The following is a 42,853-nucleotide window of genomic DNA, read 5'->3' as shown; positions in this document are numbered from 1 at the left end:
GCCCGCGGCAGGGCGCGCGGCGGCCCGCTGGCCGCGCTGCGCACCGCGTTCGCGGTACGGCGGCCGCGCATGATGGCCGCGGCGGTGGTCTCCGCGCTGGCGCTCGGCGGGGTCGCGGTGGGGATGGCCGCGGTCACCCGGTCGTTCGCCCCGGGGGAGGGCGCGGGGAACGCGCCGCAGGACACCAGGCCGCCCGCGGCGGTGGCGACGGACGGCACGACGGCCGGGCCGTGGACCGCCGCCCCCGGCATGGGCGGCGCCAACCCCCTGACGCCGCCGGTGCGCAGCGGCGCCGACGAGCACAGCACGGGCAGCGGCACCGGCAGCGGCACCGGCAGGACCGGGGGATTCGGCCGCACCGGGGGTCACGGATTCGGCCAGGGCCAGGACCACGGCTGCGGGCACTTCGGCGGCAAGGGCCGCAAGGACGGGCACGGCGGCGGCGCGGTCACCGGCCCCGACAACGCGGGCAAGGACAACATGGCGGACAAGGCGGCGCAGGACCGGGCCGGAAAGCCGGGCAAGGCCCGCGCCGGCGCCGGCGCCGGCCCGCGCCACTCCCGCCCCGGGCGGCGCCCCGCGTCACGGGCGCCGGGCAGGTGACACTTCTGACGGTCCGTGCGCTGTAGGGAGTAAGGCCGACTGGTCATCGGCCCTCCTGACCCCGGTTCTCCCCGTATCGGGTTCGGGCACTACGGAGCGCGGCCGGGCGCATTTCCCCCTGCCCGGCCGCGCTCCTCCCCTTGCGGCCTCACCCGTACGTCCGGGCTCACCAGTAGACGACGACCTTGTCGCCGACCCGCACCTGGTCGAAGAGCCTCGCGATCGCGGCCTTGTCCCGGACGTTGACGCAGCCGTGCGACGCCCCGGCGTAACCGCGGGCGGCGAAGTCCGACGAGTAGTGCACCGCCTGGCCGCCGCTGAAGAACATCGCGTACGGCATCGACGAGTGGTAGATCGTCGAGACGTGGTCGCGGCTCTTGGAGTTCACATGGAACAGGCCCTCGCGGGTCGGGGTGTACTGCGATCCGAAGCGGACGTCCATGGTGGCCTGCACCTTGCCGTCCACCACCCACGACAGGGTGCGGCTGGTCTTGCTGATGCACAGCGTGCGCCCGGTCAGGCAGCGCGCGTCCAGCTTGCCGGCCGGCTTGGCCGGGATCGGCGGGTACAGCTCCTTGTGGGTCGGCTGGTGGGTCAGTGACCGCAGCCTGGACCAGGTGGCCTGGCTGACGCTGCCGGTCACGGACAGCCCGTGCCGCTCCTGGAAGTCGCGCACCGCGTGCTCGGTGACGCTGCCGTAGTAGCCGGTCGGGTTCCGCGAGAACAGGTGCAGCTGGCCGAGCCTGGCCTGCAGCTCACGGACCTGCGAGCTGTTCGCGCCGACCTTCATCACGGCCTGCTCCACCGGCGGCTTCGTCGTCGTCGGCGTGGCCGACGGGGTGGCCGCGGTGGTCGGCGGCTCGGTGGCGGGTGCGGTCGTGGGCGGCGCGGTGGTCGGTGCCGCGTCGCTGGTGGCCGGTGCGGTGGTGCCGGCCGCGGTCGTGCCCGCCGTGGTGGCGGCCGGCGGCTTCTGGCCGGCCCCGGTGTCCTGCGGGCCGCACGCGGCGAGCACCGCCATGGCGAGCGCCGCGCCGGCCGCCGCCACCGCCACCGAGACCCGCCGTCTGCGTCTGTTCCTGTCTGCCGTCATACCTCTCATCCCCCTGTGTCAGCCCTTGTGCACCCCTAGACACGTTTCCGGGGCGCACGGTTGCGGCACCCTTGGTAGAGACTCGGGGACGAACGGCGGACTGTGAGGAAGGTCCCAGCCCGCAGCGGTGCACGGCGTGCACGCCCGCCGCTACAGTCCGTGGCGGGAGCCCCCCCAACCCCACCCCACCAGCACTGCGGAGGCGTGAAGCATGACGCGCGAGTCGGAAAGCGGCCTGCCGATCGAGCCGGTCTACGGCCCGGAGGCGCTGGGGGACTGGGACCCGGCGGAGAAGCTCGGCGAGCCCGGCGGGTACCCGTTCACCCGGGGGGTCTACCCGTCGATGTACACCGGACGGCCCTGGACGATGCGCCAGTACGCCGGCTTCGGCACCGCCTCGGAGTCCAACGCGCGCTACAAGCAGCTGATCGCCAACGGCACCATGGGCCTGTCGGTCGCCTTCGACCTGCCCACCCAGATGGGCCACGACTCGGACGCGCCCATCGCGCACGGCGAGGTCGGCAAGGTCGGCGTCGCCATCGACTCGATCGACGACATGCTGGTGCTCTTCGACGGCATCCCGCTGGACAAGGTGTCCACGTCGATGACGATCAACGCGCCCGCCGCGCTGCTGCTGCTGCTCTACCAGCTCGTCGGCGAGGAGCAGGGAGTGTCCGCCGACCGGCTGACCGGCACGATCCAGAACGACGTGCTGAAGGAGTACATCGCGCGGGGCACGTACATCTTCCCGCCGAAGCCGTCGCTGCGGCTGATCGCGGACATCTTCGCGTACTGCAGGGCCGAGATCCCGAAGTGGAACACCATTTCGATCTCCGGCTACCACATGGCGGAAGCCGGCGCCTCACCGGCGCAGGAGATCGCCTTCACGCTCGCCGACGGAATCGAATACGTGCGCACCGCGGTCGCCGCCGGTATGGATGTGGACGATTTCGCTCCGCGGCTGTCGTTCTTCTTCGTGTCGCGCACCACGATCCTGGAGGAGGTCGCGAAATTCCGGGCGGCCCGGCGGATCTGGGCGCGGGTGATGCGCGAGGAGTTCGGCGCGAAGAATCCCAAGTCGCTGATGCTGCGTTTCCACACCCAGACCGCGGGTGTGCAGCTCACCGCGCAGCAGCCCGAGGTCAACCTGGTGCGGGTCGCCGTCCAGGGCCTGGCGGCGGTGCTCGGCGGCACCCAGTCGCTGCACACCAACTCCTTCGACGAGGCCATCGCGCTGCCCACCGACAAGTCGGCCAGGCTCGCGCTGCGCACCCAGCAGGTGCTGGCCTACGAGACCGACGTGACCGCCACCGTGGACCCGTTCGCGGGCAGCTACGTGGTGGAGAAGCTGACCGACGAGGTCGAGGCGGCCACCGTCGAGCTGATGGCCAAGGTCGAGGAGCTGGGCGGCGCCGTGTCGGCGATCGAGCACGGCTTCCAGAAGGGCGAGATCGAGCGGAACGCGTACCGCATCGCCCTGGAGACCGACGCGGGCGAGCGGGTGGTGGTCGGCGTCAACCGCTTCAAGCTCGACGAAGAGGAGCCGTACGAGCCGCTGCGGGTGGACCCGGCGATCGAGGCGCAGCAGGCGGCCAGGCTCGGCGGGCTACGGGCGGCCCGCGACCAGGACGCGGTGGACGCCGCCCTGGCCGCGCTGCAGAAGGCGGCCGCGGGCAGCGACAACGTCCTCTACCCGATGAAGGACGCGCTGCGCGCCCGCGCCACGGTCGGCGAGGTGTGCAACGCGCTGCGCGAGGTGTGGGGCACCTACGTGCCGACCGACGCCTTCTGACGCTCCGTGCTCCGCGCGGCCGCGGCCGGCGGGCGGTTCACCGTCCGCCCCGGCCGCCGCGCGGGAGCGCGCTCCACCGACAGGTGCACCAGCCGGGCCGCGCCCGGCGACGACCCGCCTGGCCGGGGACGTGCGGACTCATCCGAGTGCGGCCTTCTTGAGGGCGCGGGCGCGGCGGGCGACCCGGCGGACGGTGCGGTTGCGGGGCACGAACGCCAGCCGCGCGGGGACCGCACCGGGCAGCCCCAGCGACGTCAGCCGCCGCCGCTTGAAGTAGGGCCAGGTCTCCGCGGACAGGTTCGCGCCGAGCCAGGCCACGGCCTCGTCCCGCAGCCGCGGGTGGGCCTGGGACTGCATGCAGTAGCCCACGGTGTGCAGCAGCGGGGTCAGTTCCGCGGCCACCCGCTCCGGCGACGGCGGCGACCAGGCGCGGACCGCGGCGGCGTCGGCCAGGTCGGGCAGCGTGGCGTGCACGATCGTGACCGGCATCCGGTTGCTGTTCTGGTACGGCGCCAGGCGGTCGAGCAGCAGCCGGGTGCCGGTACGCGCCACCGGGATGCCGTACAGCACCGACGCGGTGAGCAGCGCGGTGGAGAAGCAGCCGGCCACCAGGGCGGGACGGCACTTCTGGTAGACCACCTCGGCCAGCACCGGGGTGTCCAGCACCGTCAACTCCGCGCCCAGCCTGGCCGCTTCCGCGGTGAGCGGCTCGGTCCAGTGGGCCGGCGCGGTCGGGTGCGGCTTGAAGACGATCTGCCGGTGGCCGAGCGCGACGGCGCCGCGCACCATCGACAGGTGCAGCTCTTCCTCTTCTTCCGCGGTGAGTATGCCCAGCGCCGACAGGTACTGCCCGAGCAGCAGCGCGGCGTCGCGCGGCAGGGCGTCCAGGTCGTCGCCGCCGGCGTCAGCCGCCGCCTCGGCGACCTCGCCCAGGACCTTGGTGAAGTCCTCGCTCGGGACCACCTGCGAGGGCACCCCGAACTCGGTGAGCAGCAGCGGCTCCAGTCCCGGCACGAGGTCCAGGTGCAGCAGCCGGTCGATCCTGGTGTCGACCAGCAGCCCCAGCTTGTTGCGCGTCGGCCCGTACGACATCAGGCCGTCGGCGTAGACGGTGATCGGCGAGCCGAGGAAGACCTGCGCGAACGACAGGGCGGGCGCGACCTGGAGGGACTCCACGACCAGGTCGAGGCTGTCGTCGCCGAGCGCCCACAGCAGCCGGAAGTAGCGCTGCCACAGCGGGATGTCGTCCGAGCCGGGCGACCAGTCGCTGGGGTGCATCGGTGAGATGGCCTCGTTCCAGGACACCACCTGGTCGAAGCGCCCGCGCAGCGCACCGAATCCCGGTGCCTGGTCCAGGCGTTCTGACGTCTCGGGTACCGAGGAGTTGTTGCTGACCACCAGGATGCGGCGGTCGGCGGCCGGCAGCGCGCCGGCGTCGATCGCGGCGGCGAGCGTCGCGGCGCCGTAGAGCGTGGAGGCGAGCAGGAGTTGGGTGTGCCCACGGGTGCCGGCCATCACGCGACCACCGCACCGGGAGTGCCGGCGTTGTCCTGCACGTCGTCGACCTCCGCATCGGGGGCCTCCGATCTGCCGCCGAAGCGCCAGCGCAGCCGGCGGATCTTCGCGCTGCGCTCCAGGTCCATCGAGTCGAGCACCCCGTTGAGCACGTCGGACGGCACCCGGCCCAGCGCGGCGGCGCAGGTCGCCTTGAGGCGGCGGGCCATGGCCGGCTCGAAGCGGTCGATCTGGTCGAGGTGGAAGACGATCAGCGCGCAGAACTGGCGGACCGCCTTGGGCAGGAAGCGGTCGCCGTCCTTGTCGTTGGCGAGCATCGAGAAGATCCGCTCCGAGGCGCGGACGAAGTCCAGTTGGCGCTCGTCGCTGATCTGGGTGAGCGAGGTGGTGACCCCGCGCCGGTAGTGCACCCCGATCAGGTCGAGCACCGCGCAGCTCCGCGCGCCCAGGTGCAGCTGCCAGGTCCACGGCCGGTCCTCGGCGGTGCGCAGGTCGGTCGGGAAGTGGACGATGCCCTCGTCGACGATGCGGCGGTGGAAGGCGCCGGCCCAGCAGTAGGCGTAGTCGACCAGCGCGGGCCGGTCGGCGGGCAGCACGGCGTCGCGCGGATCGAGCCTGGCGTTGCGGCGGCCGTGCGGCGCGCGCATGATGTTGCGCTTGCTGCCGGTGCACTTGAGGTGGTCGGTACGGACGAAGTCCACGTCCAGGTCGTCCATGGCGGCGACCAGTTGCGGCAGGTAGCCGGGCGCGAGCCAGTCGTCGCCGTCCATGAACGTCACGTAGCGGCCGCGTGACTCGTCGATGCCGGCGTTGCGGAGCGCCGACACCCCGGTGTGCTCGCGGCGGATGATGCGCGCTCCGGGGAGCGTACGTACCCCTTCTTCCAGCAGCTGGGGCGTCCGGTCGGTCGACCCGTCGTCCATCAGCAGAAACTCGTAGTCCGGGCGGGCGTTGGCCCGGAGGCTGTGCAGTGCGTCAGGCACGAAAGGCTGCACATTGAAAAAGGGCACGATGACGGAGAGCTTGACCACCCGCCGAATCCTAAGGTGTCGCATGGCGGCATGAAGGGCGGGCGGGGAACGTTTGGGTAAACGGAAAATGGCCAGCAGGTGATTGACGGAATACGCCGGCGTACTCGCGAAGTAGCGGCATTCTGTTTACCTCCTGTTGTCCTGCGATTAGTGCATTCCACCCGCCTGCTTCCTACTGTCGGCGTGTGCCAGAACGTAAGTCAGGACCCCTGCGGGTCACCGTGATCGCCGACTCGGACACCCGGTGGAAATGGGGTGCGCTGACCGCGCGCCGCATCGACCCCGATGCCCGCCTCGACGCGCGGCTGCTCCGCGGCCGGGCCACTCCCACACCGCGGCAGCTCGCCGAACTCGGCATCCCCGCCGACTCGATGACCGAGTCGACGATGGCCGAGATCCTGGCGGAGACGCACGCCGGCACCTGCGACGTCCTGGTCGTCTCGTGCGTCGGCGGCACCGTCCAGGCGCTGCTGCACGGCCTGTCCCGCGCCTGGCAGGGCAGCGACCGCCGGCCGGTCGTCGTCACCGGATACGTCGGCGTGGTCTACGAGAAGCTCGCCGACGGCCTGCTGCTGCGCGCCGGCGCCGACGTCGTCCTGGCCAACAGCGCCGACGACGCACGGCGGTTCAGGGACGTCTACGACGGCGTCGGCTACCGCACCGGCAGCATCGTGGAGACCGCGCTGCCCTTCCTCGGCGGCGAGCCCTACCGGGCCGACGAGAGCCGGCCGTTCACCGTCACCTTCGCGGTGCAGCCCTCCGTGCCCGACGGCCGCGCCGACCGGCAGCACCTGCTGCGGCGGGCGGTCGGCCACGCCCGGCTGCACCCGTCGCGCGAGGTGCTGGTCAAGCTCCGCAGCAAGCCGGGCGAGCACACCACCCACATCGAGGAGCAGCCCTACCAGAAGCTGGTCGCCGCCCTCGATCCGCCGGAGAACCTGCGCCTGGTCTACGGCAACATGGCCGAGGTCCTGGACCGCACCGACCTGCTGGTGACGGTGAGTTCCACCGCGGCGCTCGAATCGCTGCACCGCGGCATCCCGACCGCGGTACTGACCGACCTCGGCATCCGCGAGTCCCTGGGCAACCACCACTTCCTGGGCTCCGGCTGCTACGCCTCGTGGGACGAGCTGGACGACGGGCGGCTGCCGCGGGCCTCCGAGGACTGGACCTCCACCCACGGCGTCGCCGGCAGCGCCCCCTATGCCGCGCTGCGCGGCCGGGTGACGGCGCTGCTCGACCTGGCCGAACTCCCGGCGCTGTCCCCTTACTACACGCTGCGCACCGCCCCCGGTTACCTCCCCGGCATCCTCGCCCGCCACGGCCTGACCCCCAAGGGCGAGCCGATCGCCGGCTTCGCCCCCCGCGAGGCAGGACCGGTCCGCCAGGCGGTCCGCGAGTTCGTCCGCAACTCCGCGCGCACGGCGTACCGCCAGGGAGTCCAGCGCGTCGCCCCCACCATCCGCCGCTGGGGCCAGCTGTGAGGCGGCCGGCGCCCCTGCCGGGCAGGCCCGGCCACCGGCGGAACCGCACAAGAGCCGTACGTACGACAGGAGTCACCCCATGAGTGAGACACGTCGCCCGCCGGCGGAAACGGCGGGAACAGAGCAGGCCGGCGCCCGCGTGCTGGCGGTCATCCCCGCCCGGGGCGGGTCCAAGGGGGTGCCGGGCAAGAACCTCGCGCCGGTCGGCGGGGTGCCGCTGGTGGCGCGGGCGGTGCGCGCGTGCGTACGGGCCAGGCGGGTCGGCGCCGTCGTCGTGTCGACCGACGACCCCTCGATCGCCGAGGCCGCCCGCACCGCGGGCGCCGAGGTCGTCCTGCGGCCGGTCGCCATCGCGGGCGACACCGCGACCAGCGAGGCCGCGGTGCTGCACGCGATGGACGCGCACGAGGCCATGGCCGGCGGCAGCACCGACGTGGTGCTGCTGGTCCAGTGCACCAGCCCGTTCATCACCTCCGACGAGATCGACGGCGTCGTGGCCGCGGTCCTCGACGACGGCGCCGACACCGCCCACACCGTCGCCCCCTTCCACGGCTTCATCTGGCGTGAGGGCGCGGAGAGCACGGAGGGCGCCGAGGGTGCCGCGGGCGGCTCAGCGCACGGCGTCAACCACGACAAGGCCACCCGCCCGCGCCGCCAGGACCGCCCGCAGGACCTGCTGGAGACCGGCACCGCCTACGCCATGCGCGCCCCCGGCTTCCGCGCCGCGGGCCACCGCTTCTTCGGGCGGACCGCCCTGGTGCGCACCGACCCCGCGAAGGTGCTGGAGATCGACGAGCCCGCCGACCTCCAACGCGCCCGCGCCCTGGCCCCGTTGCTCGACCCGACGGCGGCCACTCCGACCCGCGACGACGTCGACGCGGTCGTACTGGACTTCGACGGCACCCAGACCGACGACCGGGTGCTGATCGATTCGGACGGACATGAGGCCGTCACCGTGCACCGCGGTGACGGGCTCGGGATCGCGGCCCTGCGCCGTGCGGGACTTCCCGTCCTCATCCTGTCCACCGAGACCAACCCGGTCGTCGCCGCACGGGCGCGGAAGCTCGACGTCCCCGTCCTGCACGGCATCGACCGCAAGGACCTCGCGCTCAAGCAGTGGTGCGAGGAGAACGGCATCGCGCCCGAGCGGGTGCTCTACGCCGGCAACGACGTCAACGACCTGCCGTGCTTCGGGCTGGTCGGCTGGCCCGTCGCCGTCGCGCAGGCCCACGACGTCGTACGGGCCGCGGCCCGCGCGATCACCACGGCCGAGGGCGGCCACGGAGCGATCCGCGAGATCGCCGCGTGGCTGCTCGGCCCCACTCTGGCCCGCTGACCCGGCCACCTCACCCCCGTCAGTCCCGAAAACCGTAAGGAACTCCCCCGTGACCTCTCCTCTCGCTTCCCTCCCCTCCAATCTCCGCCCGGTCGGCTCCCGCCACATCGGCAACGGCCAGCCCGTGTACGTCACCGGCGAGATCGGCATCAACCACAACGGCGACCTGGAGAACGCGTTCGCCCTGATCGACGCGGCCGTCGCCGCGGGCTGCGACGCGGTCAAGTTCCAGAAGCGCACCCCGGAGATCTGCACCCCGCGCGACCAGTGGGAGATCGAGCGGGACACCCCGTGGGGCCGCATGACGTACATCGACTACCGGCACCGCGTCGAGTTCGACGAGGACGGCTACCGCTCGATCGACGAGTACTGCCGCAAGCGCGGCATCGACTGGTTCGCGTCGCCGTGGGACGTGGAGTCCGTCGCCTTCCTGGAGAAGTACGACGTGCCCGCGCACAAGGTGGCCTCCGCCTGCCTGACCGACGACGACCTGCTGCGCGCGCTGCGCGCCACCGGCCGCACGGTGATCCTGTCGACCGGCATGTCGACGCCCCGCCAGATCCGGCACGCCGTCGAGGTTCTGGGCAGCGACAACATCGTGCTCTGCCACGCCACGTCGACGTACCCGGCCAAGCACGAAGAGCTGAACCTGCGGATGATCAACACCCTGCAGAACGAGTACCCGAACGTGCCCGTCGGCTACTCCGGCCACGAGGTCGGCCTGCAGACCACGCTGGCGGCCGTCGCGCTCGGCGCGGTCTTCGTCGAGCGGCACATCACCCTCGACCGCGCCATGTGGGGCTCCGACCAGGCTGCTTCCGTCGAGTCGCAGGGACTGGAGCGGCTGGTCCGCGACATCCGCATCATCGAGACCTCGCTCGGCGACGGCGTCAAGAAGGTCTACGACGGCGAGCTGGGCCCGATGAAGAAGCTGCGCCGGGTCGCCGGCGTGATCGCCGAGGCCGAGGCCGAGTCCGAGACCGCCGCGGTCTGACCGCCCGGCAGCGTACGGGCGGCGGAGAACACCAGGACCACAACGAGTGAGGACAAGGAACGCGTCGATGACCGACACCCCCGCCTCCGGCACCCTTCCGATGCCCCGACCGGGCACCGGGGCCGTAGCGCTGGTCGAGTCGCCCGTTCAGCTGCTCAACGTCCTGGAGTGGGCGCACATACATCCGCCCGCGATCCCCGCCGCCCGCGACGGCCATGCGCACGACGGCGCTCCGGTACGCGAGCAGGCCGCGCTGCCGCTGACCGTCGTGGTGCTCTCGCCCGCCGACCCGACCAGCCGCGGCCAGTTGCGGCGGATGGCCGAACTCGCCCGCGACGAGGGCGCGGTGGTCCGCTGGTACGAGGCCCGCGGCGGCCGCGGCGGCCTGCTGCGCACCGCGGTCGCGCTGGCGCCGCTGCTGATGCGGGTCAAGCTGCTGGTGATCGGCGACCCCTTCTCCCGGCTGGTGCAGGTGCTGCTGCCGCTGTGCCGCGCCAGGCGGCTGACGGTGGTGGACGACGGCACCGCCACGATGGAGTTCACCGAGATCCTGTCCCGCGGCGGGCGGTTGGTGCGGTGGCACCGCAGCGGGCGGCGGCGCTCACCGGTGGACGCGGCCTTCGGGGTCTTCGCGTCCGCCGCCAGACGCCGGCTGACCCCCGGCGGGCGGCGGCACGTCGAACTCTTCAGCGCCATGCCCGCGACGCCGCCCGCCGGAATGGCGCTGCGCACCAACCGCTTCGCGTGGACCCGCAGCCGCTTCGGGCCGCCGCGCGTGCTCGACGGCACCGACCTGATCGGGACGTCGCTGGTCGAGACCGGGGTCGTGGACCCCGGGCACTACGCGGCGGTGGTCGCCGAGCTGGCCGTCAGCTACGGGGCGAAGCGGTACTTCGCGCACCGGAAGGAGGCGCCGGACAAGCTCCACCGGCTGGCCGCCGAGACGGGGTTGGAGATCGTCCGCCCCGACCTGCCGCTCGAACTGGTCGCCCGCCGCGGTCCCACCGGCCGCCAGGTGCTCTCGTTCCCCTCGACGGTCGTCCATACGCTGCCGCTCGTGCTCGACGGTACGGGCATCGGGGTGACCGTCGTCGACATCGACCCCGCCTGGCTCACCGCCTCCGCGGCCCCCCGCGCCCACACCTTCCTCGCGGACATCACCCACTCAGCCCGCGACCTCCACAACCTGCCTCCGGCGGTTCCCCGCGCAACGACGTGACAGCCCCTTGCGGTGGGCGATCGCCTTTCCCCCGCGGCCGGTTGCGCGCGCGGTTCCGCCCCCCAACTTCGCCTGGGGGCACCCCCACGCGCCCCTGAAAAACGGTCACCCTCTGCGCGGAGGGCACCCCTGCCAGGTGCGCAGGAGGACGCAGGCCGCGGGGAACTGCGCGCCCAGCCATGACGGCGCGGCAGACGAGCACCGCACCGCAAGGGGCAGGACCTGAAGGGGCGCTGAGGGTACCCCCAGGCGAAGCTCTGGGGGCGGAACGGCGCGCCCGGCCACGACGGCGCCGCACGTAAGCAGCCCACCGCAAGGTGCACGCACCCCCGAAGCCGAAGCCGTGGCGTACGCTCGGCCGACGGCCAGTTCGCCCAGCGTCCAACCGGACGTAACCCGTTGATCAACTCCGTAGGACAAGGTGCGGGAATGGCGGGATCTTTACGCGGCACCATGCCAGTGCACACTCCTGGCGGAAGCCAGAGCCCAGACCGGGACGCGGACCCGGAGAACTCCGCGCCTGCGGCGCACGCCGCACGCGATGTCGCGGTCGTCACCAGCGGCGGCGTCGACGGCGACTCCCGAGCGCTGAGAGTGGCGGCGGCCGCACAGGCCGCGGGTTACCGCGTCACGATCGTGGGCCAGGCGCCCGCGACCGTCGCGCCGCGCGGCACCGCCGTGCGGGAGGTCGTCGTCCAGGGCGTGCTGGGCAACCACCGGGTGCGGCGCCCGCGCCCGGGCCTGCGCTGGCCGCTGGCGTACCGCAGCGCCGGCGCCCACGACCACCGCACCGTGCGGGTCACCGCGGCCCGCGCGCTGCTGGTGACCCGGGGGGCCGAACTGAACCTGGTGCACCGCCCGTTGCCACTGCTCGCGCTCGCCCGGTGCGGCCACGCGCTGGCCTGGCTGCGCTACGGCGTGCGGGCCGGCTGGACCCGGATGCGGGCGGCGCAGTACCTCGCCGCGGTACGCCGCCGCCGCAGCCCCGACGCACGGCTGGACAACCTGATGACCGACGTCACGAGGCTGCTGCTCGGCCGCAGGGCGTGGCGCCGGCTCGACCCGGGCCTGCTCGACGAGGAGGTCGCGTACGGGCCGGTGCTCGACGAGGTGCGCCCGCACCTCATCCACGCGCTGGGCCACCGGGCGCTGGGCGTCGCGATCAGGGCCGCGCTGCGCGCGGAGGGCGGCGGGCACCGCATCGAGGTGGTGTGGGACGCCCCGCCCCGCACCCCGGCCGCGAACCGCAGGGCGGCCGTGGCGAGCGACGCGCACGAGCGGTCGTTCGCCCGCGAGGCGGACGGCGTCGTCACCGTCGGCGAGGGCCTGGCCCGCGAGCTGCGGGACCGGCACCGGCTGGCGGCGACCCCCGCGGTGGTGCGCAACGCCCCGCCGATGGCCGCGGCCACGAACCGGCACCCGCACGGCGTACGCGACCGCTGCCGGCTGGCGCCCGACGTGCCGCTGCTGGTCCACACCGGTCCGCTCACCCCCGACCGGGGTCCCGCCACCGTCATCGAGGCGCTGCCCAAGCTGTACGACCTGCACGCGGCCTTCGTCGTCCCCGACCCGGCCCACCCCGACCTGGCGGCGCTGCGCCGGCGTGCCACCGAGCTCGGCGTGGACGCCCGGCTGCACGTCCTGCCGTACGTCCCGGTCGCGGAGATCCCGGCCTTCCTGGCGTCGGCCGACATCGGGGTGCTGCCGGTGCACAAGCTCCCGCACCACCAGTCGGTGCTGGCCACCCGCTACTTCGAGTACGCCCACGCCCGGCTGCCGGTGGTGGTCAGCGATGTGCGCGCGATGGCCGCGGCGACGCTGGAGCTGGGCAACGGCGAGGTCTTCCGGGCCGGCGACACCGCCGACTTCGTCCGCGCGGTCGGCGCGGTGCTGACCAACCCGCGCCGCTACCGGAAGGCGTACGACCGCGTCGACGTGCTGCGCGAATGGTCCTGGCAGACCGAGTCCGCCCCGCTCCTGGACCTCTACGCCCGCCTGCTCGGCCCGTCGTAGGGCGCGCGCCGCCCGCGGAAGCCGGGCCGCGCGCGCCATGTCGCCGTAACACCCGTGCCGTAGGTTTGGCCCCAGCCGCCGCACCGGCGGCATGCGTCACAGCGGTGCCTGCGGCGAGGCGCGCGTTGCCTCGCGGGCGGCCGCTCGTTGAGCGAGTATGGGTGTGTTCATGTCCGAACCCCAAAAGGGTGGACATACCCCTGAGGATGACCGGGTATGCGCCGATCGGGCGACTTCTTCTCCTCCAGCCGCACTTATTCTTGTCCGATCAGCCCAGAGGAGCCGGTCATGGGGCCTACCCTGACTGGGGTGAACGACTCACCCACAGCGCCGTCCGGTGCGCTGTCCGAAGAACTGCGCGACGAACTGGTCGCGTTCCGCCGCGACCTGCACCGGCACCCGGAACTGAGCCGGCAGGAGTTCAGGACCACCGAGAAGATCAGGGCCAGGCTGGCGCAGGCCGGGCTGAACCCGGTGGTGCTGCCCGGCGGGACCGGGCTGATGTGCGACATCGGCGCCGACGACCCCGATCGCGGGCGGCTGGCGCTGCGCGCGGACATCGACGCCCTTCCGGTGCCGGACACCAAGAACGTCGAGTACCGCTCGACCGTCGAGGGCCAGGCGCACGCCTGCGGGCACGACGTGCACACCTCCGTGGTGCTGGGTGCCGGCCTGGTGCTGGCCGGGCTGGCGGCGCAGGGGCGGCTGCCGCGGCCGGTACGGCTGGTCTTCCAGGCCGCCGAGGAGGTCATGCCGGGCGGTGCGCTGGACGCGGTGAAGGCCGGCGTGCTGGACGGGGTGGAACGTATCTTCGCCGTCCACTGCGACCCCAAGGTCGAGGTCGGCAGGATCGGCCTGCGGCAGGGGCCGATCACCTCGGCCGCCGACAAGCTGCTGCTCACCCTGGACGGACCCGGCGGGCACAGCGCCCGCCCGCACCTGACCACCGACCTGGTGATGGCCACCGCCAAGCTGGCCACCGAGCTGCCGGTGGTGCTGACCCGCCGCGCCGACCCGCGCTCGGGCCTGAGCGTGGTGTGGGGCCGTATCGCGGCCGGCCACGCGGCGAACGTCATCCCGCAGCACGCCGAGCTGGAGGGCACCGTCCGCTGCCTGGACCTGGTGGCCTGGCACGAGGCGCCCGACCTGGTGCACGAGGTGATCGACCAGGTCGCCGCCATGTACCGCGCCAAGTGCGAGATCACCTACCAGCGCGGGGTGCCGCCGGTGGTGAACGAGGCGGTGTCGACCGAGATGCTGCGCGACGCGATGACCGCGCGGCGCGGGCTGCACGCGGTGGAGGACACCGAGCAGAGCCTCGGCGGCGAGGACTTCTCCTGGTACCTGGAGCAGGTGCCCGGCGCGCTCGCCCGGCTCGGGGTGCGGCCGGTGGGCGACACCGCGAAGCGGGACCTGCACCAGGGCGACTTCGACGCGGACGAGGGCGCGATCACCGTCGGCGTGGAGCTCTTCACCGGGGTTGCGCTGCTGGTCTGACACCGGGTGAGGCCTCGGCTACCGGGGCTTCACCCAGCGGAAATGCGTCGATCCGATAACGGGCCTTCATTCGGTCTTTACCTGACATCTACGCGCGTTAAGCTCCCGCTTAGCCAGCGCCGGACGGGGCGCTCCAACCGAAGGGGACCCTCTTGCGCCGGGTATCCAAGATCGCTGCCGCGGGTGTGGTCTCCGCGGCACTCGCGCTGACCGCGACCGCGTGCGGAAGCAGCACCACGTCGGACAGCGGAAAGCCGTCGAGCGGCGGGAGCAGCACCGCGTCCAGCGGCGGGGGCAGCAAGGCCAAGGGCGTCGGCATGGCCTACGACGTCGGCGGCCGCGGCGACCACTCCTTCAACGACTCCGCTGCCCGCGGCCTGGACAAGGCCGACGGTGAGCTGAACCTGGAGTCCAAGGAGCTTACCGCCAGCAACGGCGAGACCGAGTCGGACCGCGAGCAGCGGCTGGACTCGATGGCGGCGGCCGGCTACAACCCGGTCGTGGCGGTGGGCTACACCTACGGCCCCGCCGTCGAGAAGATGGCCAAGAAGTACCCGAACGTCACCTTCGGCCTGGTCGACTCGGTCGTCGACGCGCCGAACGTCGACAGCATGGTCTTCGCGACCGAGCAGAGCTCGTACCTGGCCGGTGTCGCGGCCGCGCTCAAGAGCAAGTCCGGCAAGGTCGGCTTCATCGGCGGTGTGCAGAACACCCTGATCGGCACCTTCGACGCCGGCTTCGCGCAGGGCGTCAAGGACACCAAGCCCAGCGTCCAGCTGACCCGCGAGTACCTGTACAAGACCGACCCGCGCGGCTTCAACGACGCCACCTCGGCGGCGGCCAAGGCCCAGGGCATGCTCGACAAGGGCGTCGACGTCATCTACACCGCCGCCGGCCTGTCCGGTGACGGCTCGATCCAGAAGGTCGCCGGCAAGTCCGGTGCCTGGGCGATCGGTGTGGACTCCGACCAGTACAACGACCCGGCCCTGGCGAAGTACAAGAACAGCATCCTCACCTCGGCGATCAAGAACGTCGACGTCGCGGTGTACGACCTGATCAACTCGGTGAAGAAGGACAACAAGCCGAAGGTCGGCACGAACACCTACGACCTGGCCAACGGCGGTGTCTCGGTGTCCGCCACCGGTGGCTTCATCGCCGACATCCAGGCCCAGATCGACGCGGCGAAGCAGAAGATCGTCTCGGGCGCGATCAAGGTGAGCTCCACCCCGTGACCCACGGCGGATGAGCCTGTACGGCCTTCGAGGCCCGGCGGGGATGCTGCGGCAGCCCCTCCGGGCCTCGGTCACGGTCCGGGCCGGTTTGCCCCAGGACCGGCCCGACCGTGACGTTCCCGTGCTGTGAAAAACCGACGCTACGCGCGTAGCGTCATCTTGCCGCGATACTTTCACCACCACCGCCCGAGCCTTTCCCCCGAGGAGAGTGCGCCATCAACGCGTCCACGAGTCCCCCCGCCGTCGAGCTGCGCGGCATCACCAAGCGGTTCCCCGGTGTCGTCGCCAACCACGACATCGCCATCACCGTGCGCAGCGGCACCGTGCACGCCCTCGTGGGCGAGAACGGCGCCGGCAAGTCCACCCTGATGAAGATCCTCTACGGCATGCAGAAGCCGGACGAGGGCACCATCGCGATCCACGGCGAGCAGGTCGCCTTCGGCGACCCGGGCGAGGCCATCGCCCGCGGCATCGGCATGGTGCACCAGCACTTCATGCTCGCCGACAACCTCACCGTGCTGGAGAACGTCGTCCTCGGCTGCGAGAAGGCGTACGGCATCGGCGGGCGCGCCCGCGCGCGCATCAAGGAGATATCCGACGCCTACGGGCTCGGCGTGCGCCCCGACGCGCTCGTGGAGGACCTGGGCGTCGCCGACCGGCAGCGGGTGGAGATCCTCAAGGTCCTCTACCGCGGCGCGCGCATCCTCATCCTCGACGAGCCGACCGCGGTGCTGGTCCCGCAGGAGGTCGACGCGCTCTTCGAGAACCTGCGCGGGCTGAAGTCCGAGGGCCTGACCGTCATCTTCATCTCGCACAAGCTCGGCGAGGTGCTCTCGGTCGCCGACGCGATCACCGTCATCAGGCGCGGCACCACGGTCGGCGACGCCGACCCGAAGAGCACCACCGCCAAGCAGCTCGCCGAGCTGATGGTCGGCAGCGAGCTGCCGTCGCCCGAGACCCGCGAGTCCACCGTCACCACCGAGCCGATGCTCACCGTCGAGGGCCTGCGGCTGTCGGAGACCGACTCCGACGGCGTCGAGCGGACGGTCCTGGACGAGATCGGCTTCACCATCCACAAGGGCGAGGTCCTCGGCATCGCCGGCGTCGAGGGCAACGGCCAGGCCGAGCTCGTCGAGGCCGTGATGGGCATGCGCACGCTGAACGCGGGCGTCCTCACCCTGGACGGCAGGGACATCTCCCGGGTGCCCACCCGCGCCCGGCGCGAGGACGGCATCGGCTACATCCCCGAGGACCGGCACCGGCACGGCCTGCTGCTGGAAGCGCCGCTGTGGGAGAACCGCATCCTCGGGCACGTCACCGAGCGCCCCAACAGCCGCGGGTTCCTGATCGACCCGGCCGCCGCCCGCCGCGACACCGAGCGGATCGTCGCGGACTACGACGTCCGCACCCCCGGCATCGAGGTGACCGCCGCGTCGCTTTCCGGCGGCAACCAGCAGAAGCTGATCGTCGGCCGCGAGATGAGCCACCTGCCCAAGCTGCTGATCGCCGCGCACCCCACCCGGGGCGTGGACGTCGGCGCGCAGGCGCAGATCTGGGACCAGATCAGGGCGGCACGCCACGAGGGCCTGGCGGTGCTGCTGATATCCGCCGACCTCGACGAGCTGATCGGCCTGTCCGACACGCTGCGGGTGATGTACCGCGGCCGGCTGGTCGCGGACGCCGACCCCGCCACCATCACCCCGGAGGAGCTGGGTTCCGCCATGACCGGAGCGGCCGCCGGCCACCTGGAACACGAGCCGGCCGCGGCGGGCACCGCCGTACCGAAGCAGGCGCAGCCCGAAGAGGCGGCGGCGGAGACGGCCGGGGGAGAGGACCGATGAAGAAGTTCGACAAGGACCGGGCGCTGCTCGGCCTGGCCGCCCCGGTGCTCGCCGTCCTCGGCGCGCTGATCGTCACCGGCCTCGTGCTGCTGGCCAGCGGCAAGGAGCCCTTCCACGCCTTCCACGTGATGATGACCTACGGCAGCAAGTCCGACAGCCAGGTCTACATCCTCAACAAGGCGACCCCGTACTACCTGTCGGGTCTCGCGGTGGCCATCGGCTTCCGGATGAACCTGTTCAACATCGGCGTCGACGGGCAGTACCGGCTCGCCGCGTTCTTCGCGGCCGCGGTCGGCGGCTCGATGTCGATCCCCGGCTTCATCCAGATCCCGATCATCATCCTCACCGCGATGGTGGTGGGCGCCGCGTGGGCGGCGATCGCCGGCGTGCTGAAGGTGACCCGCGGGGTCAGCGAGGTCATCTCGACGATCATGCTGAACTCGATCGCGGGCATCGTCATCGGCTACTTCCTGCAGGACGGCAGACTCGGCGTGACCGACAAGCTGGCCAGCACCGTCACCACCAAGCCGATCCCGTCCGGCAGCCACCTGTTCAACTTCACCACCCAGACCGACCCGGTCGTCGGCTTCATCGTCTTCGCCGGCCTCGCGGGCGTCCTGTACTGGTTCGTGCTCTCCCGCACCCGCTTCGGCTTCGACCTGCGCTCGGTGGGCCGCTCGGAGTCCGCGGCGCAGGCCAGCGGCGTGAGCGTGAAGAAGATGGTCATCGTCAGCATGCTGATCTCCGGCGCCATGGCCGGCCTGGTCGGCATGTCCACCCTGCTCAACCAGTCCTACCAGTTCAGCACCGACTTCCCGGCCGGCATCGGCTTCACCGGCATCGCGGTCGCCCTGCTCGGCCGCAACAACCCGATCGGCATCGCGATCGGCGCGCTGCTGTGGGCCTTCCTGGAGCGCGCCTCCAACGGGCTGGAGTTCGAGGGCTACGACAAGGAGATCGTGGGCGTGATCCAGGGCGCCATCGTGCTGGCCGTCGTCATCGCCTACGAACTCGTACGCCGCTACGGCCTCACGCGGCAGCAGCGCCAGGTCGGCGCGGAACTCGCCGCGGCCGGCTCCGTCGACAAGCAGGAGGTGACGGCGTGACTGCCACCGCAACCCAGACCCCGCCGCCCGCCGCAGCCAAGACCGCCGGTGGCAAGGGCGGCAGGGCCAGGCTCTCCGTCCCGGTGATCCTGCTGATCGTGGCCGCGGTCCTGGTCGTGGTCTCCGCCGTCCGCGCCATCGCCGGCGCCGACGACGTCACCTCGTCGGGGCAGATGGCCGGCGCGCTGACCGGCGCCGTACCGATCGCGCTGGCCGGCCTCGGCGGCCTGTGGGCCGAGCGGGCCGGCGTGGTCAACATCGGCCTCGAAGGCATGATGATCCTCGGCACCTTCTTCGGCGCCTGGGCCGGCTGGAGCCTCAGCCCGTGGATGGGCGTCCTCGCCGGCATCCTCGGCGGCATGGCGGGCGGCCTGCTGCACGCGATCGTCACCGTCACCTTCGGCGTGGACCACATCATCGCCGGTGTGGCGATGAACATCCTGGCCGCGGGCGTCACCGCGTATCTCGCCAAGCGGATCTTCAACGTCGGCCAGGCGGCCACCGAGGGCGGCACGCCCAAGCAGTCGCCGCCCATCGACGACATCAAGTCCTTCACGGTGCCCTGGCTCTCGCACCAGCTGTCCAGCCTGGAGAAGCACCACTGGTTCCTGGTCTCCGACCTGGCCGGCATCGTCGGCGGCCTGGTCACCAACATCTCCTCGCTGACGCTGCTGGCCGTGCTGCTCTTCGTCGGCACGTTCTTCGTCCTGTGGCGTACGTCCTTCGGCCTGCGGCTGCGCTCCTGCGGTGAGAACCCGGTGGCCGCGGAGTCCCTCGGCGTCAACGTCTACCTGTACAAGTACGTGGCCGTGACCGTCTCCGGCGGCCTCGCCGGGCTCGGCGGCGTCTTCCTGGCCATCGGCACGCACTTCTACCTCGAAGGCCAGACCAGCGGCCGCGGCTACATCGGCCTCGCCGCGATGATCTTCGGCAACTGGCGGCCCGGCGGCCTCGCCATGGGCGCGGGCCTGTTCGGCTACGCCGACAGCCTCCAGCTGCGCAGCGGCAGCGACTCGGTGCACGCGCTGCTCCTGCTGCTCGCGGTGCTGCTGCTGGCCATGGCGATCTGGAAGTACGTCCGCAAGGCGTACATCTCGGCGGGCTTCGCGCTCGGCTTCGCGGTGCTGCTGGCAGTCTGGTACATGACCACCGACACCGTGCCGTCCGAGGTCGTCCAGGCCTCGCCGTACGTCGCCACGCTGCTGGTGATGGGCCTGTTCTCGCAGCGGCTGCGGATGCCGAAGGCGGACGGGCTGCCGTACCGGAAGGGACAGGGCGGATGACGCCTGACGACGTCGACTGGAAGGCGCTGCGGGAAGCCGCCACGGAGGTCATGGAGCGCGCCTACGCGCCCTACTCCGGCTTCCCGGTCGGCGCCGCGGCGCTGGTCGACGACGGGCGCACGGTCGTCGGCTGCAACGTCGAGAACGCGGCCTACGGGGTCGCGCTGTGCGCCGAGTGCGGCCTGGTCTCCGCCCTGCACGCCTCGGGCGGCGGCCGGCTCACCGCGTTCAGCTGCGTGGACCGGCACGGCGACCTGCTGATGCCGTGCGGGCGCTGCCGCCAGCTGCTGTGGGAGAACGGCGGCCCCGCGCTGCTGGTCGACACCGCGGCCGGGGTGCGCCCGATGCGCGAGATCCTGCCCGACGCCTTCGGGGCGGACGACCTCCAGCGGTAGCACGGGCCGCCCGCGCTGTACCGGCGGGCGCGGCCCCGACCACCGCCGCCCCGACCACCGCCGCCCCGACCACCACCGGCCGCCGGCCGGCCCCAGCGCCCGCCCGCCGGGCCGGGCCGCCCGACGCCCCGAACCGCACGCAAGGACCCTCATGGACGTCATTTCCGTCATCCGCACCAAGCGCGACCGCGGCCGGCTCAGCGACGAGCAGATCGACTGGGTGGTCGACGCGTACACCCGGGGTGCGGTCGCCGACGAGCAGATGTCGTCGCTCGCGATGGCGATCCTGCTCAACGGCATGGACCGGGCCGAGATCGCCCGCTGGACCGCCGCGATGATCGACTCCGGCGAGCGGATGGACTTCTCCTCGCTGAGCCGCCCGACCGCCGACAAGCACTCCACCGGCGGCGTCGGCGACAAGATCACCCTCCCGCTGGCGCCGCTGGTCGCCGCGTGCGGTGCCGCGGTGCCGCAGCTGTCCGGGCGGGGCCTGGGCCACACCGGCGGCACGCTGGACAAGCTGGAGTCCGTCCCCGGCTGGCGGGCGTCGCTGTCCAACGAGGAGATGCTGGCGGTCCTCGACGACGCCGGCGCGGTCATCTGCGCGGCCGGTGACGGCCTCGCACCCGCCGACAAGAAGCTCTACGCGCTGCGTGACGTGACGGGAACGGTCGAGTCGATCCCGCTGATCGCCTCGTCCATCATGTCCAAGAAGATCGCCGAGGGCACCGGGTCGCTCGTGCTCGACGTCAAGGTCGGCTCCGGGGCCTTCATGAAGTCCCTGGAGGACGCGCGGGAGCTGGCCGCCACGATGGTCGGCCTCGGCACCGACCACGGGGTGCGGACGGTCGCGCTGCTCACCGACATGTCCGTACCGCTCGGCCTGACCGCGGGCAACGCGCTCGAAGTCCGCGAGTCCGTCGAGGTGCTGGCCGGCGGCGGCCCCGCCGACGTCGTCGACCTCACGCTCGCGCTGGCCCGCGAGATGCTCGCCGCGGCGGGCCTGCCGGACGCCGACCCGGCCAAGGCCCTCGCGGACGGCTCCGCCATGGACGTCTGGCGCCGCATGATCCGGGCGCAGGGCGGTGACCCGGACGCGGTGCTGCCCACCGCCCGCGAGCGGCAGGTCATCGTGGCCCCCGCGACGGGCGTGCTCACCGCGCTGGACGCCTACAAGGTCGGCGTCGCCGCGTGGCGGCTCGGAGCGGGCCGCGCCCGCAAGGAGGACTCCGTCCAGGCCGGCGCGGGCGTCGAGTGGCACGCCAGGCCCGGCCAGCGGGTCCAGGAGGGGGCGCCGCTGCTCACCCTCCACACGGACACCCCGGAGAAGTTCCCGTACGCCACGGAGGCCCTGGAGGGCGCCTTCACCGTCGACCCGGCGGCGGCCGCCTTCGACCCCGCCCCGATCGTCCTCGACCGCATCGCCTGACCCCGCCGGGACCGGTCACGGCAACGGCGAAGGGCCGGGCGGCTTCCCCCTGCCGCCCGGCCCTTCGCCGTTGCCGTGGCCCCCCTGGTCCGTGGTCTGTGCGGTCTACGCGACGAGCTCGCCGAACGCGGACTCCTCGTCGCGGCCGAAGCTGAGCGCGTCGTCGTCGCGCATCCGGCGCAGCGAGCGCCAGATGCTGCTCTTCACCGTGCCGACGCTGATGCCGAGTATGTCGGCGATCTCCGGGTCGGTGCGGCCCTCGTAGTAGCGGAGCACCAGCATGGTGCGCTGCTGCTCGGGCAGCCGGGCGAGGGCCTGCCACAGGACGGCGCGCAGCTCGGTGCCGCCCATCTCGTCGGTGTCGCCGACCGTCTCGGGCAGCTCCTCCGTCGGGTACTCGTTGAGCTTGCGCCGCCGCCAGGCGCTGATGTGCAGGTTGGTCATGGTGCGCCGCAGGTAGCCGCCGACGGCGGCCTTGTCGCTGATCCGGTCCCACGCGCGGTACGTGGAGAACAGCGCGCTCTGCAGCAGGTCCTCCGCGGCGAAGCGGTCACCCGTGAGGTGGTACGCGGTCGCGTAGAGGGAGGCGCGGCGCTCCTGGACGTAGGCGGTGAACTCCGCCTCCGTGTCCGTGGCGGGGGCCTGCGGCGCCGAGGGCGCCGCCGGCTCCAGCGGTGTGATGTACGCGGGCCGTTGCTTGACCACCGTGTTCCCCGACGTGCGTCCGGCGCCGCGGGCGTACCCCCGTCCGCTCGCGGCGCCGGACATCTCGGTGGTCCTGGCAACGGAGTGCGCACGCGTCGAGTGGACCGCGGCGGTGGTGGTGCCGAGCAGTGCGTTCATGTCGCGCCCCCGTCGATGGAACCTGCAGCGTGGTTTCCGGCGTCGCAGCCTGTGCGGCGTGCGCTCTTCCGATGTGGCTCCAGACTGCCGGGCCAGTTTCATGGGGCTGTCCGCCGAGTGTCACAGGCCCGCAACAGAGGTCCGCGGCCCGAGGGATGCGCAAGGCGTCCTGCGGGGTGCCCGTGGCACGAGTTGTCCCCGCACTTCATCAGGCCACCCGAGGTAGGCAACAATGTCCGGCGTGCCCTTCCTGTTGCTGATCGAGGATGACGACGCCATCCGCACCGGTCTCGAACTCGGCCTGTCCCGCCAGGGCCACCGTGTGGTGGCCGCGGCGACGGGCGAGGACGGCCTGAAGCTCCTCAAGGAGCAGCGTCCCGACCTGATCGTGCTCGACGTGATGCTGCCGGGTATCGACGGCTTCGAGGTGTGCCGGCGTATCCGGCGCACCGACCAGCTGCCGATCATCCTGCTCACCGCGCGCAGTGACGACATCGACGTGGTGGTCGGACTGGAGTCCGGCGCCGACGACTATGTGATCAAGCCGGTCCAGCCCCGGGTGCTGGACGCCCGCATCCGGGCGGTGCTGCGCCGCGGCGAGCGGGACAGCACCGACTCCGCGGCCTTCGGCTCGATCGTCATCGACCGCAGTGCGATGACGGTGACCAAGGACGGCGAGGACCTGCAGCTCACTCCGACCGAACTGCGGCTGCTGCTGGAGCTGAGCCGCAGGCCCGGCCAGGCGCTGTCCCGCCAGCAGCTGCTGCGGCTGGTGTGGGAGCACGACTACCTGGGCGACTCGCGCCTGGTGGACGCGTGCGTGCAGCGGCTGCGCGCCAAGATCGAGGACGTCCCCTCCTCGCCGGCCCTGATCCGTACCGTCCGCGGTGTCGGCTACCGCCTGGACACCCCGCAGTGACCTCTGGTCCAGGCGGTGGCAGGTGGGGGTCGGGCATCCTGCGCTGGACGAGCCTGCGGCTGCGGCTGGTCGCGGTCTTCGCGGCGGTCGCGCTGACCGCCGCGGTGTCGGTGTCCGGCATCGCGTACTGGCTGAACCGCGACGCCGTGCTGACGCGTGCGCAGAACAGCGCGCTCAACGACTTCCGCGACTCGCTGCAGCGCAACGCCGCGTCGCTGCCGGTCGGCCCGACCTGCCAGTCGCTGCAGACCGCCGCGGGGCGGATAGGCGGGCCCGACACCTACCAGGTGGTGCTGATCAGCACCGGTCCCGACAGCCAGGAGTGCGCGCAGCCGTCCAACCGCGACGTCTTCACGCTCGACGACGTACCGGCGACGCTGCAGAAGGCCGTCAACACCGTGCACACCAAGGACGACGGCAAGTACCACCTGCACTGGGAGCGGATCTCGCTGCAGGGCCGGCCGTACCTGGTGGCGGGCGCCAAGATCAACGGCGACGGGCCGACCGGCTACATGCTCAAGTCGCTGGACGCGGAGCGCAAGGACCTCAACTCGCTGGCCTGGTCGCTGGGCATCGCGACGCTGCTGGCGCTGATCGGCTCCGCGCTGCTCGCGCAGGCCGCGGGCGCGGCGGTGCTGCGGCCGGTACGGCGGCTCGGCGAGGCCGCACAGCGGCTGGGCGAGGGGCACCTGGACACCCGCCTGAAGGTGTCGGGCACCGACGAGCTGGCCGAGATGTCGCGGACGTTCAACAACGCGGCGGAGGCGCTGGAGACCCGGGTCGAGGAGCTGAGCGCCCGGGAGGCGGCCAGCCGCCGCTTCGTCGCGGACATGTCGCACGAGCTGCGCACCCCGCTGACCGCGATCACCGCGGTCAGCGACGTGCTGGAGGACGAGGCGGAGGCGCTCGACCCGATGATCGCTCCCGCCGTACGCCTGGTGGTCAGCGAGACCCGGCGGCTGAACGAACTGGTGGAGACGCTGATGGAGGTCACCCGGTTCGACGCGGGTACCGCGAAGCTCCGGGTGGACGAGGTGGACGTCGGTGAGCAGGTGATGGCCTGCATGGACGCCAGGGCCTGGCTGGACTCGGTGGAGCTGGACGCGCCCCGCGGGGTGCTCGCCACCCTCGACCCGCGCCGGCTGGACGTGATCATGGCGAACCTGATCGGCAACGCCCTCAAGCACGGCGGCTCGCCGGTACGGGTCACCGTCCGCGGCACGGACGGCGGCGCGGACGGCAGCGCGGAGGACGGCGCGGAGGACGGCGACTTCATCGAGGTCGCGGTCTCCGACCGCGGGCCCGGCATCCCCGAGGACGTGCTGCCGCACGTCTTCGACCGCTTCTACAAGGCCGACGCCTCCCGGGCGCGCTCCGAGGGCAGCGGTCTCGGCCTGTCCATCGCGATGGAGAACGCCCACATCCACGGCGGCGACATCACCGCCGCGAACGGCCCGTCGGGCGGCGCCGTCTTCACCCTGCGGCTGCCCCGGCACCCGCGCGGCGACGAGGCGGCCGACGCCGTCAACGGCGGCACCTCCGAGGGCGGCCCCGCCGGTGGTGCGCGATGAGGCGCTCCCGTGGCTCCGGCGGCCTCGCCGCCGCCGGTGCCGTGCTGCTCGCGGTGCTGCCGCTGGCCACCGGCTGCGGCATCCGTACGACCTCCGTGCCGGTCGACGCGGGACCCGCGCCCTCGCGGGTGTCCTGCGCGGTGCCGAAGCCGGAGAACTCGCCCGGCGTGACGGACGCGCAGGTCGAGCACGTCTACCTGGTGTGCGGGATGCAGACCACGCCGGTGCCGCGGACGGTGCAGGTGCGGCAGCGCGCGACCGGGCGGGTCGAGCAGGTCAGGGAGCTGATCGCGCAGCTCCAGCGCAGCGTGCTGGGCGCCGAGGCAAAGGCCGGCTTCGCCACGACCGTGCCGGGCACCCTGGAGGTCGCGGGACCCGCCCCCGGCGACCGGTTCGACGCGCTGCGGCTCGGCCAGCCGATCGAGGACCTGCCGTCCTTCGCGCTGGCGCAGATCGTCTGCACGATCGCGGTGAGCGACCTGGCCTCGCCCGGCCACAGCGTCGTCCTCGGCGGCCCGGAGCCCGGCGGCAAGGTCCGCCGCTACACCTGCACACCGGATCTGCGCACCCGCCCCCAGGCCGCCGACACCGCGGGCTCCGAGGTCGGCTGACCCGGGGCGGTCCTACGGGGGGCCGTACGGGGCGGGGGGGGCGGCGCGGGGGAGTGCGGGGCGTCACACCCCCGCGGTGGGAACCGGAGTGCGAAGGTCCCGCGTCTTGGGCGGTGTGCAGCACGATGGCTTCAAGTACCGGGTGCGCGCGGCCGGCCTCCTGCTGACCGCCGCTTACCTCGCTTTCGCCGCCTGGCTGCTGCTGCGCCCGCACTATGTGGCCTGGGTGCCGTCGCCCAACCTGCGGCCGTTCGGCACGATCAGGGCGGACCTGCGGATGGGTACCGGACAGGCGGCCCGTCATCTCCTGGCGGGCCTGGGCCTGCTGGCCCCGCTCGGCATACTGCTGCCGATGGCCGGCGGCCGGATCGAGACGTCAGGCGTGGCGTCCTTCGTACGTACCGTCTTCGCCGGCCTGATGGTGTCGATCTCGTTCGAGTTCACCCAGACCATGGTCCCGGGCCAGCTCTTCGACGTCGACGCGCTCATCCTCAACACGGCGGGCGTGGCGCTGGCCCACCTGCTGGTCGTTCCCGCGACCCGCCGCCACCTGCGCCGCCGGGAGCTCCTCCCGCAGCAAGAGGGTGCCCCACAAGGACGCGGGGAGCTGCGCGAGCAACGACCCGCACCCCTGTAGGGCGCCTCCTTCACCTGTGGCGGGTTCAGCCGCCGATGGGCAGGCCCCCGAGGAGCCCGGTGACGGGTGCGACCTGGGTGCCGTCGAGGTGGTTGCCCGCGGGCAGCAGGCCGGTCGGGTTGCCTGGCAGCGCCGCCGTCCCGTTGGACAGGGCGCTCTGGGCGGCGCTGGCTCCGGGAACGAGGTTGGTGGCCGAGCCCATCGGGAGCGAGCCGAGAGCGACGGTCGGGGAGGCGGCGGACGCGGTGCCGGCCGCCGCAGCGGCGAAGGCAAGTCCGAGTGCACCTGTTGCGAGAGTCTTCTTCGTTCGGGTCTGCATAACTCCGGAACGTAGTCACGCATTGACTCGCGGTGCAACCGGCGTGGCGCGTCGGTGCCGCCCGAACGTCCCTGCGTGCGTCCGGCCCGCCGTCAGCCCTCGCTGCCGGCGGATCCGCTGGCCAGCGGCCGTTCCGCGGTCGCCTGGTCGAAGAGCCACTCGGCCTTCAACTCGGCATAACCCGGCTTGATGACCTCGTTGATCATGGCGAGACGTTCGTCGAAAGGGATGAACGCCGACTTCATCGCGTTGACGGTGAACCACTGCATGTCGTCGAGCGTGTATCCGAACGCCTCGACCAGGTGCTCGAACTCCCGGCTCAGACTGGTGCCGGACATCAGGCGGTTGTCGGTGTTGACCGTCACCCGGAAGTACAGCCGCCGCAGCAGGCCGATCGGATGCTCGGCGTACGAACTGGCCGCACCCGTCTGGAGGTTGGACGTCGGGCACATCTCCAGCGGCACGCGCTTGTCGCGGACGTACGACGCGAGGCGGCCGAGCGAGACCTGGCCGCCGGGGCCGGCCTCGATGTCGTCGATGATCCGCACCCCGTGGCCGAGGCGGTCGGCGCCGCACCACTGGAGCGCCTGCCAGATCGAGGGCAGGCCGAACGCCTCGCCGGCGTGGATCGTGAAGTGGTTGTTCTCCCGCTTCAGGTAATCGAACGCGTCGAGGTGACGGGTGGGCGGGTAACCCGCCTCCGCGCCCGCGATGTCGAAGCCGACGACGCCCGAGTCGCGGTAGGAGTTGGCCAGTTCGGCGATCTCCTGGGAGCGGGCCGCGTGCCGCATCGCGGTGAGCAGCGCGCCGACCCTGATCCGGTCACCGTTCTCCCGCGCCCGCCGCTCGCCGTCGCGGAAGCCGGTGTTGACCGCCTCGACGACCTCTTCGAGGGTGAGCCCGCCCTCCAGGTGCTGCTCGGGGGCATACCGCACCTCGGCGTAGACGACGCCGTCCGCGGCCAGGTCCTCGGCGCACTCGGCGGCGACCCGGATCAGCGCGTCACGGGTCTGCATCACCGCGCAGGTGTGGGCGAAGGTTTCCAGGTACCGTTCGAGTGAGCCGGAGTCGGCGGCGGCCCTGAACCACGTCCCGAGCTTGTCGGGGTCGGTCTCGGGCAGCCCGTCGTAGCCGGTCTCCCGCGCGATGTCGACGACGGTGCCGGGGCGCAGGCCACCGTCCAGGTGGTCGTGCAGCAGCACCTTGGGGGCACGGCGGATCTGTTCCCGGGTCGGAACGCCCGGTTTCGGGTTCTGCATGCGCGAGACTCTACGCCCTACGCGCGTAGAACTCGTCGACGGGGCAATTATTTTCCGCCCGGCCATACTGTGCACACCCCTGCGTCTGCGATCGTTGCGCCATGGCTTCACAAGCATTACCGGCGCGTGGCGCCCGGCTCGGGCGCCCCGTCGCGCCCGGCCTGGTGCCGGGGCCGCGGCAGCGTTCCGACGACGGGGCCATGGGCGCCACCGTCCGCGCCGTCGTGCTCGCGCTGCCCGGTGGCGACGCGTTGAGCACCCGGCGCCGATCCCCGGTGGCCGCCGCCGTCATGTGGCCGCTGGCCCGGCACCTGGTGCGCCAGGGACTGGCCGACGGCGTCGCCGCCCATGTCGTCCACTACCGCTTCCGCGGCTGGAACGGCGGCCACGCGCACCCGGCGGAGGACGCCGAGTGGGCCGTCGGCGAGGCGGTCAGGCGGTACGGCGACGTGCCGGTGTGCCTGGTCGGCATGGACATGGGCGGGCGGGCCGCGCTGCACGCCGCGGGGCACCCTGCGGTGGGCTCCGTGGTGGCCCTCTCGCCGTGGCTCCCGGGCGGCCCTGAACCGGAGCCGGTCAAGCAGCTGATCGGCCGCCACGTGATGATCGTCCACGGCACCCAGGACGACTCCACCGACCCGGACCTCTCCTACCGCTTCGCGGAACGGGCCAAGAAGGTCAACCACCAGGTCTGCCGCTTCGAGGTCCACTCCGACGGCCACAGCCTGCACCAGCACCGGTCCGAAGTCTTCGCCCTCACCACGGACTTCGTCCTCGGCTCCCTCCTCGACCGCCCCTACGCCCGCCCGGTCGCCGACGCTCTGGCGGCCCCCCCGCCCCTGGGCCTGCGCATGCCCCTGGCCACGGGCTTCGGACGGGCGCTGCGCGACTAGCCCGCGCTTCTGCCCGTTGACCGCGGGAGCACCTCCGACCCGTGCCGAGCTGTGCCCGGAACCGCCTCGCCCGGCCGCAGGCCGCTGCTCAGCCGATGGACAGCAGGACGATCAGGACGATCGCGCCGGCCGCGGCAGGGGCCAGGACCTCCCAGCACCAGCGCACCACCGGTGCCGTGGCCTCCTCCGTGCCGGCGGCGCCCTCGTGGCGCTCCGCCAGGTCGCGGAGTTCGGACAGGGCCTGGTCCGACCATGCCCGCACCGTCGGGTCGGTGCCGGGGGCGGGGCGCTGGGAGCGGACCTGGGAGGTGGGGCGGCGGCCGGAGCCGGGGGTGAACGCGTCGTCGCCGGCCGCCTTCGCCCGCGCGGTCTGCCGGGCGGCCCGCTTCCGCGCCCGCAGCGAGACCGGGATGGCCCAGAGCTGGTACTTCTTGCCGCCGGCCAGCAGCTCGGTGGAGTACGAGGAGCGCACGCCGTCCACCCCGGCCCACGGCACGGTGATCGTGCGGAAGGGGTTGCGCACCCGGATGCGGTCGGAGTTCGCGAAGACCGCGGGCCGCAGCGTGAGCGCCACGATCAGCGGCAGCGCCAGCAGCATCGCCGCGATGGCCAGCCACGGCGCGTGGCCCTTGCCGTTGGCGATCGCGTCGCCGCCGAGCCAGCACGCGACCGCGATCAGCCCCACCCCGCCGACCATGCCGGCCATCGAGCGGTAGGCGCGGTCGGCGTACTGCGGCTGTCCGGGGGCGCCTCCGGACGGCGGGGTCGGGCGGTCGGACCTCGGGCTCGTCATAACGACCGATTGTGCACGACGCGGATGCGCTGCCGGGCCACGACCCGGTTGCGGTCCCGTCTCGGCGCCCCGCGCTCCGTGCTCCCGCCCCGGGGCCGTCCCCGAGCAGCGGGTTCCCCGCCGCGCCCGGAAAGGCCCTGGTCGCCCCCGCCGGGAAGGAGCCGGGCGCCGCGCCCATACCCTGTCTCCAGGGGGACCCCGGGTAGTGACACGCTGCTACGCGCGTAGATATGCTGAGCTGGTGACCATGTCCTCTGTTGTTCCCGCATACGGCCCAGACGCCCCCGGCCGGCTGGCCGGCCTCGCCGACGTCACGGCGTCGGACGCCGCCCTGCGGCGGTTCCTGCACGGGCTGCCCGGCGTCGACGCCGTCGGCCTCGAAGCCAGAGCCGCCGGCCTCGGCACCCGGTCGATCAAGACGACGGCGAAGGCGTACGCCATCGACCTGGCGATCTCGATGATCGACCTGACGACCCTGGAAGGCTCCGACACCCACGGCAAGGTCAGGGCGCTGTGCGCCAAGGGCCGCAGGCCGGACCCGACGGACCCCGGCACCCCGCACGTCGCCGCGATCTGCGTGTACCCCGACATGGTCGCGGTGGCCCGGGAGGCGCTGGGCGACGGCTCCGGCATCAGCGTCGCCTCGGTCGCGACGGCCTTCCCGGCCGGCCGGGTCGCGCTGCCGGTCAAGCTCGCCGACACCGCGGACGCGGTCGCCGCGGGGGCCGACGAGATCGACATGGTCATCGACCGCGGCGCCTTCCTGTCCGGCCGCTACATGGAGGTCTTCGAGGAGATCAGGGCGGTCAAGCAGGCCTGCGCCCGTCCCGGGGGAGGGAGCGCCGCCCACCTCAAGGTGATCTTCGAGAACGGCGAGCTGTCGACGTACGACAACATCCGCCGCTGCTCGTGGCTGGCGATGCTGGCCGGCGCGGACTTCATCAAGACCTCGACCGGCAAGGTCGCGGTCAACGCCACCCCCGCGAACACCCTGCTGATGCTGGAGGCGGTCCGCGACTTCCGCGACGCGGTCGGCGTCCAGGTCGGGGTCAAGCCGGCCGGCGGCATCAGGACGTCCAAGGACGCGATCAAGTACCTGGTGATGGTCAACGAGACGCTCGGCGACGACTGGCTCTCGCCCGACTGGTTCCGCTTCGGCGCCTCCAGCCTGCTCAACGATCTGCTGATGCAGCGGCAGAAGCTCAGCACCGGCCGGTATTCCGGTCCCGACTACGTCACGGTGGACTGACCCATGGCCAACGAGAAATTCGCCTACGCGCCCGCGCCGGAGTCCCGCGCCGTCGTCGATCTGGCCCCGTCCTACGGGCTGTTCATCGACGGCGAGTTCGCCGAAGCCGCCGACGGCACCGTCTTCAAGACCGTCTCGCCGTCCAGCGAGGAGGTGCTCGCCGAGGTCGCACGGGCCGGCGAGGCCGACGTGGACCGGGCGGTGAAGGCGGCCCGCAAGGCGTTCCAGAGCTGGGGCGCGCTGCCGGGCGCCGAGCGCGGCAAGTACCTGTTCCGTATCGCCCGCATCCTCCAGGAGCGCTCGCGCGAGCTGGCGGTGCTGGAGTCGCTGGACAACGGCAAGCCGATCCGCGAGACCCGCGACGTCGACCTCCCGCTGGTCGCCGCGCACTTCTTCTACTACGCCGGGTGGGCCGACAAGCTCTCCTACGCCGGCTACGGTCCCGACCCGCGCCCGCTGGGAGTGGCCGGGCAGGTCATCCCGTGGAACTTCCCGCTGCTGATGCTGGCCTGGAAGATCGCGCCGGCGCTGGCCGCGGGCAACACGGTCGTCCTCAAGCCGGCCGAGACCACCCCGCTGTCCGCGCTGTTCTTCGCCGACGTGTGCCGGCAGGCGGGGCTGCCGCGCGGCGTCGTCAACATCCTCACCGGCTACGGTGACGCGGGCGCCGCGCTGGTCGCGCACCCGGACGTGGACAAGGTCGCCTTCACCGGCTCCACCGGGGTCGGCCGGGCCATCGCCCGCAGCGTCGCGGGGACGCGCAAGAAGGTCACGCTCGAACTCGGCGGCAAGGCCGCGAACATCGTCTTCGACGACGCGCCGATCGACCAGGCCGTCGAGGGCATCGTCAACGGCATCTTCTTCAACCAGGGCCACGTGTGCTGCGCCGGGTCGCGGCTGCTGGTGCAGGAGTCGGTGCAGGAGGAGGTGCTCGACGCGCTCAAGCGGCGGATGAGCACGCTGCGGGTCGGCGACCCGCTGGACAAGAACACCGACATCGGGGCGATCAACTCCGCCGAGCAGCTGGCGCGGATCACCTCGCTGGCCGAGGCGGGCGAGGCCGAGGGCGCGGAGCGCTGGGCGCCGGCCTGCGAACTGCCCTCGTCGGGCTACTGGTTCGCGCCGACCCTCTTCACCGGGGTCACCCAGGCGCACCGGATCGCCCGCGAGGAGATCTTCGGCCCCGTGCTGTCGGTGCTGACCTTCCGCACCCCGGCGGAGGCGGTCGAGAAGGCCAACAACACGCCGTACGGCCTGTCGGCCGGCATCTGGACCGAGAAGGGCTCGCGCATCCTGTCGATGGCGAACAAGCTGCGGGCCGGCGTGGTGTGGGCCAACACCTTCAACAAGTTCGACCCGACCTCGCCGTTCGGCGGTTACAAGGAGTCCGGCTACGGCCGGGAAGGCGGCCGGCACGGCCTGGAAGGGTACCTGGCCGGAGCGGCCGACCCGACGAGCGAGCATGCGAGTGAGAAGGAGAGCGCGACCAATGAAGGTGTCTGAGCAGTCGCGTCTCGCCGTGTTCAAGACCTACAAGCTGTACGTGGGGGGCAAGTTCCCCCGTTCCGAGAGCGGCCGGGTGTACGAGGTGACGGACTCCAAGGGCGGTCACTGGCTCGCCAACGCACCGCTGTCGTCCCGCAAGGACGCCCGCGACGCGGTCGTCGCGGCCCGCAAGGCGGTGCCCGGCTGGTCCGGCGCGACCGCGTACAACCGCGGGCAGGTGCTCTACCGCGTCGCGGAGATGCTGGAGGGCCGCCGCGAGCAGTTCACCCGCGAGGTCGCCGACGCGGAGGGGCTGTCGAAGTCCAAGGCCGCCGCGGTGGTGGACGCGGCGGTGGACCGCTGGGTCTGGTACGCCGGCTGGACCGACAAGATCGCCCAGGTGGTGGGCGGTGCCAACCCGGTGGCGGGACCCTTCTTCAACCTGTCCACGCCCGAGCCGACCGGCGTGGTCGCGGTCCTGGCCCCGCAGGACTCGTCGCTGCTCGGCCTGGTCTCGGTGCTGGCCCCGGTGATCGCCACCGGCAACGCCGCCGTGGTGGTCGCCGCGGAGCGCGCCCCCCTCCCGGCCCTGTCCTTCGGCGAGGTCCTGGCCACCTCCGACGTCCCCGCGGGCGTGGTGAACATCCTCTCCGGCCGCACCGCGGAACTGTCCGCCCCGCTCGCGTCCCACCAGGACGTCAACGCCCTCGACCTGACCGGCGCCCCCGCCGAGCTGGCCGCGGAGCTCGAAGCGTCGGCAGCCGACACCCTCAAGCGCGTCCGCCGCCCTTCCCCGGCGGCCGAGGACTGGACCCGCGACCCGGGCACCTCCCGCCTGACAGCCTGGCTGGAAACCAAGACGGTCTGGCACCCGATCGGCGTCTAGGGCCGTTGCGAACTCCCCCCGTCAGCCGGTGAGCAGGCCGGTGGCCGGGCCGGCGAGGGGGAGGGTGGACAGGGAGCCGCCGCGGGTGACCTGGTCGGTGACGGTGGTGGTCGACAGCGGCTTGAAGTCGGCGACCTGGGAGCCGAGGCCGTTGTCGAGGGGGTCCACGCCGGTGTTGGACAGCGGGTCGAGGGGCAGGTGCCTGACCGGCTCGACGCCGGCGCCCAGAGCGGTGGTCAGGGTCTGGGTCGGTGCGGCGTCCAGGAGCGCGCTGTCAGGAACGGCCGCCCCGGCGGGTGCGGGGGCGGCCGCCATCGCGGCGGTGGCCGGTGCGAGGGTCGCCGCCGCGGCGGTCAGGGCGAGCGTGAGAGCGGTACGCAGAGATGACATGGGCTCAGCGTAGTGCTTCGATCGCGCTGAGTAGTTTCCCTCCCGGCCGGGATCACCCGTGCGGGGATACGGGAGAATGGTTTTCCGTGAGTTCACTTCCCGCCCGCGTGATCCTGCTGGCCGGGCCTTCCGGCTCGGGCAAGTCCTCGCTCGCCGCCCGTACCGGCTTGCCGGTGCTCGCGCTCGACGACTTCTACAAGGACGGCGACGACCCGTCGCTGCCGCCGCTCCCCGGCGGCGGGTACGACTGGGACGCTCCCCAGTCCTGGAACGCCGACGCCGCGCTCGCGGCGATCGCCGCGCTGTGCGCGGAGGGCGCCGCGGACACGCCTGTCTACGACATCGGCGCCAGCGCCGCCACCGGGTCCACCCGGCTGGACCTCGGCGGTGCGCCGCTGTTCGTCGCCGAAGGGATCTTCGCCGCGGAGATCGTCGTCCGCTGCCGCGAACTCGGCCTGCTCGCGGACGCGTTGTGCCTCCGCGGGCGCCCCTCCACGACGGCTCGCCGCCGTTTCCTGCGCGACCTGCGCGAGGGCCGCAAGGCGGTGCCCTTCCTGCTGCGCAGGGGCTGGCACCTGATGCGCGCCGAGCGCACGATCGTCGCCCGCCAGGTCGCCCTCGGCTGCGCCCCCGTCGACGGGGCGACCGCCCTCACCCGCATCCTCACGACCCCCCTGGCCGAGACCGTCGCCCCCTAGCAGCCGCCCCCGCGGCCGTCTCCACCGCGTCCACCTTCATCGCCGGGATCGTGGTGGCCATGATGGTCACCCCGATCATCTGCTCGATCATCCGCGAGGTCTTCTCGCAGGCTCCGGTCGGCGAACGCGAGGGCGCCCACGCGCTCGGCGCGACCCGCTGGGGCACGATCCGCTCGGTCGTGCTGCCGTTCTGCAAGGGCGGCATGATCGGCGGCACGATGCTGGGTCTGGGCCGCGCCCTGGGCGAGACCATCGGCGTCTACATGATCATCTCCCCGGTCTTCGCCATCCAGCCGCACATCCTGCAGAGCGGCACCAGCTCGGTGTCCTCGCTGATCGCCCCGCAGTACGGCGAGGCCGGCAACCCGCAGGACTCGCGTACGTCCGACTATGTCAACGGCCGCTTCGGCTGACCGGGCGCGGGGAGCGGCGCTGCACCCCCGGCGGAAGCCCGCGCCGGAGGGGGCGCCGTCAGGTCTGGAGGGCGTACAGCTTGTGATCCGCGCTGCCGGCGTAGAGCACCCCGCCCGCGAGGGTCAGCGGCGACCCGATCGCGCCGCCGGTGGAGAAGGCCCAGCGCCTCTTTCCGGTGGCGGTGTCCACCGCGTACACGCTCTTGTCGTCGCTGCCCACGTAGACCACGCCGTCCGCCACCACCGGGGTGGAGAAGACGCTGTTGCCGGTGTGGAAGGCCCAGCGCTGCGCGCCCGTCGCCGCGTTCAGGGCGTACAGGTACTCGATCTCGTCGCCGGCGTAGACCACGCCGCCGGCCACCGCCGGCGGCGAGAAGGCCCGGTAACCGGCGCCCGGGATCGTGAACTTGCGGCCTCTGCGCGCCCAGCGCTGCTTGCCCGTCGCGGCGTCCACCGCGAACAGCCGGTCGCTGGACACGTAGACCAGGCCGCCGGCCACGGCGGGGGACGAGTCCACGTAGTCGCCGGTGGCGAACTCCCAGCGCTTCCTGCCCGTCGCGGCGTCCAGCGCGTACAGGTAGTCGTCCCAACTGGCGACGTAGACCGTGCCGCCGACCACGGTCGGCCGCGCTTCCACCATGCCGTCCTTGCGGCAGCGGAAACTCCAGCGCTTCTTGCCCGTGACGGCGTCCACGGCGTACAGGTTCTCGTCGTTGCTCCCGACGTACACGACGTCGCCGGCCACGACCGGCGGCGAGTCGATGGTGCTTCCGGTGGGGAAGGCCCAGCGCTTCTCGCCGGTCGCGGCGTCCAGGGCGTAGAGGTTGTTGTCGTGGGTGCCGACGTAGACGACGCCGTTCGCGACGGCGGGCGACGAGTAGAGCGCGTTGTCGGTGGGGAAAGACCAGCGCTTCCTGCCCGTCGCGGCGTCCACGGCGTAGAGGTTCTTGTCGTTGCTGCCGAAGTAGACGACGCCGTTCGCGACGGCCGGCGCGGTGTGCACCTCGTCGTCGGTGGCGAAGGCCCATATCTGCTGGCCTGACGCGTGCGTGGGCTGCGGAGTGCTGCTCACGGGGCGGCTCTTGGGCGTGGTCGTGTGCCCGGCGGAGGGCGGGCCGGCGGCCCCGGAGCCCCCGTCGGAGAGCTTCCAGGCCGCGACGGCCGTTCCTGCGGCGAGCGCGGTACCGGTCAGGGCGAGCAGGGCGCCGCGCCGCGAGAGGGGGGCCGGAGCCCCGTCCGGCGCGGTCCCGGCCGGCGCGTCCGGCGAGGCGGAGACGGCGTGGTCCGCGGTCCTGGTGGGCGCCTCGTGCGGGCTCGGGCGGCCCGGGTCGGGGCGCGTCACCGGCGGCGCGGCGGGGAGGTCCGGTGCGGTGGGCGTCGGCGCGGGTGAGGCGTCCGGCACGGTGGCGAGCGGGGTGCGCGGCAGCTCGCCGGTGGCCTGCTCCCGCACCAGCCGGTTGACCGCGTCGGGCAGCCAGCCGGGCTCCGCGGGCAGCAGCGCCGCATCGGACGGCTCCCCGTCGCCCCGTACGGTCATCCGCCGGAGCAGGTCGGCCACCGTCGGCCGCCGGTCGGGCTCCTTGGCCAGGCAGGCCGCGACGATCCCGCGCAGCTCCTGCGGCAGGGCGTCGAGGTCGGGCTGCTCGTACACGGCGCGGAAGTGCAGGGCGTGCGGGGTGCCGGTGCCGAACGGGCCGACTCCTGCCGCGGTGTACGCCATCACCGCGCCGAGCGAGAAGACGTCGCTGGCCGGGCCGACGGGCCGGCCGGTGAGCTGTTCAGGGGACATGAAGCCGGGGGTGCCGATCGTCATGCCGGTGCGGGTCAGGGCGCTGGCCTCGCTCGCCGAGGAGATCCCGAAGTCGATCACCCTGGGGCCGTCGGGGGCCAGCAGGACGTTCGAGGGCTTCAGGTCGCGGTGGACGACGCCCGCCGCGTGGATCGCCTCCAGAGCCTCGGCCAGTCCCGCCCCGAGCGCGAACACCGACCCGGCGGGCCAGGGGCCGTGCCGGGCGACGGCCTCGCCCAGCGGCACACCGGACACGTAGACCGTCGCCAGCCAGGCGGGGGAGCCGTCGGGGTCCGCGTCGACCACGCCGGCGGTGAAGGCCCCGTTCACCCTGCGGGCGGCCGTCACCTCGCGGGCGAAGCGGCGCCGGAAGTCGCCGTCGCCCGCCAGCTCCGGCCGCACGACCTTCACCGCGACGGGACGCCCGCCGGGCGAGCGCCCCAGGTACACCTGGCCCATGCCGCCCGCGCCGATCCGCGCCACGATGCGATACCGGCCGACGTGCCGCGGATCCTCGGGCTCCAGGACGTCGAACACGGACCCTCCCTGTGAACACCGCTGTCCCCTCCGGTCACTGACAGCGCATCATGCCAGAAGGGGGGCGGACCCTAGAGGCCCGCCGCCGAGGCGAGGTCGGACTTCAGGGCGGACAGCACGGTGCTCGCGGTGGCGCGGGCCGCGCCGGGGTCGCCGCCGACGGGGACCACGACCTCCAGGTAGCACTTGATCTTCGGCTCGGTCCCGCTGGGCCGGACCACCACCCGGGCCGACGTCACGCCCGCGCCGGCCAGCCGGTAGCGCAGGCCGTCCGTGGGCGGCAGGCCGCCCGCACCCTCCAGGAGGTCCTCGGCCGACACGACGCCCAGGCCTGCCAGTTCGGCCGGCGGGCGGGACCGCAGGCGGGCCATCGCGTCCGCGATCAGCGACAGGTCGGAGACCCGCGCGGAGAGCTGGTCGGTGGCGTGCAGGCCGTGCTCGACGGCCAGCTCGTCCAGCACGTCGGTGAGGGTGCGGCCCTCCCGCCGCAGCTCGGCTGCGAGTTCGGCGATCAGCAGCGCCGCGGTGATGCCGTCCTTGTCCCTGACCCCCGCGGGGTCGACGCAGTAGCCGAGCGCCTCCTCGTAGCCGTAGCGGAGCCCCGGCACCCGGGCGATCCACTTGAAGCCGGTGAGGGTGTCCTCGTAGCCGAGCCCGGCGGCCGCGGCGATCCGCGACAGCAGCGAGGACGACACGATGCTCGCCGCGAAGACGTCGCTGCCGGGCACGGCGGCACCCCGCCGCACGAGGTGCGCGGCCAGCAGCGCCCCCAGCTCGTCGCCGCGCAGCATGCGCCAGCCCGCGTCCGCCGCCGGGTCGGGCACGGCGACGGCGCACCGGTCGGCGTCCGGGTCGTTGGCGATGACCAGGTCGGGAGCGGCGTCCCTGGCCGTCTTGAACGCCAGGTCCATCGCCCCGGGCTCCTCCGGGTTGGGGAAGGCGACGGTGGGGAAGTCCGGGTCGGGCGCGGCCTGTTCGGCGACCGGTACCGGCGCGGGGAAGCCCGCGAGCGCGAACGCGGCGGTGAGGGTGTCGAGGCCGACGCCGTGCAACGGGGTGTAGACGGTGGACAGTTCACGCGCGCTGTCCGGCGCGAGGACGGCGACCGCCCGGTCCAGATACGCGGTGAGGACGTCCTCGCCGAGCACGTCCCAGCCGTCGGCCGCCAGCGGTACGGTCGCCAGCGGCCCGACCGCGGCGATCTCCGCGGCGATCTCCGCGTCGGCGGGCGGCACGATCTGGGAGCCGTCGCCCAGGTAGACCTTGTAGCCGTTGTCCTGCGGGGGGTTGTGGCTCGCGGTCACCATCACGCCCGCGTCGGCACCGAGATGGCGGATCGCGAAGGCCAGCACCGGGGTGGGCAGATGCCGCGGGAGCAGGTACGCGCGCAGGCCCGCGCCCGTCATCACCGCGGCGGTGTCACGCGCGAAGTCGTACGACTTGTGGCGGGCGTCGTAGCCGATCACCGCGGCGGTGCCGCCGTTCTTGCGCAGGTACGCCGCCAGGCCTGCGGCGGCGCGGATCACGACGGAGCGGTTCATCCGGGTCGGACCCGCGCCGAGGGCTCCGCGCAGGCCGGCGGTGCCGAATTCCAGCGTGCCGCCGAAGCGGGCGGTGAGCTCCTGGAGGTCGCGCGCCTTCACCAGCGCTTCGAGCTCCGCTCGGGTCTCGGGGTCCGGGTCCTCAGCCGCCCATGCCCGGGCGCGGGCCATCAACTCTTCCATGAGGGTGCATCCTCCTCGCGGTGGCGTTCACCGGTCCGTCGTGGCTTGGCTCGCAGTTCCCCGAGCCCCTTCAGGTCCTGCCCCTTGCAGCGGGCTCGCACCGTTTCGGTGCGTCGTGGCTGGTCGCGCGGTTCCTCCCCCAGAGCTTCGCCTGGGGGTACCCCCACCAGAGCTTCGCCTGGGGGTACCCCCACCAGCGCTTCGCCTGGGGGTACCCCCAGCGCCCATGGAAAAACGCTCACCCTCTGCGGAGGGGGCAAGCTCCCGCCAGGGGCGAATGCTGTGCGTGGGAGGACGCAGGCCCGAACGGGCGCGGGGAACTGCGAGGCCGGCCACCCACCGGCAGGGGGCCGCGGGGGCGCCGCGGTGGGCAGGGCCAGGCGTGGGGTCGCGAGGTCACAGGCGGGCCAGCAAGCCGGCCAGAAGCGTGCCCATGCGGGTGGCGGACTCGTGCCCCGCCGCCAGGACTTCCTCGTGGTTGAGGGGCTCGCCGGTCATACCGGCGGCGAGATTGGTGACCAGGGAGATGCCGAGCACCTCCGCTCCTGCCTCACGCGCGGCGATCGCCTCCAGCGCCGTGGACATCCCGACCAGGTCGCCGCCTATCGCGCGGACCATGCCGATCTCCGCCGGCGTCTCGTAGTGCGGCCCGGGCAGCTGGACGTAGACGCCCTCCTCCAGGCTCGGGTCGATCTCGCGGCACAGGGCGCGCAGCCGCGGGGAGTAGAGGTCGGTGAGGTCGACGAAGTTCGCGCCGGCGATCGGCGAGGTCGCCGTCATGTTGATGTGGTCGCTGATCAGCACCGGCTGGCCCGGGCGGTATCCGGGGCGCAGGCCGCCGCAGCCGTTGGTGAGGACCACCGTCTTGCAGCCGGCGGCCGCCGCGGTGCGCACCCCGTGCGCGACGCTCGCGACGCCCCGGCCCTCGTACAGGTGCGTGCGGCCGAGGAAGACCAGGGCGCGGACGCTTCCGACGCGTACCGAGCGCACCCGGCCCGCGTGGCCGGCCACCGAGGGTGCCGGGAAGCCGGGCAGCTCGGTGATCGCCAGCTCGGCGTCCGCGGTGCCCAGCTCGTCGGCGGCGGGCACCCAGCCCGAGCCCATGACCAGGGCGACGTCGTGCGTCTGCGCACCGGTCAGCGCGCGCAGACGGGCGGCGGCGGCGTCGGCCGCGGCATAGGGGTCGGGGTTCACAGAAGCGTTCACGCGCTGAGCGTAACCTGTCACGGCCTACGCGCGTAGACGGCCTGACATCGGCAGTTCGGGAAATCGGAGCATCAGACAATTGCGCAGCCGGTCAGCAGGGCCTCTTGCGCAGTCCCATCACGTAGTCGTGCGGCGCCCCCGCCGACTCCGCGGCGTCGGCGATCTCGCCCAGGTAGCGGGCCGAAGGCAGCCCGCCCTCGTAGTCGTTGAGCACGTACAGCCACGCCGCCAGGTCGCCGTCCAGGGTGTGCACCCGCACGGTCGTACGCCGGTAGATCTGCAGCGGTACGCCCTCCCAGCGGTCCATCGACTCCTCGTCGACCGGCGCGATGTCGTAGAGACCCACGAAGACCTGGCTGACCGGGTCCTCGACCAGGGTCGCGAGCGCGCCCTCCCAGCCCATCTGCTCGCCGCCGAAGGTCAGCCGCCAGCCGTTCAGCCAGCCGTTGCCGCGCAGCGGGGAGTGCGGGGCGCGGCGGGTCATCAGGCGCGCGTCGAGGTTGCCTGCGTAAGCGGCGTAGAGCGACATGAGGACGAGGGTACGGGAGCGGCCCGCCCGGCCCGGCGTAAGGAAGCGCACAGGGTGCAGGCATGCCCCCTGGCGCCGAGTACTTGGCGCGTGCGGGACAATGGGGTACGTGACAAGGATCGTGATCATCGGTGGCGGACCCGGCGGCTACGAGGCGGCGCTGGTGGCAGCGCAGCTCGGCGCGGAGGTGACCGTCGTCGACTGCGACGGCCTGGGCGGTGCGTCGGTGCTGACCGACTGCGTGCCGTCCAAGACGCTCATCGCCACCGCCGAGGTGATGACGACCTTCGACTCCTCCTACGAGGAGCTGGGCATCATCGTCGCCGACGACACCCCGCCCCTGGAGGGCTCCGCGCGGGTCGTCGGGGTGGACCTGGGCAAGGTGAACCGCCGGGTCAAGCGGCTCGCGCTGGCCCAGTCGCACGACATCACCGCCTCGGTGACCAGGGCCGGCGCCACCGTGATGCGCGGCCGCGGCCGGCTCGACGGGCCGCAGACCGCGGAGGGCACCCGTACGGTCGTGGTCACCGCCGCCGACGGCACCGAGCAGCGGCTCACCGCCGACGCGGTGCTGGTCGCCACCGGCGCGCGCCCGCGCGAGCTGCCCGACGCCATGCCCGACGGCGAGCGCATCCTGAACTGGACCCAGGTCTACGACCTCGACGAGTTGCCGCGCGAGCTGATCGTGGTCGGCTCCGGTGTGACCGGCGCCGAGTTCGCCGGCGCCTACCAGGCGCTCGGCTCGACCGTGACGCTCGTCTCGTCCCGCGACCGGGTGCTGCCCGGCGAGGACCCGGACGCCGCCGCGGTGCTGGAGGACGTCTTCCGGCGGCGCGGCATGAACGTGATGTCGCGCTCCCGCGCCCAGTCCGTCAAGCGGGTCGGCGACGGTGTCGAGGCGACGCTGACCGACGGCCGGGTCGTCACCGGCACGCACTGCCTGATGGCGGTCGGCGCCATCCCCAACACCTCGGGGATGGGCCTGGAGGAGGCGGGCGTGCGGCTCACCGAGTCCGGCCACGTCTGGACCGACAAGGTCTCCCGCACCAGCGCGCCGGGCGTCTACGCGGCCGGCGACGTCACGGGCATCTTCGCGCTCGCCTCGGTCGCGGCCATGCAGGGCCGGATCGCGATGTACCACTTCCTCGGCGACGCGGTGGCCCCGCTGAACCTGAAGACCGTGTCCTCCAACGTCTTCACCGACCCGGAGATCGCCACCGTCGGCTACTCGCAGGCCGACGTCGACAGCGGCAGGATCGACGCGCGGCTGGTGAAGCTGCCGCTGCTGCGCAACCCGCGGGCGAAGATGCAGGGCATCAGGGACGGCTTCGTCAAGATCTTCTGCCGCCCCGGCACCGGCATCGTGGTCGGCGGTGTGGTCGTCGCGCCCAAGGCGAGCGAGCTGATCCACCCGATCTCGATCGCGGTGGACAACAACCTCACGGTCGAGCAGATCGCCAACGCCTTCACCGTCTACCCGTCGCTGTCCGGCTCGATCGCCGAGGTGGCCCGGCAGCTGCACAACCGCAAGGCCGGCAGCGCGGACCAGGGCCTGGCGTAGGCTCCGGCCCGCGCGCGGGCGGCTCCGGGGACTACTTCAGCGGCAGCCCGGCGGCGAGCTGCTTGGCCACCGGTCCCAGCGGGGCCATGGTGCCGGCCGCGTCGGACTGGTCGACGGCCATGATCACGTCGCCCGACCTCACCAGCACGATCTGGGAGCCGACGTAGTTGCCGGTCGGCTGCACCCTGATGTCCAGCGACTGGTCGCCGGCGCCGGCGACCGGCTCGGTGGTGACGGTCATCCGCACCTTCTTGCCCGACGCGTCCTGGCTGCTGAAGGACGTGCAGCGCTTGGCCAGCGCGGTGACCTCGGCCATCTGCTTGGCGGCGTCACCGGGCTGGTAGCTGGTGAAGACCACCGTGGAGGAGCCGTCGTTCGGGTCGGTGAGCCCGGTCGTCGCGTAGGCCGCGCCGTAGTCGGACGTCAGCGTCCTGGCGCCGCCGTTGGTCAGCGCCTGCGAGCAGTCGTCGTCCGGCAGCAGCGGTGAGCCGGGGTCCGACTTCACGGTGGCGCCGGTGTCGAAGGCCGCGCTGTCGTCGAGCTTCCAGCCCTTGGGCGCCGTGGCGGCGGTCGGCAGCAGCGTCTTGAGCTTGGTGCCGTCGGCGACGGAGCCGCCGGTGCCGGCGGCGGGCGCGGTCGTCGCCGTCGTCGGGTCGGCCGCCGGGGTGCCGGCGGCCGACG

General features: G+C 72.8%; 37 protein-coding genes and 1 pseudogene (1 of these 38 running past the window's edge). 25 read left to right on the top strand and 13 right to left on the bottom strand.

The annotated features are described in order from the left end of the window. Nucleotides 1–603 (top strand): annotated as a pseudogene (locus tag NFU81_RS22775) (hypothetical protein); the annotation flags it as partial. A 166-nt stretch (nt 604–769) separates the two neighbouring features. On the opposite strand, the gene NFU81_RS22770 reads toward NFU81_RS22775, so the two are convergent. Further along, nucleotides 770–1,693, bottom strand: a complete 924-nt coding sequence (locus tag NFU81_RS22770) for a L,D-transpeptidase family protein (protein ID WP_251492817.1) — start codon at nt 1,691–1,693, stop codon at nt 770–772. Between the two features lie 211 nt (nt 1,694–1,904). Here NFU81_RS22770 and NFU81_RS22765 point away from each other — a divergent pair, with 211 nt between their 5' ends. Then, on the top strand, nt 1,905–3,485 hold the full coding sequence (locus NFU81_RS22765; RefSeq protein WP_251492815.1) for an acyl-CoA mutase large subunit family protein: 1,581 nt from the start codon (nt 1,905–1,907) through the stop codon (nt 3,483–3,485). Nucleotides 3,486–3,623: 138 nt separating this feature from the next. On the opposite strand, the gene NFU81_RS22760 is transcribed toward NFU81_RS22765, so the two are convergent. Then, entirely contained in the window at nt 3,624–5,000 is a 1,377-nt protein-coding gene (locus NFU81_RS22760; protein ID WP_251492814.1) for an alpha-2,8-polysialyltransferase family protein, read from the bottom strand. Continuing rightward, nucleotides 5,000–6,031: a glycosyltransferase family 2 protein gene (locus NFU81_RS22755; RefSeq protein WP_251492812.1), complete on the bottom strand. Its 1,032-nt coding sequence runs from the start codon at nt 6,029–6,031 to the stop codon at nt 5,000–5,002. Before NFU81_RS22755 ends, NFU81_RS22760 begins: the two co-directional genes overlap by 1 nt. Nucleotides 6,032–6,216: 185 nt before the next feature. Here NFU81_RS22755 and NFU81_RS22750 point away from each other — a divergent pair, with 185 nt between their 5' ends. The 12 genes from NFU81_RS22750 to NFU81_RS22695 all read left to right on the top strand — a co-directional run bounded on the left by NFU81_RS22750 (nt 6,217) and on the right by NFU81_RS22695 (nt 21,860). After that, nucleotides 6,217–7,515 (top strand): DUF6716 putative glycosyltransferase, encoded by a 1,299-nt coding sequence (locus tag NFU81_RS22750; protein ID WP_251492810.1) that lies wholly within the window; start codon nt 6,217–6,219, stop codon nt 7,513–7,515. A 79-nt stretch (nt 7,516–7,594) separates the two neighbouring features. Beyond that, on the top strand, nt 7,595–8,851 hold the full coding sequence (locus NFU81_RS22745) for an acylneuraminate cytidylyltransferase (RefSeq protein ID WP_251492808.1): 1,257 nt from the start codon (nt 7,595–7,597) through the stop codon (nt 8,849–8,851). A gap of 49 nt (nt 8,852–8,900) precedes the next feature. Next, a complete protein-coding gene (locus NFU81_RS22740) occupies nt 8,901–9,845 on the top strand; it encodes an N-acetylneuraminate synthase family protein (protein WP_251492806.1) in 945 nt (314 codons plus the stop codon). A 67-nt stretch (nt 9,846–9,912) separates the two neighbouring features. Further along, nucleotides 9,913–11,064, top strand: coding sequence for a hypothetical protein (locus NFU81_RS22735; RefSeq protein WP_251492805.1), 1,152 nt, complete (start codon nt 9,913–9,915; stop codon nt 11,062–11,064). A 429-nt stretch (nt 11,065–11,493) separates the two neighbouring features. Beyond that, nucleotides 11,494–13,077, top strand: coding sequence for a glycosyltransferase (locus tag NFU81_RS22730; RefSeq protein WP_251492803.1), 1,584 nt, complete (start codon nt 11,494–11,496; stop codon nt 13,075–13,077). A gap of 288 nt (nt 13,078–13,365) precedes the next feature. Beyond that, a complete protein-coding gene (locus NFU81_RS22725) occupies nt 13,366–14,574 on the top strand; it encodes an amidohydrolase (protein ID WP_251492801.1) in 1,209 nt (402 codons plus the stop codon). A gap of 152 nt (nt 14,575–14,726) precedes the next feature. Then, the gene (locus NFU81_RS22720) at nt 14,727–15,806 is read left to right on the top strand and encodes a BMP family lipoprotein (protein ID WP_251492799.1); all 1,080 of its coding nucleotides are present in this window, start codon (nt 14,727–14,729) and stop codon (nt 15,804–15,806) included. Nucleotides 15,807–16,021: 215 nt separating this feature from the next. Further along, on the top strand, nt 16,022–17,647 hold the full coding sequence (locus tag NFU81_RS22715) for an ABC transporter ATP-binding protein (protein WP_340188950.1): 1,626 nt from the start codon (nt 16,022–16,024) through the stop codon (nt 17,645–17,647). Continuing rightward, entirely contained in the window at nt 17,644–18,753 is a 1,110-nt protein-coding gene (locus NFU81_RS22710) for an ABC transporter permease (protein WP_251492797.1), read from the top strand. Before NFU81_RS22715 ends, NFU81_RS22710 begins: the two co-directional genes overlap by 4 nt. Next, entirely contained in the window at nt 18,750–20,036 is a 1,287-nt protein-coding gene (locus NFU81_RS22705) for an ABC transporter permease (RefSeq protein ID WP_251492795.1), read from the top strand. The genes NFU81_RS22710 and NFU81_RS22705 overlap by 4 nt, the downstream gene beginning before the upstream one ends. Beyond that, nucleotides 20,033–20,431 (top strand): cytidine deaminase, encoded by a 399-nt coding sequence (locus NFU81_RS22700; RefSeq protein ID WP_251492792.1) that lies wholly within the window; start codon nt 20,033–20,035, stop codon nt 20,429–20,431. The genes NFU81_RS22705 and NFU81_RS22700 overlap by 4 nt, the downstream gene beginning before the upstream one ends. A 151-nt stretch (nt 20,432–20,582) precedes the next feature. Beyond that, a complete protein-coding gene (locus NFU81_RS22695; protein ID WP_251492790.1) occupies nt 20,583–21,860 on the top strand; it encodes a thymidine phosphorylase in 1,278 nt (425 codons plus the stop codon). Between the two features lie 105 nt (nt 21,861–21,965). On the opposite strand, the gene NFU81_RS22690 is transcribed toward NFU81_RS22695, so the two are convergent. After that, the gene (locus NFU81_RS22690; protein ID WP_251492788.1) at nt 21,966–22,703 is read right to left on the bottom strand and encodes a SigE family RNA polymerase sigma factor; all 738 of its coding nucleotides are present in this window, start codon (nt 22,701–22,703) and stop codon (nt 21,966–21,968) included. Nucleotides 22,704–22,944: 241 nt separating this feature from the next. Between NFU81_RS22690 and NFU81_RS22685 the strand changes: the two genes are divergently transcribed. From NFU81_RS22685 to NFU81_RS22670, 4 genes are all read left to right on the top strand, one after another. After that, on the top strand, nt 22,945–23,622 hold the full coding sequence (locus NFU81_RS22685) for a response regulator transcription factor (protein WP_198535922.1): 678 nt from the start codon (nt 22,945–22,947) through the stop codon (nt 23,620–23,622). After that, a complete protein-coding gene (locus NFU81_RS22680; RefSeq protein ID WP_251492786.1) occupies nt 23,619–25,193 on the top strand; it encodes a sensor histidine kinase in 1,575 nt (524 codons plus the stop codon). Before NFU81_RS22685 ends, NFU81_RS22680 begins: the two co-directional genes overlap by 4 nt. Continuing rightward, entirely contained in the window at nt 25,190–25,804 is a 615-nt protein-coding gene (locus NFU81_RS22675; protein WP_251492784.1) for a hypothetical protein, read from the top strand. The genes NFU81_RS22680 and NFU81_RS22675 overlap by 4 nt, the downstream gene beginning before the upstream one ends. A gap of 115 nt (nt 25,805–25,919) precedes the next feature. Then, on the top strand, nt 25,920–26,441 hold the full coding sequence (locus NFU81_RS22670; RefSeq protein WP_251492832.1) for a VanZ family protein: 522 nt from the start codon (nt 25,920–25,922) through the stop codon (nt 26,439–26,441). Nucleotides 26,442–26,466: 25 nt separating this feature from the next. Here NFU81_RS22670 and NFU81_RS22665 read toward each other — a convergent pair whose 3' ends face one another. After that, complete coding sequence (locus NFU81_RS22665) at nt 26,467–26,760, bottom strand: hypothetical protein (protein ID WP_251492782.1); 294 nt, start codon at nt 26,758–26,760, stop codon at nt 26,467–26,469. Nucleotides 26,761–26,852: 92 nt separating this feature from the next. Next, nucleotides 26,853–28,019 carry an adenosine deaminase gene (locus NFU81_RS22660; RefSeq protein WP_251492780.1) on the bottom strand — a complete coding sequence of 389 codons (1,167 nt, stop codon included), beginning with the start codon at nt 28,017–28,019 and terminating at the stop codon, nt 26,853–26,855. Between the two features lie 101 nt (nt 28,020–28,120). Here NFU81_RS22660 and NFU81_RS22655 point away from each other — a divergent pair, with 101 nt between their 5' ends. Then, nucleotides 28,121–28,912, top strand: a complete 792-nt coding sequence (locus NFU81_RS22655; protein WP_251492778.1) for a dienelactone hydrolase family protein — start codon at nt 28,121–28,123, stop codon at nt 28,910–28,912. 88 nt (nt 28,913–29,000) lie between these two features. Here NFU81_RS22655 and NFU81_RS22650 read toward each other — a convergent pair whose 3' ends face one another. After that, nucleotides 29,001–29,705 (bottom strand): PH domain-containing protein, encoded by a 705-nt coding sequence (locus tag NFU81_RS22650; RefSeq protein ID WP_251492776.1) that lies wholly within the window; start codon nt 29,703–29,705, stop codon nt 29,001–29,003. 247 nt (nt 29,706–29,952) lie between these two features. Between NFU81_RS22650 and deoC the strand changes: the two genes are divergently transcribed. From deoC to NFU81_RS22635, 3 genes are read left to right on the top strand one after another with little or no spacing between them, the layout of a single operon-like run. After that, the gene (deoC, locus tag NFU81_RS22645; protein ID WP_251492830.1) at nt 29,953–30,954 is read left to right on the top strand and encodes a deoxyribose-phosphate aldolase; all 1,002 of its coding nucleotides are present in this window, start codon (nt 29,953–29,955) and stop codon (nt 30,952–30,954) included. Nucleotides 30,955–30,957: 3 nt separating this feature from the next. Next, nucleotides 30,958–32,457 (top strand): aldehyde dehydrogenase family protein, encoded by a 1,500-nt coding sequence (locus NFU81_RS22640; RefSeq protein ID WP_251492774.1) that lies wholly within the window; start codon nt 30,958–30,960, stop codon nt 32,455–32,457. After that, nucleotides 32,450–33,325: an aldehyde dehydrogenase family protein gene (locus NFU81_RS22635; RefSeq protein WP_251492827.1), complete on the top strand. Its 876-nt coding sequence runs from the start codon at nt 32,450–32,452 to the stop codon at nt 33,323–33,325. Before NFU81_RS22640 ends, NFU81_RS22635 begins: the two co-directional genes overlap by 8 nt. Before the next feature lie 21 nt (nt 33,326–33,346). Here NFU81_RS22635 and NFU81_RS22630 read toward each other — a convergent pair whose 3' ends face one another. Next, the gene (locus tag NFU81_RS22630; RefSeq protein WP_251492772.1) at nt 33,347–33,715 is read right to left on the bottom strand and encodes a hypothetical protein; all 369 of its coding nucleotides are present in this window, start codon (nt 33,713–33,715) and stop codon (nt 33,347–33,349) included. A gap of 86 nt (nt 33,716–33,801) precedes the next feature. Here NFU81_RS22630 and NFU81_RS22625 point away from each other — a divergent pair, with 86 nt between their 5' ends. Further along, nucleotides 33,802–34,413, top strand: a complete 612-nt coding sequence (locus NFU81_RS22625; RefSeq protein ID WP_251492770.1) for an ATP-binding protein — start codon at nt 33,802–33,804, stop codon at nt 34,411–34,413. Nucleotides 34,414–34,463: 50 nt separating this feature from the next. Further along, nucleotides 34,464–34,826, top strand: coding sequence for a PstC family ABC transporter permease (locus tag NFU81_RS22620; protein WP_274038141.1), 363 nt, complete (start codon nt 34,464–34,466; stop codon nt 34,824–34,826). Between the two features lie 58 nt (nt 34,827–34,884). On the opposite strand, the gene NFU81_RS22615 is transcribed toward NFU81_RS22620, so the two are convergent. The 4 genes from NFU81_RS22615 to NFU81_RS22600 all read right to left on the bottom strand — a co-directional run bounded on the left by NFU81_RS22615 (nt 34,885) and on the right by NFU81_RS22600 (nt 40,611). Further along, nucleotides 34,885–37,152, bottom strand: coding sequence for an outer membrane protein assembly factor BamB family protein (locus tag NFU81_RS22615; protein WP_251492766.1), 2,268 nt, complete (start codon nt 37,150–37,152; stop codon nt 34,885–34,887). A 71-nt stretch (nt 37,153–37,223) separates the two neighbouring features. Next, nucleotides 37,224–38,876, bottom strand: coding sequence for a phospho-sugar mutase (locus NFU81_RS22610; protein WP_251492764.1), 1,653 nt, complete (start codon nt 38,874–38,876; stop codon nt 37,224–37,226). Between the two features lie 396 nt (nt 38,877–39,272). Beyond that, on the bottom strand, nt 39,273–40,082 hold the full coding sequence (locus NFU81_RS22605) for a purine-nucleoside phosphorylase (protein ID WP_251492761.1): 810 nt from the start codon (nt 40,080–40,082) through the stop codon (nt 39,273–39,275). 91 nt (nt 40,083–40,173) lie between these two features. Beyond that, the gene (locus NFU81_RS22600) at nt 40,174–40,611 is read right to left on the bottom strand and encodes a gamma-glutamylcyclotransferase family protein (protein ID WP_251492759.1); all 438 of its coding nucleotides are present in this window, start codon (nt 40,609–40,611) and stop codon (nt 40,174–40,176) included. A gap of 100 nt (nt 40,612–40,711) precedes the next feature. Here NFU81_RS22600 and NFU81_RS22595 point away from each other — a divergent pair, with 100 nt between their 5' ends. Beyond that, nucleotides 40,712–42,172, top strand: coding sequence for an NAD(P)H-quinone dehydrogenase (locus tag NFU81_RS22595; RefSeq protein ID WP_251492757.1), 1,461 nt, complete (start codon nt 40,712–40,714; stop codon nt 42,170–42,172). Nucleotides 42,173–42,203: 31 nt separating this feature from the next. On the opposite strand, the gene NFU81_RS22590 is transcribed toward NFU81_RS22595, so the two are convergent. Beyond that, nucleotides 42,204–42,853: the 3' portion of a hypothetical protein gene (locus NFU81_RS22590; protein ID WP_251492755.1), read on the bottom strand. 121 nt of this gene lie beyond the right edge of the window; only the last 650 of its 771 coding nucleotides appear in the window; its start codon lies off the right edge, out of view; its stop codon occupies nt 42,204–42,206.

The organism is Actinacidiphila cocklensis (genome assembly GCF_907177275.1).
GTDB lineage: Bacteria > Actinomycetota > Actinomycetes > Streptomycetales > Streptomycetaceae > Actinacidiphila > Actinacidiphila cocklensis.
Note: the sequence above shows the minus strand (reverse complement) of the source record. Positions and strands in the feature narration are given on the sequence as shown.

What these genes read in the sequence shown, in the direction of transcription:
- NFU81_RS22770 (WP_251492817.1), bottom strand. Translation starts at nt 1,693, where the DNA reads ATGACGGCAGACAGGAACAGACGCAGACGGCGGGTCTCGGTGGCGGTG.
- NFU81_RS22765 (WP_251492815.1), top strand. Translation starts at nt 1,905, where the DNA reads ATGACGCGCGAGTCGGAAAGCGGCCTGCCGATCGAGCCGGTCTACGGC.
- NFU81_RS22760 (WP_251492814.1), bottom strand. Translation starts at nt 5,000, where the DNA reads ATGGCCGGCACCCGTGGGCACACCCAACTCCTGCTCGCCTCCACGCTC.
- NFU81_RS22745 (WP_251492808.1), top strand. Translation starts at nt 7,595, where the DNA reads ATGAGTGAGACACGTCGCCCGCCGGCGGAAACGGCGGGAACAGAGCAG.
- NFU81_RS22735 (WP_251492805.1), top strand. Translation starts at nt 9,913, where the DNA reads ATGACCGACACCCCCGCCTCCGGCACCCTTCCGATGCCCCGACCGGGC.
- NFU81_RS22730 (WP_251492803.1), top strand. Translation starts at nt 11,494, where the DNA reads ATGGCGGGATCTTTACGCGGCACCATGCCAGTGCACACTCCTGGCGGA.
- NFU81_RS22725 (WP_251492801.1), top strand. Translation starts at nt 13,366, where the DNA reads ATGGGGCCTACCCTGACTGGGGTGAACGACTCACCCACAGCGCCGTCC.
- NFU81_RS22710 (WP_251492797.1), top strand. Translation starts at nt 17,644, where the DNA reads ATGAAGAAGTTCGACAAGGACCGGGCGCTGCTCGGCCTGGCCGCCCCG.
- NFU81_RS22700 (WP_251492792.1), top strand. Translation starts at nt 20,033, where the DNA reads ATGACGCCTGACGACGTCGACTGGAAGGCGCTGCGGGAAGCCGCCACG.
- NFU81_RS22695 (WP_251492790.1), top strand. Translation starts at nt 20,583, where the DNA reads ATGGACGTCATTTCCGTCATCCGCACCAAGCGCGACCGCGGCCGGCTC.
- NFU81_RS22690 (WP_251492788.1), bottom strand. Translation starts at nt 22,703, where the DNA reads ATGAACGCACTGCTCGGCACCACCACCGCCGCGGTCCACTCGACGCGT.
- NFU81_RS22675 (WP_251492784.1), top strand. Translation starts at nt 25,190, where the DNA reads ATGAGGCGCTCCCGTGGCTCCGGCGGCCTCGCCGCCGCCGGTGCCGTG.
- NFU81_RS22665 (WP_251492782.1), bottom strand. Translation starts at nt 26,760, where the DNA reads ATGCAGACCCGAACGAAGAAGACTCTCGCAACAGGTGCACTCGGACTT.
- NFU81_RS22660 (WP_251492780.1), bottom strand. Translation starts at nt 28,019, where the DNA reads ATGCAGAACCCGAAACCGGGCGTTCCGACCCGGGAACAGATCCGCCGT.
- NFU81_RS22655 (WP_251492778.1), top strand. Translation starts at nt 28,121, where the DNA reads ATGGCTTCACAAGCATTACCGGCGCGTGGCGCCCGGCTCGGGCGCCCC.
- NFU81_RS22650 (WP_251492776.1), bottom strand. Translation starts at nt 29,705, where the DNA reads ATGACGAGCCCGAGGTCCGACCGCCCGACCCCGCCGTCCGGAGGCGCC.
- deoC (WP_251492830.1), top strand. Translation starts at nt 29,953, where the DNA reads ATGTCCTCTGTTGTTCCCGCATACGGCCCAGACGCCCCCGGCCGGCTG.
- NFU81_RS22640 (WP_251492774.1), top strand. Translation starts at nt 30,958, where the DNA reads ATGGCCAACGAGAAATTCGCCTACGCGCCCGCGCCGGAGTCCCGCGCC.
- NFU81_RS22630 (WP_251492772.1), bottom strand. Translation starts at nt 33,715, where the DNA reads ATGTCATCTCTGCGTACCGCTCTCACGCTCGCCCTGACCGCCGCGGCG.
- NFU81_RS22610 (WP_251492764.1), bottom strand. Translation starts at nt 38,876, where the DNA reads ATGGAAGAGTTGATGGCCCGCGCCCGGGCATGGGCGGCTGAGGACCCG.
- NFU81_RS22600 (WP_251492759.1), bottom strand. Translation starts at nt 40,611, where the DNA reads ATGTCGCTCTACGCCGCTTACGCAGGCAACCTCGACGCGCGCCTGATG.
- NFU81_RS22595 (WP_251492757.1), top strand. Translation starts at nt 40,712, where the DNA reads ATGGGGTACGTGACAAGGATCGTGATCATCGGTGGCGGACCCGGCGGC.